Source organism: Microbacterium paraoxydans (assembly GCF_019056515.1).
Taxonomy (GTDB): Bacteria; Actinomycetota; Actinomycetes; order Actinomycetales; family Microbacteriaceae; genus Microbacterium.
Window position 1 is genome coordinate 2,635,601 of sequence record NZ_CP064873.1, and the last position, 53,889, is coordinate 2,689,489.

Here is a 53,889-nt window from a genome sequence, read left to right on the forward strand (position 1 = left end):
GCAGCCGAGGTGGTGACGAGGGAGCCGAGACCGGCCTGCTGCCCTGCCGCGACGAACTCGGCCACGGCCGCGCCGACCACGGCGAGGGGCAGAGCGATCCGCAGACCGGCGAACACGTACGGCATGCTGCCGGGGAACCGCAGCTCGCGGAAGATCTCCCACCGCGAGGCGTGCAGCGTCGTGAACACGTCGAGCGCCTTCTGGTCCACGTCGCGGAGGCCCGCGAGCGAGTTCACGAGCATCGGGAAGAACACCACGAGGCCGGTGACGATGAACTTCGGCACCATGCCGAACCCGAAGGCGACGACGAGCGCCGGAGCGATCGCGACGATCGGCGTCACCATCACGATGATGACCAACGGCATGACGGCGCGCTCGATGATCTGGAACTCGGCCATCACGACCGCCAGGAGGAAGCCCGCGAGGATGCCGGCGGAGGCTCCGACGACGACCTCGAGCAGCGTCACGAGGAAGTTGGACCAGTACATGCCGGCGTCCTCGACGAGGCTGGCGCCGATGGCCTCCAGCGTCGGGAGGACGTACGGGTTGGTCCACGCCACGATCTGCCAGAGCAGGGCCGCGATCACGAACGTGATCAGGGTCGGGACCCAGGAACCCCAGCGGAGCCACCCGGGGATGCCGCGTCGGGGCTGCGCCTTCAGCCGGGCGGTGGCGAGGGTCGCGGTGGTGTCTCTCATCGTCAGCTCAGACATGGGCCTTCTCCGTCTGCGCGCGCAGCGCACCGCGCACGACTGCCTCCAGGTCGCGGAACTCGTCCGTCGCGTACGCCTCCTCGGTCCGCGGCCGCGGGAGGTTCACATCGATCACCTCGGCGATGCGTCCGGGGTGGGCGGCCATGACCACGATGCGGTCGGACAGCATGATCGCCTCCGGCACCGAGTGCGTCACGAACATCACGGCCTTGCGGTTCGACTGCCAGAAGTCCAGCAGGGCGATGCGCTGCAGGTCGCGGTTCATCTCGTCGAGGGCCGAGAACGGCTCGTCCATCAGCATGATGGCCGGATCGAACACGAAGGCCCTGGCGATCGCGGCGCGCTGCTGCATGCCGCCGGAGAGCTGCCCGGGGTACTTCTTCAACGCATGGCCGAGACCGAACGTCGACAGCAGCTCGGCCGGGTCACGGAGGGCGCGGTCGCCGTTGGCCCCGCGGTTGATCCGCACGGGGAGCTCGACGTTCTCGCGGACCGTCTTCCACGGCAGCAGCGCCGGGGACTGCGGGACGAGACCGATCTTCTTGTCGCGGGAGGCCGCCGTGACGCTCTCGCCGTCGATCGTGACGGTGCCGGAGTCGGCGTCGAGGAGTCCGGCGACCACCTTGAGCAGCGTGGACTTGCCGCATCCGCTGGGGCCGATCACCGACACGAACTCGCCCATGCCGATCGTGAGGCTCACGTCGTCGAGCACGGTCACCTGGGCTCCGTCGACGCCGAAGGCCTTCGAGACGTTCCTGACCTCGACGCCCGCCCCCTGTGCCGCGGTCATCACTTCTCCGCCCAGATGAGGGTGTCGCCGTCGTACAGGTCGGCCACGAGATCCGGGTCCATCATGTCGGCGATGGCGGGGAGGTCCTTGACATCGCCGTACTCCTGCACGATCTCGTACTCCGGCTGCCACATGTCTGCCGTCTGCACGCCGGGGTTGCCGCCCGCGCTCTCGCGCACCCAGGCCGACTCGACCTCCCACGTGCGGGCGAGCTGATCGCGCGGGAACGCCGCGCCCTGACCGTTCTCCTCCGCGAGGGCCGCCAGCATGTCGATGCACTCGTCCGCCTCGTCGAGGCAGAACTGCAGGGCCTTGAGGCTCGCGCGCATGAAGTCGGCCGCGACCTCGCGGTGCTCGTCGAGGAAGCGCGAGTTCACCTCCATGACGTTGTACGTGCCCTCGACGCCGAGGTCGGCGGGCAGGAACTCGCTGAACGGGAGGTCCTGCGCCTTGAGGGTCTGCGGCTGGTTGGAGGCGTAGCCGACGATCGCGTCGACCTGCTCGCGCACGACGACGGTCGGGTCGTAGTTGGTCATCTTCACCATCTCGACCTTCGAGACGTCGACGCCGGCCTCGTCGAGCATGGCCGAGGCGATGGGCGTGAGGTTGATGAAGTACCCCAGCGAGCCGCCTTCGAGGTCGGTGAGGTCGGTGAGCTTCTCATTGCCGAAGATCGAGAACGGCGGGGTCGTGCCGTACGTCGCGACCGCGGTGAGGTTCTTGCTGTTCGCCGCGGCGAGCATCACGTCGGAGGCGGAGCCGAGCGCGGTGAACTGCGCCTGCCCCGAGGCGACGAGCTGCTGCCCGTTCGCGCCGGAGGCGTTGATCTCCACGTCGAGGCAGAGGTCGTCGAAGTAGCCCAGCTCCTTCGCCAGGAACACGTCGAGCTGCCCGGCGCTGGCGGAGTAGCCGTAGCCGGAGATGTAGGTGATGGTGCCGGCATCCTGGTTGCGCTGGCAGGCGTCGCTGCCGCCCGCGCTCGTGGCAGCGGTATCGCCGCCGGGCGCCGGCGAGGAGCATGCTCCGAGCGTCAGCGTGGCGGCGAGAACGCACGTCAGGGTGGCAGTGGTGCGGAATCGGGTTTCCGCAGAGGAAGTAGCCATGAGGGTCCCTTCTCGGCCGTTCGTCATTGATGGCTCGATGAAAGTAACATAGTCAATCTTGACTAAGCAAGATCAAACTAACTTCTCCTGCACGATCCGGCGACGGATGCACGATTCACCCGCCCCTCGGGTCGTGCACGCGGAACACCGTCGTGCAGGCGGGGCGGAGGTGGGCCGGGGTGGCGCGGGGTCAGGCGGGGGTCGAGCGGAGGGGCCAGGCGGGCCACCAGCCGTCGTCGAGCCCGCGCAGCAGGACGGCCGCGCGCTCTCGCGCCTCCGCGGGCGCCTCCGGGGCGGGGCCTGAGCTGCTCTCCCGCCGCTCGCCGTCCGGTGACCGGACCTCCGTATACAGCCACGCACGGTGACCGACGGGGTACTTCTCCCGGAAGCCGCCAGCGGCGATCGACAGCACGATCCGCTCCAGCTCGTCCGCCGCGGTCTCGGCGGTCTCATCGCACGCATCGCAGATGCACGACGGCACGATCGCGTGGAAGAGGGCGCCGGCCTCGACGCAGACGGAGGGAACGGCCGGCGTGATCGCGATCTGCGCACCGCGCGCCGGTTCGAGCACGATGCGCTCCGTCCCGTCCTCCCCCGACTCTCGCCGCACATCGACCTCGTACTCGCGGGAAAGGTGCTCGACGAGCGCGTCGACCACGAGGGAGAGCGGTGCGAAGCGCTCCGGGTGGGACTCCCGGGAGTACGACTCCTCCGGCGCGATGCCGTCGGGCCAGCGGTGTCCGTAGCGGATGACCTCGCCGTTCTCGTCATGGAAGTCCAGCAGCGGGAGAGCAGGCCGGACGTACGCGCGCGCCGGGACGACGACCGCGGGAGCGGAATCCTCCGCGGACAGCGCCCTCATCTCCTCGTCGTCGATGTCGTCCTGGTCCCACGACGCGAGCATCTGCAGGAACGCATCCCGCTGGTCGGGCTGCTGCACCATCCCCTGCACGAGACCCGTGACCGGGATCGAGAGGGTGTGGGTCCCGATCTCCGGCTCGCTCGTCATCCGCCATGTCGCGGCGGGGTGCACGACCGCGATGACGTTCCCCACGAACCGCGCCGCCGCCGTGGCCAGCGTCTCGCTCTCGAGCACCTCAGGATGACCGGCGACGAAGTCCCACGTCGCCCCGAGATCGACGGCGAGCACTGCGGAGTCGGCCCCCTGGCCCCGCGCGAACTCGGCGAAGGGCTCGAAGCCGTCGACGAAGCGGACCGGCCCCGGAGCGTCCGGCTGCGGGGGCATCCACAGGATCGCGGCAGCACCCGCCTCGGGCATCGGGCCGAAGGGACCGGGGAAGACAGCACTGCTCATCGACCGAGCGTACCGAGTGGGATCACCGGGGCGCGTGGGACTCCAGGAACTCGTACACGTCGGTGGTGTCCACGCCCGGGAAGGCTCCCGTGGGCAGAGTCGCCAGCAGCGTGCGCGGGGTCTTCACGTTGGGCCAGGAGTTCTCGCGCCACCGCTCCTCCAGGTCGGCGGGAGCCCGACGGCAGCACACCTCGACCGAGTGCTTCGAGACGCCGCGGTGCGGGGTGTCCCTGCCCACGAACCACCTCGTGTCGTCGAACCGTACCCCCACGCTCACCGAGTGCAGGCCCTCGCTCGACGCCTCCACGCGGGCGGTGCACCAGTAGGTGCCGTTGCCGGTGTCGGTGTACTGATAGTACGGGTTGAAGCGGTCATCCTCGTCGAAGACCACCCGGGAGGTCCACCGGCGACAGCACATCTGCCCCTCGATGGCGCCGAGGCGGTCGGTCGGGAAGTTCACGTCGTCGTTCTCGTACGCCTTGGTGATCGTGCCCGACTCGTGCACCTTGAGGAAGTGGACGGGGATGTCGAGGTGCCGCGTGGCGAGGTTCGTGAACCGGTGCGCCGCCGTCTCGTACGACACCGAGTACGCATCCCGGAGGTCTTCGATGGAGATCGCGCGCCGCTGCTTCGCGTCCTTCAGGGCGGGGACGACGTCGGCCTCCGGCATCAGCAGCGCGCCGGTGAGGTAGTTCGTCTCCACCCGCTGACGGAGGAATTCGGCGTAGCTGCGCGGCTCGGCGTGCCCCAGGATGCGGCTCGACAGCGCCTGCAGCACCGCGGTGCGCGCATCGCCCTTCGCCGGCACGCTGCTCGACAGGTACAGCCGGCCGTTGGCGAGGTCGGCGACGCTGCGGGTGGTCTGCGGCAGATCGGGCGCGTAGTGGAGGGTGAAGCCGAGGTGCGCCGCGATCTCGGACGCGGTGCGCTGGGTCAGCGGTCCGCCGGGATGGCCGACGGCCGCGAGGATCTCGGCCGCCTTCGCCTCGAGGTCGGCGAAGTGGTTGTCCTGGCGGCGCATCAAATGTCGGAGCTCCACGTTGGCACGCCGGGCCTCCTCGGGCGTCGCGGCGCGCTCGTCCTTCAGCCGGTCGATCTCACCCTGCAGGGCGAGCAGCGCCTTCAGGGCCTCCGTGGGCACGCTCTTGGCGATGCGGAACGGCGCGATGCCCAGCGCCTGGAACGTCTGCCCCTTCATCGCGCGCTCCAGGGCGATCTCGATCGCGCTGCGCTCGTCGAGCGGCTCCCCGGAAAGCAGCGCGTCGATGGTCACCCCGAGCGCGCGGGCGATGGCCTGCAACTGCGTGAGCTTCGGCTCGCGCTTGCCCGTCTCGATCATCGACAGCTGGCTCGGCGCCCGATCGACCGCGGCGGCGAGCTCCTCGAGCGTCAGGCCCCGTGCTGTGCGCAGCTGGCGGATGCGTCGGCCGACGGTGAGGGCGTCGGTGTCTTCCGCGGTGTCGTCCATGTCGGCTCCTCTCAGCCCGCCGTCCGCGTCGGTGCGGGATCGGGAACGCTCCGCGCGAGGCCGTGCCGGGATCCTTTTTGATCTCGCCAGGCCGGGCGAGCGGGGCGTGAGCGCTGAGTCTGTCACGAAAACAGAAAATCGCGCAAACTTCTCCTCGATTCGGCGAGGGAGAGCGGGAAACTTCACACAGAGTGGAGGCACGCCATCGGCACCGACGCCGATTCCCATCCGAGGAGACACCATGACGAACACCGCAGCGACCCCCACCCCGCGCCCCGCCGGCCTGCGCGCCGGAGACCAGGTCCAGACGGCCGCGGAGCTTCAGGAGATCTGGGACACCGACCCGCGGTGGGACGGCGTCGAGCGCACCTACTCCGCGGAGGACGTCATCCGCATCCGCGGCTCGGTCCGCGAGGACGCCACCCTCGCCCACCGCGGGGCGGAGAACCTCTGGAACCTCCTGCACACGGAGGACTACATCCGGGCTCTCGGCGCCTACACCGGAGGCCAGGCCGTGCAGCAGGTGCGCGCCGGGCTGAAGGCCATCTACCTCTCCGGCTGGCAGGTCGCCGCGGACGGCAACCTCGCCGGACAGACCTACCCCGATCAGTCGCTCTACCCCGCGAACTCGGTCCCGGCGGTCGTGCGCCGCATCAACAACGCCCTGCTCCGGCAGGACCAGCTCGAGCACGCCGAGGGTGAGATCACGCAGGACTGGCTCGCGCCCATCGTCGCCGACGCCGAGGCCGGATTCGGCGGACCGCTGAACGCCTACGAGCTCGCGCAGTCCCTCATCCAGGCCGGCGCCGCGGCCATCCACTGGGAGGACCAGCTGGCGAGCGAGAAGAAGTGCGGCCACCTCGGCGGGAAGGTGCTCGTGCCCACGCAGCAGCACATCCGCACGCTGAACGCGGCCCGTCTCGCGGCGGACGTCGCCGGCGTGCCGACCGTCATCATCGCCCGCACCGACGCCCTCGCCGCCGATCTGCTCACGAGCGACGTCGACGAGCGCGACCGGGAGTTCACCACCGGCGAGCGCACGTCCGAGGGCTTCTACCGGATCCGCCCGGGCATCGAGTCGGTCATCAGCCGCGGCCTCGCGTTCGCCCCCTATGCCGACCTGCTCTGGGTCGAGACCGGGGAGCCGGACATCGCGCTGGCCCGGGAGTTCGCCGCGGCGATCCACGCACAGTTCCCCGGTAAGCTCCTGGCCTACAACTGCTCGCCGAGCTTCAACTGGAAGCGCCACCTGTCGGACGCCGAGATCGCGACGTTCCAGCAGGAGCTGGCAGACCTGGGCTACAAGTTCCAGTTCATCACCCTGGCCGGGTTCCACGCCCTGAACCACTCCATGTTCGACCTCGCCCGCGGTTACGCCGAGCGCGCCATGAGCGCCTACGTCGAGCTGCAGGAAGCCGAGTTCGCCGCCGAGGCCGGCGGCTACACCGCCACCAAGCACCAGCGCGAGGCGGGCACCGGTTACTTCGACGTCATCTCCACCGCGCTCAACCCCGACAGCGCGACCCTCGCCCTGGCCGGCTCCACCGAGACCGCCCAGTTCCACTGATTCTCCCCCGAGACCCCCGGTTCTCGTCGAGACCCCGCCCCGCACACGCCGGGAGCCCGGGGTCTCGACGACAACCCGGGGGCTCGGCACAAGTCAAAGGACACGATCATGACCACCGCACCGATGCAGACGACCCGACAGGGACCCGCGATCGAGATCGCCGGGCCCATGCGCGACCGTTACGACGAGATCCTCACCCCGGAGGCGCTCGCCTTCCTCACCGAGCTCCACCACCGATTCGCCTCCCGCCGCCATGACCGGCTGGCCGACCGGATGCGTCGCCGCTTCGAGATCGGCAACGGGCACGACCCCCAGTTCCGCGAGGACACCGCGCACATCCGTCAGGACTCCACGTGGCGGGTCGCCGGCGCCGGCCCCGGGCTCGAGGACCGCCGCGTCGAGATCACCGGACCCACCGACCCGAAGATGACGATCAACGCCCTCAACTCCGGGGCTCGCGTCTGGCTCGCCGACCAGGAGGACGCCACGAGCCCCACCTGGAAGAACGTCATCGAGGGGCAGCTGTCCCTGCGCGACGCGATCCGCGGCGAGCTCGCCTTCACCTCTCCCGAGGGCAAGGAGTACCGCGTCACCGCCGAGCGCACCCCCACCATCGTGATGCGCCCGCGCGGGTGGCACCTGCCGGAGAAGCACCTCTCCTTCATCGACCGCGCCGGCCGCCGCACCTCGGCTTCCGGATCGCTGGTCGACTTCGGCCTCTACTTCCTGCACAACGCGCAGGCGCTGATCGAGGGCGGACGCGGACCGTACTTCTACATCGCGAAGCTCGAGTCCAGCGAAGAGGCCAAGCTGTGGGACGACGTGTTCTCCTTCAGCGAGGAGTACATCGGCATCCCGCACGGCACCATCCGCGCGACCGTGCTCATCGAGACGCTGCCCGCCGCGTTCGAGATGGACGAGATCCTGTACGAGCTGCGCGACCACTGCGCGGGCCTGAACGCCGGGCGCTGGGACTACATCTTCTCCATCATCAAGAACTACCGCGGCCGCGGCGCCCGCTTCGTGCTCCCCGACCGCAGCGAGGTCACGATGACGGTGCCGTTCATGCGGGCCTACACCGAGCTGCTCGTGCAGACGTGCCACAAGCGCGGAGCCTTCGCCATCGGCGGCATGAGCGCGTTCATCCCGAACCGCCGCGACCCCGAGGTGACGGCACGCGCGGTCGAGAAGGTGTCGGCCGACAAGAAGCGCGAGGCCGGCGACGGCTTCGACGGCACCTGGGTCGCCCATCCGGACCTGATCCCGACGGCGCAGGCCGAGTTCGACGCCGTGCTCGGAGACCGCCCGAACCAGATCGACCGTCAGCGTGACGACGTGCACGTGGAGGCGCGCGACCTGCTCGACCTGCACATCGGTCGGCCGATCACGGCGCAGGGCGTGCGGGACAACGTCTCGGTGGCCATCCGCTACCTGGAGGCCTGGCTGCGCGGGCTCGGCGCCGTGGCGATCGACAACCTCATGGAGGATGCCGCGACCGCGGAGATCAGCCGCTCGCAGGTGTGGCAGTGGATCCACCAGGACCGCACCACGCAGGACGGCACGCCCATCACGGTCGAGTACGTCGAGGGGCTGATCGGCGAGGTGCTGGACGAGGTCGAGCGACGCGAAGGCGACCGCTTCGACGACGCCGCCGAGATCTTCCGCGAGGTCGCCCTCCGCGAGGAGTTCCCGACGTTCCTCACCCTGGGCGCCTACAGCCGGTTCCTGGTCGACGAGGACTGACGATGCCGGGATGCCGCGGGCCGCGAGGTCCGCGGCATCCTCTCGTCCCACCCGGCCCGCACGCTCCCTGCCGGGCGTAGCCTGGAGCCATGAGCGCCGTATGGAGCAGCATCGCCGAGGAGTTCCTGCACCTCTATCCGCGGGGGCGACGGCTGGTCGCGGTCGCCGGGGCCGACGCCGAGCGTTCTCGCGCGGCCGCGGATGGCCTGGCCGCCGCTCTCACCGCCGCCGGCCAGACCGTCGAGCGCGCGCACACCGCCGACGGGGAGGAGGCCGCCCTCCGCGCCGACGTCGTGGGGCCGTTCCGCGCCACCGACAGCGACGCCGTGCTCCTCGTGTCCGGACCGGGCGCGATCGTGTCGCCGAGCGTACGCGGGATGTGGAACTACGTCCTCTGGCAACTCGCGGGAGACGAGCCCCCGCACACCGCGGCGAACGCCCTGGTCGACGTGACCGATCCGGCCCATCCCGCCCGGCGTTTCGCCGACTACTGCGCCGTCCCCTCCTCGTTCGAGACCTGAGTCGCCGCGCGCCGACTCAGTGGAACGACGCGGCGACCGAGTTGCGGTGGTAGTCGAACACGATGCTCGTGCGGGTCGATGCCACGCTGCTCTGCGCGGACAGGTGCTCGAGCACGAACTCGCGCATCTCCGATGAGTCGGCGACCGCGATGTGCAGGAGGAAATCGTCGTCCCCGCCGAGGAAGAACACCTGGATCACCTGCGGCAGGGCACGCACGCGGTCCGCGAACTCCACGATGCTCTCCCGCCGGGCGGCCGGGCGCAGGCTGACGCCGATGATCGCCTGGAGTCCGGCGCCGAGCTCGCGTTCGTCGACGCTCGCGTGGAACCCGGTGATGACCCCGCGCTCGATCAGCCCGCGCAGGCGTGCGTGCGCCGTCGACGGGGCGACTCCCAGTCGTCCGGCCAGCTCGGCGTTCGTCATCCTCCCGTCGGCGGTGAGGAGCTGTACGATCCGCGCGTCGGTGGGGTCGAGCGCGGGGGCCCGAACGCTGTTCGGCTCGGATGACGCGGCGGCGGTGGTCATACGAAGCATTATTCAGGATTCGAGCCTTCACCGAAGAGTCTTCATCGAATCTGTCGATGTCTCGACGTTTCTGCGATCCTTGTCTGCACCCTGCGCCCCGACACCTGGAGGATCGATGAAGATCGGCGTCCCGACCGAAGTCAAGAACAACGAGAACCGCGTCGCCCTCACCCCGGCCGGCGCCGATCGGCTCGTGCGGGAAGGGCACCGCGTGCTCGTGCAGTCGGGAGCCGGCGTCGGGTCGAGCATCGATGACGACGCGTACCGCGCGGCCGGTGCCGAGATCGTCGCGACCGCCGCCGACGCGTGGGGCGAGGCCGACCTCCTCATCAAGGTCAAGGAGCCCGTGGCCGAGGAGTACGGCTTCCTCCGTCCCGACCTCACGCTCTTCACCTACCTCCACCTCGCGGCCGATCGCCCGCTGACCGAGGCGCTCGTCGCGGCCGGCACGACCGCCGTCGCCTACGAGACCGTGCAGCTGCCGGATCGCACCCTGCCGCTGCTCGTGCCGATGAGCGAGATCGCCGGCCGCCTCTCCGTCATCATGGGGTCCCACTCGCTGCTGCGCTCGCAGGGCGGCCGCGGCATGCTGCTGGGTGGCATCGCCGGCACCCCGCGGGCGAAGACCGTGGTGATCGGCGGCGGCGTCGCGGGCGAGCACGCCGCCGCGAACGCGCTCGGACTCGGCTCCAAGGTCACCGTCGTCGACGTGGCGCTCCCCCGCCTGCGCGAGCTCGAACACCGCTACGGCGGTGCTCTGGAGACGCGCGCCTCCAGCCGGTACGACATCGCCGAGGAGCTGACGACGGCGGATCTCGTCATCGGATCCGTCCTGATCCCCGGCGCCGCGGCCCCCAAGCTCGTGACCGACGACATGGTCGCGGCCATGAAGCCGGGGTCCGTGCTCGTCGACATCGCGATCGATCAGGGCGGCTGCTTCGAGGGCTCCCGTCCGACCACGCACGATGACCCGACCTTCGCGGTGCACGACTCGATCTACTACTGCGTCGCGAACATGCCGGGCGCCGTTCCGACGACCGCGACCCGGGCGCTGACGAACGCCACCCTCCCCTACGTCTCGGCGATCGCGGCCAAGGGCTGGGAGCGGGCGGCCTCCGACGAGGCTGCCCTCGCGAAGGGGCTCAACGTGCAGGGGGGACGCATCACCCTGGACGCCGTCGCCCAGGCGCACGGCCTCACGACCGACTGACCTGCCGAACCCTAAAGAACCTCGGATCTTGGCGTCATCCCACACCTCCCCCGCCGTATCGACCCGAGTACGCTCGTAACCGTGACCGAACGCGCTCCTCTCTCCCGCAAGCTGTCCGCCATCGCCGAGTCCGCGACCCTCAAGGTCGACGCCAAGGCCAAGGCCCTCAAGGCCGAGGGCAAGCCCGTCATCTCGTATGCCGCGGGCGAGCCCGACTTCGCCACGCCGCAGTTCATCGTGGATGCGGCGGCCGAGGCACTGGCCGACCCCGCGAGCTACCGGTACACCCCCGCTCCCGGGCTGCCGGCGCTGCGCGAGGCGATCGCCGCCAAGACGCTCCGCGACTCCGGGCTCGAGGTCTCCCCCGGCCAGATCATCGTCACCAACGGCGGCAAGCAGTCGGTGTACCAGGCGTTCCAGGCCGTCGTGAACCCCGGCGACGAGGTGCTGCTGCCGGCCCCGTACTGGACGACCTACCCGGAGGCGATCCGTCTCGCGGACGGCACGCCCGTCGAGGTCTTCGCCGGCGCCGACCAGGAGTACAAGGTGACCGTCGAGCAGCTCGAGGCCGCCCGGACCGACCGCACGACGGTCCTCGTGTTCGTGTCGCCGTCGAACCCCACCGGCTCGGTGTACACGGCCGAGGAGACGAAGGCCATGGGCGAGTGGGCGGTGGAGCACGGCATCTGGATCATCAGCGACGAGATCTACCAGAACCTCACCTACGAGGGCGTCAAGGCGACCTCGATCGTGGAGGCCGTGCCGGAGGCCGCGAACCAGACGATCCTCGTCAACGGGGTCGCCAAGACCTACGCGATGACCGGCTGGCGCGTGGGCTGGATGGTGGGTCCGGCCGACGCCATCAAGATCGCCGGCAACCTGCAGTCGCACCTCACGAGCAACGTGAACAACGTCGCGCAGAAGGCGGCGATCGCGGCGCTCAACGGTCCGCAGGACGAGGCCGAGAAGATGCGCGAGGCCTTCGACCGCCGCCGCCAGCTCATCGTGTCGGAGCTGTCGAAGATCGACGGACTCGTGGTCCCGAACCCGCTCGGCGCGTTCTACGTCTACCCCGACGTGCAGGGCCTGCTCGGTCGCACCTGGGGTGGCGTGACCCCGACCACCTCGCTGGAGCTCGCCGACCTCATCCTCGACCAGGCCGAGGTCGCGGTCGTCCCCGGCGAGGCGTTCGGTCCGTCGGGCTACATCCGCATGTCGTACGCGCTCGGTGACGACCAGCTCCTCGAGGGCGTGCAGCGCCTCCAGCGTCTGTTCTCCTCCTGACCCGAGACCCCGCTTTACCGCCGAGACCCCCTCGTACCTGCGCAGGTTCGAGGGGGTCTCGGCGTGAACGCGGGGTTTCGGCGAGGGAGGCGGTCAGTCCTCGGGGTGGAAGCCGATCAGCCAGCGGATGCCGTAGCGGTCCACCAGCGTGCCGTCGAAATCTCCCCACGGGCGCTGTTGCAGCGGGTCGATGACGCGGCCGCCGGCGGAAAGCTCGTCGTACCAGCGGGTCAGCGTTCCGGGGGCGGCGGTGCCGAGGAGCGAGAGGAACATCCCGCTCATCTGGACCGCGTCGTCATCGGCTCCCGCGTCGGCCCCGGCGAGTTCGACCAGCCCGCTGAGCTGTCCGTGCGCGACGGCATCGCCCGGACCGTCGTGACGACCCGCGCTCGCGTAGTCCATCAGCTGGAGGTCGCCGCCGAAGACGTCGCGGTAGTGGCCGAGCGCTTCTGCGGCATTGCCGGGGAACAGCAGGTACGGGATCAGTCCGCTCATCCCGCGAGCGTAGTCCGCCGTGGCCCCGGTCACCACCCGCCGGAGACGACGAACGGCCGCCACCCGGAGGCGACGGCCGTTCGTGCGGACGGGTCAGGAGACGGGGATCACCGCGTAGAGGATCCAGGTCAACGCGAAGCCGGTCACGCCGAGCACCGTCGTGAGCGGCGTCCAGGTGCGCAGGCCGTCCTTCACCGAGAGGCCGAGGTACCGCGTGACCACCCAGAATCCGGAGTCGTTCACGTGGCTGAGACCGAGGCCGCCGTAGCCGATGGCGACCGCGAGCAGCGCGGTGTGCACGGTGTCGAGTCCCATCGCGGAGACCGACGGCAGCAGGAGCCCCGCGGTGGTGGCGATCGCGACGGTGGCGGACCCCTGGGCGGCACGCATGATGAGGGAGATGAGGAAGGCCGCGAGCAGCAGGGGCATCCCGCTGGACGCGAGCACCTCGGCGACCGCTCCACCGATCCCGGTCTCGGTCAGGACGCGGCCGAAGGCGCCACCGGCACCGGTCACGAGGATGATGACCGCGGCGGCCGGCAGCGCCGACTCCATGACCTCGCCCAGGTGGGCGGCGGACCAGCCGCGGCGCACGCCGAGCAGGTACATCGCGGCGGCGATCGCGACCATGAGCGCGAAGATCGGCTGGCCGACCATGCTGAGGAACCCATTCCAGAACGTGCCCGCCTCGAACAGCGGCGCGACCGCGGTGCCGAGCATGATGAGCACGAGCGGCAGGAGGATGAGGCCGAGGACGGTGCCGGCGCCCGGCGCCTTCTCGCCCTCGCCGAGTCCGCCGGTGAGCGTCGACTTCTCCGTCCCGAAGTTGTCGTACATCTCCTTCGTGGCCGCGAGCATCGCGAACTCGCGGGTGTTGATCCACTTCGCCACTAGGTAGGACAGCACGCCGAGCGGCACGGAGATCGCGAGGGAGAAGATCGTGACCCAGCCGATGTCGGCACCGAGGATCGCCGAACCGCCGACGATGCCCGGGTGCGGAGGCACCGCGACGTGCACGGCGAGCATGATGCCCGCGACCGGCAGGCCGAACTTGATCGGGTTGAGACCGGCCACCTTCGAGAAGGCGAACACGATGGGGATGAGGATGATGAAGCCGGCGTCGAAGAACACCGGGATCGCCAGGATGCCGGCGGCGATGACGAGCGCGATGCCGACGCGCTTCGGGCCCAGCCAGCTGGTGAAGCGTCCGGCGAGCGACTCGGCGCCGCCGGACAGCTCGATGATCTTGCCGAGCATCGAGCCGAGGGCGACGAGCACGGCCACCGAGCCCAGCGTGCCGCCGACACCGGCGATGATCGCCTGGATGACGCCGAGCTGCTCGGGGGTGTCACCGTCGGCGGGGATCGTGGTCAGCGGCAGGCCTGCCGCGATGCCGACGATGATCGACACGAGGATGAGGGCGTAGAACGCCTGCATCTTGAACCGGATGATGAGCAGGAGCAGCAGGCCGAGGCCTGCCAGGCCGATCAGGATGAGGATCGGAAGAGGAAGCATCTCTGGATCTCTTCTTTCAGTGAGGGCGCGACGTCGCGCTCAGGACAGCCGTTCGGGTGCGACGACGCGGATGACGGCGGAGTCGTCCAGGGCGCCGAGGCCCTGCGCTTCGCCGAGGAGGAACAGCTGCTCGGCCGCGGCGGCGACCGGCGTGGACAGGTGCGCCCGGCGGGCGGCGTCGCCGACGATGCCGAGGTCCTTGACGAAGATGTCGAGGCGGCTGAGCACCTCGGCGCCGTCCTCGTCGTAGGCCCGCAGGGCGCGCGGACCGCGGTTGCCGAGCATGAAGGAATTCGCGGCACCGGCCGTCAGCGCGTCCAGCGTGCGGGCGCGGTCCAGTCCGAGGGCGTCGGCGAGCGCGAGCGCCTCCGCGGCCGCGGCGATGTGCACGCCGCAGAGGAGCTGGTTGACGGTCTTCAGCGCCTGGCCGTCCCCGGGCTTGTCGCCGACGATGGACAGCGTCGAGGCGAGCTGGTCGAGCACGGGCCGCGCGGTCTCCAGAGCGGTCGGGGTGGCGCCGACGACGATGAGGAGGTCGCCCTCCCCGGCACGGACCGGCCCTCCGGACAGGGGAGCGTCGACGAGCTGCGCACCGTGCGCGGCGAGCTGGGCGGCGATCGCATCGATGCCGTCCGTGCCCACCGTGCTGGTGAGGATCACGACCGCCCCGTCGGCGAGGTGCGGGGCGAGCCCGTCCTCACCGAAGAGCAGCGCCTCGAGCTGCGCGCCGGTGCGGACGGCGACGAGCACCGCGTCGGCACCGTCCACGGCGTCGGCCGCGGACGCCGCCGGCGTGACACCCGCCTCTGCGGCGAGGGCGACGCGCTCGGCGGCGATGTCGAAGCCGCGCACCGCGAAGCGCTCGGCGAGGCGGGTGGCCATCGGCAGCCCCATGGCGCCGAGTCCGATGACAGCGACGGTGGATGTCATGAGTGTCCTTCCGTGTTGTTTCCATCGTCGCCTGCGAGCGTGGCGACGACCGTGACGAGGGAGTCCGCGTCGCCGACGTTGCCGGCGAACACGACGTACGGGATGCCGACCGCGGGGCCGGTCTCCGGCTGCCACAGCGAGACGAGGCCGGGCAGCATCGGACCGAGCACGGTGGCCCGGCGGATCTCGAGGGCCTCGCTCGCGACATCGCTGGAGGTGATTCCGCCCTTCGCGATGACGAAGCGGGGCGGAGCGATGGCGAGCACCCGACGCACGAGCTCGACCACACCGCTGGAGATGCGGCGGGCGATCGCGAGGCTCTCGTCGCCGTCGGCGCCCGTGATGAGTTCGCGGGTGGTGTGCACGATCACGGTCCCCGTGGCGAGCGCTTCGGCGACGGCGTGCGCCTGCGTCTCGAGATGGGACTCGCGGGCGGGGCCGACGAGGGCGCGCACGTCGAGTTCGACCGTGCGGGTGCGGGGCCGCGCCGCCGTGAGGGCTTCGAGCTGGGCGGTGGTGAGCGGCACGTGGCTGCCGACGACCACGAGACCGCCGCGATCGTGCGCGAAGGGGATGTCCTCCGCCCGCACCGGCTCGGCGATCTCCTGTCCGATGTGCGCGCGCACGTAGGGCGGACCGACTCGGAGGAGCACGTCGCGGTCCCGCAGGCGGTGCAGCGCGAGCGCGACGACGCGCATGTCCGATTCCTCGACCACGTCGACCACGACGACCGTGCCGTCGGCCAGCGCCTCAAGGAAGCCGGCCACGGCGTCCACCCCGGCGCGGATGGTGCGGATGTCGAGACCCGCGACCGCAGACGCCGGAATGCGTCCGCCGGTCTTCTCGGCGACCCACTCGCGCAGGTCGGAAGAGGCGTAGCCGAAGGTCGCGTCCGCCGCGAAAGGCGTCTCGCCGACCGGGGTGGCCTCGCCGTCGGTCACCCAGTAGTGCACAGAGTCGACCGTGATGCGCCCGGCGTCCGGGAATGCGGGGACGAGCAGGGTCAGCGCGGGGGCGTGGCCGGTGCGGGATCCGATCTCCGCGGAGAGGACGTCGGTCTCGAGCGGGAAGTGGCCGCGCAGCGTCGAGTCGCCCCGGGAGACGAACGTCACGCGCCGCCCCTGGGCCTCGGCGGCGGCGAGGGCCACGTCGACGATCTCGCGATTGCGGGCGGCCGCGGCCTCCTCGTCGAGGGACCGGGTGTTCGTGAGCACATAGACGGCGGCGGCACCGGTCGCGAGCGCCTCGTCCAGGTCGGCGCGCTCCCATCGGGTGAGGACCGGGAGGTTCGCGACCGACTGCGTGCCGGTGGGGTCGTCGTCGAGGACGAGGAGCACGTCGGCGGGGTCGACCTCGGTGCGGACGTCGGCCGCGGTGACGGCGACGGGTGCAGGCAGGGGGGCCAGCAGGTCGTCGATGTGCACACGAACTCCTTCGTTCCGGAAGATGGCCCGTGGTGGGGGCCACGGGCCTGGGGAATCTGCATCGTTATCCGATATCAGATAACGACGAGCGTACCCCAGGATCACCGTCCCTCCAAACCGACGGAGAGCGTGCTGCTCAGCGACCGTGGACGTAGTGCAGCAGGTCGTCGCGGGTCTGGCGCATGTGGCTGCGCATGGCCTGGCGGGCAGCCGCACCGGACCCTGTCCGCATCGCGTCCAGCACCGCCGCGTGCTCGGCCAGCGCGTGCTCCCGGATGTCCGGGATGGCACTCGTCTCGCTGCGGGTCGCCTGCAGCATCGTCGTCAGCGGGCGCATCGAGGCCACGAGGATGCGGTTCTCCGCCGCGCGGATGATCACATCGTGGAAGGCGAGGTCCGCGGCCACGAAGGCGTCCACGTCGGCCCGCTCGTGCGCCGCCTGCATCTCCTCGAGGAGCGCGGCCATCTCGGCGAGGTGCTCCTCGGTGCGCCGCCCCGCCGCGAACTCGGCCGCCCCGGTCTCGAACATCATGCGCATCTCGAGCATCTCCAGCGAGGAGCGCTCTCGGGCGCCCGCGCTCTGGGCGTGCCGGACGACCGCGTCGAGGCCCGTCCACTCGTCGGTCGGCGCGATGCGGTGTCGGGTGCCGGGCACCGCGATGATCACGCCCTGCGCCTGCAGGAGGCGGACGCCCTCGCGCATCGTGAGGCGGGAGACCCCGAACTGCTCGGCGAGCTCCCCCTCGGGCGGCAGCGGCTGTCCGGCCTCGAGCCGACCCGCGATGATGGCGTCGAGCAGTCCGTCCACGACGGCCTGCGTCCGCGACACCCGCTCGAGCTTCGTCACAGGTCGACGCCCACCAGAACGGGTTCCGGCTGCAGCACCAGACCGAACTCGGCGTGCACACGGTGCTGGATGAAACGGGCGAGCTCGGCGACCTCGGCCGCCGTGGCGCCGCCCCGGTTGGTCAGGGCCAGGGCGTGCTTGGTCGAGACGGACGCCCGCGAGCGGGGCAGCTTGAACCCCTTGCGGATGCCCGCCTGCTCGATCAGCCAGGCGGCGCTCACCTTCACGTCCGGGGCCTCGGTCTTCGTCGGCGGCACGTGTCCGTCGTAGGAGGCGAGGGGGATGACGGTCACGGCGTCGAGGTCGGGGGCGACCGGCCAGCGCGGGCACTCCGGCGGGAGGGACCGGGCCTGCGCGGCCGTGACGATCGCGTTCTGGAAGAAGGAGCCGACCCCGTGCGTGTCCGGGTCGTCGGCGTCGAGCAGCATGCCCTTCGATGCGCGCGTGGCGAGGATGCGCTCTCGGACCCATGTCAGCGGCACCGGGGTGTCGTCGGTCAGACCGAGAGCGCGTCGCAGCTGCTCCCCGCGGACCACGCGTTCGCGGGCGACGAGGAGATCGACCGTGAGGGACAGGATCACGGCCCGGCGCTGCGGCTCGCTCCCGTGATGGTGCTTGAGCACCGAAGTGCGGAATCCGAGCCCGAGCTCGGTCGCCGGAACAGTGGAGATCTCGCCGGAGTCCTCGTCGATCAGCTCGACCTCGACCAGGGTCTCCTGGATCTCCTGCCCGTAGGCGCCGATGTTCTGCACAGGCGCGGCGCCGACCGTGCCGGGGATGCCGCTCATGGCTTCGAGCCCGGCGTAGCCCCGCTCGACCGCGTACGACACCAGGTCGTCCCAGCCGTGTCCGGCCTGCGCGCGCAGGCGGATGCGGCCGGCGTGCGGCGACGGGAGCTCTTCGATGCCGCTCGTGCGGATGCGGATGACGGTGCCCTCGAACGGCTCGTCGCCGACGAAGAGGTTCGAGCCCCCGCCGAGCACCAGCCAGGGGTCGCCCTCCGCCCAGGTCTCCCGGAGAACCTCGACGAGCTCCGCCGTCGTCGTCGCCTCGCGCATGCGCGCGGGAGCGGCGCCGGTGCGGAGCGTGGTGAGCTCGGCCAGCCGGATCGGCTCGACGTCGCTCATCGGACGGCGACGCGCAGCTGCGCCTTGACGAGCACGGTGGTCTCGCCCGTCGTGACCTTGAGGTCGATGCGCGCGGACTCGTCGTCCACCGCGCCGACCGTCGCGACGACGTGCACGTCGGCGCCGGTCTCGGGATCGACCACCACGGGCTTCGTGAAGCGCACGCCGTAGTCGAGGATCCGGGTCTGCGGGTCGAGCGCGGCGACGACCACGGACGAGGCGATCCCCATGGTCAGCATGCCGTGCGCGAGCACGCCGGGAAGGCCCACCGCGGCGGCAACGTCGTCACGGTAGTGGATCGGGTTGAAGTCCCCGGAGGCGCCGGCGTAGCGGACGAGAGACTCCCTCGTCAGGTGCACGGTGCGCTCGGCCAGCACGTCTCCCACGGTGAACGCGCTCATGCGGCCTCCTCCTCGGCGCCCACGAGCAGCACGCTCGTGGCGGTGACGACATGCGCGCCCCCGTCGTCGGTGATCTCGGCCTCGCTCGTGATCATGGCGTTGCCGCCCATCATGCGGATGCCGGTGACGCGCAGCTGCGCCGTCAGCTCGTCTCCCGCGACGATCGGCCTGGTGTAGCGGAACCGCTGCTCGGCGTGGATGGTCCGGGCCAGGACGATGCCGGAATCCGGTTCGGCCAGCAGCTGCTGCAGCGTGAGGTCCTGCAGGACCATCGCGAAGGTCGGCGGCGCGACGACGTCGGCGAAGCCCGCCGCACGGGCCGCCTCGACGTCGGTGTGCTGGGGGGCGTCGGCGAAGACGGCGCGCGCGAACTCGCGCACCTTCTCCCGTCCGACGAGGTAGGGGGCGGTCGGCGGGAACTCCCGGCCGACGAGTTCTTGGTTCACTGCCACCCGTCGATCCTACCGAGGCACGCCGACAGTCCGGTCCGGGCGGGGCCGGCGGAAACCCGGACGATATGCGGCATCGCGAGACCCGGGCTGCCCTCACCCCTGGGAGCGAACCACCATGTTCAGCGTCATCCGACTCGGAACGACCTTCACCCGTGACGTGTGAACGACCTCACCAGCCCGGTCGAGTGCGCGCTTCCGGACGACGATGAGCGGATCGTGCTCCGGGCGGGCCAGCCACTCCGCGGTCTGCGCGGTCGTGAAGCCGACGTCGATCTCGCGGTACATCTCCGAGAACTCGACGCCGTACACGTCGCGGAGCACCTGATACGTGGAGGTGTCGTGGTCGATGTGCCGATCGAAATCCGGGAAGCGCGTCAGAGAATACCGGCTGTCGTCGATGGAGAGCGGGACGCCGTCGAGAGCGAAGACGCGTACCAGCCGGAACACCGGGTCGCCGACGGGGACGCCGAGGCGGCGCGCGCGCTTCTCGTCGGCGGGGGTCGTCTCAGCGCGCATGATCCGTCGGGACTTGACCCCGTCTGCCACCACGGTGTCCGCGAAGCCACCGAGGGTCATGGCGCCGATCACCTCGCGTCGCGGAGCGACGAAGGTCCCACGGCCCTGCTGTCGACGCACGATGCCGAGACCCTCGAGGTCGGCCACCGCCCGCCGCACGGTGATCCGGCTGACACCGAAGCGCTCGCACAGCTCGGGTTCGGACGGAAGCCGCTCGCCTTCGGCATAGGTCCCGGCGTCGATCTCCCGCATCAGCAGGCTTCGCACCTGTTCGTGCAGCGGGGTCGAACCGACGGCTGACGACAGCTGAGTCACGTCGGAGTCCTCCTCTACGGCGCCGGGTATCGTCGCAGCATCTGCGCGCGTGCGTCGTCCCCCGCATGCACAGGGTATCCGAACGCCCCGCGCAACGTGCAGGCGAGCGCTCCGCTGACAGCGGCGATATCGAGGCTTTCGGCAAGATCGGCCCCGCCCGCCCGCGCCGCGAGGAAGCCGGTGAGGAAGGCGTCCCCGGCGCCGAGCGCATCGACGGCGTCGACCTCGCGGATACCGGTACGCCGCACGGAAGTGGCGTCGAAGCCGACAGAGCCGCGGGCACCCCGCGTCACCACGGCCGACCCCATACCGCAGGCTACGGCGAAGCGGCCGAGGGCGTCGATCTCGGAATCACTGCGGTGGCCGCCGGAGAAGAACCCCACGTCGACGTGCGGAGCTGTCGCCCGGATCACATCCGGCGACGCGTCGTCGGAATAGTCGTACGACACGCGGCTCCCCCGTTCCGCGATGGCCGGAAGCTCCGGCTCCAACGACGAGTAGACCGAGGTGTGCACGCGGTCGAAGCCGGAGAGGTACTCGTGATCGGCCTCACTCAGACGCAGCCGCAGCTCGGCCTGGACTCCCCCGCGGTTCGAGGCGACGAAGCGCCGGTCGCCGTCCTCGTCCAACGCGACGAAAGCCATGCCGTTCGCGCCGCGCACGCGTCTGATGCGGGCGCCGTCCACTCCGACCTCGTCGAGGACGCCCCGCACGTGGTCCGCGAAACGGTCGTCTCCCATGATCCCGACGAATCCGGCGGTGCCGCCGAAGAAGAGCCGGCTGTACGCGGCGACGTTCAGGGCGTTGCCCCCGGGGTAGGCCAGGTCCTCATGCAGATAGCAGTCGAGCACGTTGTCCCCGACGCCGACCAGCGAGGGCGGTGGGACCGCGGCGAGCGCATCCCGGAGCTGATCCGTATCCATCGTCATCCCTTCACACTCCCCGCCGCGACGCCGGCGACGAAGTACCGCTGCAGCGCGAGGAACACCACCACGATGGGCAGGGCCGCGATGGTCAATCCTGCCAGGAGCACACCCCACTCCGTGGAGAGGGAGTCGCGGAACGACATGAGTCCCGCGGGGATGGTGCGGAGCGCATCAGCGTCGATGTAGACGATCGCGAAGAGGAACTCATTCCAGGCGAAGTAACCGGTGAGGACGGCGGCGGTCGTCAGCACGGACGCGCTCAGCGGCAGGTAGACGTGCCGGAAGACGCCGAACGAGCGGCAGCCATCGATGGTCGCGGCGTCCTCGAGCTCGCGGGGGATGCCGAGGAAGACCGAACGGATGAGCAGGATCGCCATCGGCAGACGGAACGCCACATAAGGGAGGATCATCGCCCAGTACGTGTTCAGCAGTCCCATCGTGTCGAGAAGGCGGTAGAGCGGGATGAGGCTCACCTGCGGTGCCACCACCAGCCCGCCCATCGCCACGATCAGCACGACGTTCGCCACGCGGCTCGACAGCCTCACCATGCCGTAGGCGCACAGTGCCGCGAGTGCGACGGTCGCGGCGGTGGAGATGACCGTGACGATGACGGAGTTGAGGAAGTAGTCGGAGATCCCGCGATCCCAGGCGGCGGCATAGTTCTGGACGAGCCAGACCGACGGCAGCCCCCACGGATCGGCGAAGATCTCGGACGAGGACTTGAACGAAGAGATCACCATCCAGAGCAGGGGGTAGGCGATCACGACGGCGTAGACGGCCAGGATCACCTGGACCGGAGCACGGCGGATACGCTCCGCCGGACGAAGCCGGGTACTGCTCATGTCATTGCCTCCCGCTTCGGAACGAGACCATCTGCACGACGGACAGCACGAGCGTGATCACGAAGACCAGGCTCGCGATGGCCGAGGCGTAGCCCATCTCGTTCTGGAAGAAACCCTGGTTGTACATATAGGTCGCGAGGACCTGGGTGGTGTTTCCCGGACCGCCTTTGGTCAGGATGTAAGGCTCGTTGAACACCGTGAAAGCGCCGGAGACGGTGAGGATCATCGCGACGAAGATCATCTCCTTGGCCTGCGGGACGGTGATGCTGAAGAACTGGCGAACCCGTCCGGCGCCGTCCAGCGACGCGGCTTCGTAGTACTCCTCCGGGATCTGCTGCAGTGCGACGACGTAGAGCATGCAGACGTAGCCGATGCTCTGCCACTGGGAGACGCCGATGACCGCTCCCATCGCCGTGTCGACATCGGCGAGCCACGCCGTCTGCAGGCTGCCGAGTCCGATCGCCTCCAGCAGAGCGTTGAGGAGTCCGCCGCGGGCGTTGTACACGAACGTGAACAGCAGCGCGATCACGGTCATCGAGATCACGGCGGGCAGGAAGTACACGCTGCGCAGGAATGCGCCCATGCGCGGACCCAGCAGCCGGGTCAGCCAGGCGGCGATCACGAGGGCACCACCCACCTGGCACACGATCGAGACGATGGCGTACAGGATGTTGTTGCCCAGGGCCGTCGCGATGATCGGATCACCGAAGAGCCGCGCGAAGTTGTCGAGGCCGACGAAGCGCATCTCGCCGCTGCCGGCGCTGAAGGAGAAGAAGCCGAAGGCCGCATTGGCGACCAGCGGGTAGTACACGAACACCCCGATCAGGATGATCGCGGGAAGCACGTAGAGCAGGTTCGACCAGGCTCGAGAGCGTGTTCTCATCACGGTGTCTCTTCCGAAAGGTGGGAGGGGCCGCCGGCCGAGGATGCCGGCGGCCCCGGTGCGGATCAGGAGGCGTCGCGCACGCGCTTCGCGGCTTCCTGCACGGCGGCCATGACCCCCTCGGGGGTCTGCTGGCCGCTGAGCATCAGCTGAGTCTCGGACAGGTACGCCTGCACGATCTGCGGATCGTAGGCATTGTCGAGCCAGGTCGTCATCGCCGACGCGTCGACGATCCCCTTCGCGAGCTCCCGTGAGATCTCGGGCACGTCGGCCTCCTCCACGGCCCCCTTGACCGGGCTCAGCTCGCCCGCGCGTTCCGCATAGGCGATACCGCTCTGCTTGCTGAGCAGGAACTCGAGGAACCGCTGCGCCTCCTCGGGGTGCTCCGTAGTCTTCGAGATCGCGAAGCCCTCCGGCGCTCCGGTCAGCTCCGCCGGATCGCCCTTGCCCCCTCGACCGCAGGGAAATTGAACGTGCCGTACTCGAACTGCGCGTCGCCGAAGTACCCCACCTCGGCGCTCTGCATGTACATGATCGGCGCCTCCCCCGCGATCCAGGCGTTACGCGCGATCTCATGCCCGACGGCCGTGAGGTCGTCGTTCATGTACTCGGCGAGTTCCTGGAAGCGCTCCAGCGCCCGGACATACCCCTCGTCCGTGAACGCGCCGGTCGCCGGATCCTGATCCGCTGCGAACACCTCCGGATCGACGACACGCTGATTCAGCGTGCCGACGTAGTGCGCGATCGTCCACTGCTCCTGCGCACCGTACTCGATCGGGGTCATGCCGGCGTCCTGGATCGTCTCCAGGACGTCGATGAGCTCGTCCCACGTCGCCGGCGGCTCGAGGCCCAGCTCCTCGAACACGTCTTTGTTGTAGAAGAACAGCTTCGACTGCATCCCCACCGGCAGACCGTAGGAGGTGCCGTCGACCTCGAAGGCTTCCAACTGGCTCGGGTAGAAGCTGTCCCGGAAGTCCGTGTCCTCCTCGAGCCACGGCCCGAGATCGAGCAGGGCGTCGTTGGAGACGAGCTCGTCCACGAACGAGCCACTCCAGGTGAACAGGACGTCCGGAGCGTTGGCGGAGCCCGCGACGACCTTCACCTTGTCCTTGTAGGCGTCGTTGAGCACGCTCTCGACGGAGACCTTGATGTCGGGGTTCTCCTTCTCGAACTCCGCCACCATGTCGGTGTAGTACGAGTTCTTCGGCTCGTTGGGCCAGCGGTGGAAGAAGCTGATCTCCACCTGGCCGTCCGAGGCCTCGCTCTCGCCGCCGGCGCACGAGGCCAGGGGCAGGACGAGGGCGGCGGCGGCCGCAGCCGCCACGCCGATCCGGGCTGATGTTCGCATCGTTGCGATCCTTTCGTTCCTAGTACTCCATGCGCCACATGTAGCGGCGCACGCTGAGGGGGTGTCCTCGGTGGTCGGCGAGTGCATCCGCGTACGCGCGGAGCACGACGTTGAAGAGGAGGTGGGCGACGATGCCGCGCACCTCCGGAGCGACGACATCGAGGCCGAACTCCTGGGCGTCGAGGACGAGCACCCGATCCGAGTGCTTCGTGACGAAGTCCACCGCGCGCTGCTCGACGGACCGAGTCTCATCGAGTCCGAGCAGCGCGATGAACGGCACATCCTCCTCGGTGATCTCGAAGGGGCCGTGGAAGTACTCGCCGGCGTGGATGGCGGCGGAGTGCACCCACTGCATCTCCTGCAGCAGGCAGATGGCGAACGAGTACGCGGAGCCGTAGTTGGAGCCTGCCGCCATCGTGTAGATGAGGGGCTCGCGACGGTGGCGGTATCCCCAGGCATCGGCGGCTGCGGAGTGCGCTTCGCGCGCTGCCGGCACGAGGGTCGGCAGCTGGGCGACGGCCTCGTCGACCGCACCGGCGATGCCGGCCTGTTCACGGTCGTCCAGGATGCCGGCCGCCAAGCGCAGCAGCAGCGCGGGGCCGACGTGGGCCTCGCTCTTCCCCTCGCCGTGCTGATACGCCACCACGTGCTCCGATGCCTCGGCGAGCGGCGACGTCGGGTCGAACGTGAAGGCGACCGTGAGCGCACCGCGCTCACGTGCGTGCTTCGCCGCGGCGACCGTCTCCGGCGTGGTGCCGGAGTGCGAGCAGAGCACGACGAGGGTGTCGGCGTCGACGCGCGACGAGGCGCGGCTGGTGAACTCGGCAGCATTGAGTGCGGTCGCCTCGAGCGACACCGCCTTGGTGCCGAACAGGTACTCGATGGGCTGCATGACGGCAAAGGAGCCGCCGCAGGCGGTGAGCACGACGCGCGAGATGGTGTCTCGGGTCGCGATCGCCTGGCGGGCCGCAGCGAGCTGGTTCTCGATAGGGGCGGAGTCGACGAACAGAGCGGTGGCAGACAAGATGGTCCCTTCTGATGACCTTCGATCAAACATCATGACTCGTTATATGACGTCATGTGATGACTGACGATAGCGAGCGCAGCACCGCCTGTAAAGAGGCGCGGCGAAAATCGTTCGCGGGAGTCAGGGAAAGGGACGGGTCCGGCGCGCTTCAGCGGTCGGCTCGCGCCGCAGGAACGGCGGCCGCGGCGTCAGCCGCGCCGGCGCCCGCGGACGGCCTTGAGGGCCATCTGCACCGCGATCACGACGAGATACGCGGCGAAGAGGAGGTTGCCGACGGTCGGGTCGACGATGGTCGCCAGCCAGGCGCCGAGGGCCGTCGTGGTGCACGCCGAGACGCCGATGAGCAGCGCCGCGAGGAGATCGACGTTGCGGTTGCGGAGGTTGCCGACCGTGCCGGAGAGCGCGGTCGGGATCATCATGAGCAGCGAGGTGCCCTTGGCGACGAGGTCGCTCGTGCCGAACGCGAGCATGAGCACCGGGACGACGATCACACCGCCGCCCACGCCGATGAGCCCGGCCAGGATGCCCGTTCCGATTCCCACGACCACCAGGGCGATCCCGGTGAGCCAGGTGAGCTCGAAGACGGCGTCGCGCGAGGGGATCACGAGGAAGAGGCTCACGATCACGACGACGAGGAAGCCGACGAAGCCCCAGCGGAGGGCGGTCTGCGAGATCCGCGGGAGCAGGCGGGTGCCGATCTGCGCTCCGACCACGGCCCCGGCGGCGAGGATCAGCGCCGGGATCCAGGCGACGGAGCCCGACGCGGCGTAGGAGATGACGCCGACGGTCGCCGTCGGGACGATCGCCGCCAGCGAGGTCCCAGCCGCGAGGCGCTGGTCGAACGCGAGAAGGAGCACCAGCAGCGGGACGATCACCGTGCCGCCGCCGACGCCGAAGAGACCGGAGAGGAGGCCGGCGAGGAGGCCGATGCCGATGAACGTGGCGTAGGCGCGGGGTCCGCGCTTCAGGACCGTCGCATCGCTCACCGGATCAGCCTACTCCCGGCCTCTCCCCTCCTCGAATCGTGCGGGCTCAGACCTCCGAGTCCGCTTTGACGGGCACCGCGATGGACTCCGTGAGCGCCTGCTCGTACCGGCGCTGCCGACGCCGCAGCCACAGACCGCCGGCGATGAGCAGCGCGAGGATGACGTAGGCGACCGCGGAGAACGGCTGCGCGATGAGCGTCGTCAGGTCGCCCTGGCTGAGCTGCAGCGCGCGCCGCAGCTGCTCCTCCCCCATCGGCCCGAGGATCATGCCCACCACCAGCGGCGCGACGGGGAAGCCGTACCGCCGCAGGAAGTAGCCGAGGACGCCGATGATGAGCAGGATCAGGATGTCGACGACCGCGAAGTTCAGCGCGTACGCCCCGAAGGCGGCGAACAGGAGGATGCCCGCGTACAGATACGGCCGCGGGATCTGCAGGAGCTTCGCCCACATGCCCACCAGCGGCAGGTTCAGCACGAGCAGGATCACGTTGCCGATGTAGAGGCTCGCCACCAGTGCCCACACGAGGTCTGCCTGTCCGGTGAACAGCTGCGGCCCGGGCTGCAGCCCGTACGTCTGGAACGCCGTGAGGATGATCGCGGCGGTCGCCGTCGTCGGAAGTCCCAGCGTCAGCAGCGGCACGAGCACGCCCGCGGCCGCGGCGTTGTTCGCCGACTCCGGGCCCGCGACGCCTTCGATGGCCCCGCGGCCGAACTCGTCCTTGCGCCGCGAGAGCTTGCGCTCGGTGGCGTAGGACAGGAAGGTCGCCACGTCGGCGCCACCGGCCGGGATCGTGCCGATCGGGAAGCCGATGGCGGTGCCGCGGAGCCAGGGCTTCCACGAGCGGCGCCAGTCGTCCTTCGTCATCCAGCTGCGCCACCCGCGCGACACGGGGATCACGTCGATCGCGCCGTGCCGCAGCCGGGCCGCGACGTACAGCGTCTCGCCGACGGCGAAGAGCCCGACCGCCACGAGCACCACGTCGATGCCGTCCGCCAGCGGCAGCAGGCCGAGCGTGTACCGCTGCTGCCCCGAGAGCCAGTCGGTGCCGACCAGGCCGAGGAACAGGCCGACGCCGAGCGACAGCAGTCCTCGCGGCACGGAGGACCCCATCAGCGCACCGACCGTGACGAAGGCCACGACGATGAGGGCCACGTAGTCGGCGGGCCCGAGGTTCACGGCGAACTGCGCGAGCACCGGGGCGAGCAGCGTCAGGCCCACAGTGGCGAGGGTTCCGGCGACGAACGACCCGAGCGCCGCGGTGGCCAGCGCCGCCGCACCCCGCCCGAGCTTGGCCATCTTGTTGCCCTCGATCGCCGTCACGATCGACGACGACTCCCCCGGGGTGTTCAGCAGGATGCTCGTCGTCGACCCGCCGTACATGCCGCCGTAGTAGATGCCCGCGAACGTGATGAGCGCCGCGGCCGGCTCGAGCGTGTAGGTGAGCGGAAGGAGCAGGGCGACGGTCATCGCCGGCCCGATCCCGGGGAGCACGCCCACGGCGGTGCCGATCAGCACGCCGAAGAAGGCGAACACGAGGTACTGGGGTTGCAGCGCGGTCGCGAACCCCTCGAGGAGCAGACTCCAGCTGTCCATCAGAACATCCTTCCCAGCCAGCCGAGCGCCGGTCCCCACGGGAGCGACAGCCCGAGCAGACCGCCGAACACGACCTGCACGACCAGCGCGATGATCGCGCCGATGAGGAGCGCCATCCACCACCGCCGCGCGCCGAGCGCCCACGCGACGCCGCCGAACAGCAGGGCGGCGGCGGGTGCCCAGCCGAGCGGCTCGATGAGGAGCAGATGAGCGACCACGAGCGCCACGATCTTCACGAGGGTCAGCCAGTCGGTCGGCAGGCTCTGATCGACGTCCTCCCCCTCCTCCGGCACACCGCGGTGCCCGCGGAGGATGCTCACCACGACGGCGAGGGAGGAGCCCAGCAGCAGCACCGAGACGAACAGCGGGAAGACCGTCGGCCCGACCTGGCCACCCGCGGGCACATGGATGGTGAACACACCGGCGAACGCGAACACGCCGAGCGCCACCATGAGCAGGGCGAAGACGAGCTCCCCCCGCGGCAGGGACGCGACGAGGCGTGCGGACCGACGGGCGTCGGTCCGCACCTCCTCGCCGGGTCCGGAAGACCCGGTCGTCATGTCAGCCGACCAGCCCGATGTTCTGCAGCGTCGTGGTGACCTCGGTGATGTTGCCGTCGAGGAACTCGTCGAACTCGGCGCCCGTGAGGAAGGCATCCGCCCAGCCCCGCGTCTCCAGCTCGTCCTTCCAGGCTTCGGACGCCTCCAACTCGGTGACGATGCGCTCGAGCTCCGAGCGCTCGGCGTCGCTGATGCCGCCCGGCGCGATCACGCCGCGCCAGTTGGTGAGCACGACGTCGTATCCGGAGTCGGTGATCGTGTCGACGTCCGGCAGCTGCGTGACCGGCTCCTCCGACGAGACGGCGAGAGCCTTCATGGTGCCGGCCTCGATGTGCTGCAGGAACTCGCCGACACCGGAGATGCCTGCCGACACCTTGCCGCCCAGGATCAGCGACGTGGCCTCGCCGCCGCCCGAGTTGGGCGTGTAGTTCAGCTTCTCGGCGATCTCCGCGCCGTCGAGCCCCGCCTCCTCGAGCAGCAGCCCGGCGAGGATGTGGTCGGCTCCTCCGGCTGAGCCGCCCGTGATCGTGACCTCCTGGCCCTTGTCCACGACGTCCTCGACGAGGTCCTCCAAGGTGTCGTACTCGGAGTCCGCGGGGACCACCACGACGAGGGGCTCGTCGGTGAGGCGGGCGATCGGGGTCATGTCCTCGATGCGCACGGCCGAGGCGTTGGTCTCGACCGCGCCCACCATCACGAGCCCCATGACCATGAGGGTCGCCGGGTCCTTCTCGTTGGCGAGCTGCGCGAGGCCGACCGTTCCCCCGGCCCCGCCGACGTTGGTGACCGGCGCCGAGCCGACGATGTCCCCCTGGGTGAGCAGCTGGGAGAGGGCACGACCGGTCTGGTCCCAGCCGCCGCCAGGGTCGGCGGGGACGACGATGTTCACGTCGGTGATGGCGACCGCCTCGTCGCCGCCGTCGGAGCCGGCGGTTCCGCCGTCCGCGGTCGAGCACGAGGTGAGGACCAGGGCGGTCGCGGCGACGGCCGCGGCGAGGGTCCCGATGCGGGCGTGATTCATGGCGCTCCTCCTTGAGCGTTCGGGTGCAATCCGTCCACTGTCGAGGCGCGGATGCGCCCGCTCAAGCTTCGGAAACCATTGGTCGCGTTCCGTAACTATTGGTCGTGAACACCTCCGCCGGCGGCTCGCGGCCCGTCCGCCCACCCGGGAGAATGGACCCGTGGCCTCGAAGATGACGCTCCGTGTGCAGCTGCTCGCGCTGCAGGCGCTGATCGTGTTCCTGGTGACCCTCGCCACCGGCATCGCCGCCGGGGCGTTCCAGGAGAACGCGCTCCGCGAGGCCTACAAGGACCGCATGCAGGCGGTCGCCCAGTCCGTCGCCGCTCTTCCCGTCGTCCTCGACGCGTTCGACGACGAGGACCCGGCCGCCGCCATCCAGCCGGTCGCCGAGGTCATCCGCGAGGCCTCCGATCTCGCCTACGTGGTGGTCGCCAACGACGAGGGCATCCGGTACTCGCATCCGAACACCGACCGCATCGGCGAGCGGGTGTCCACCGACCCGTCGATCCCGCTGGGCGGCGACATCTTCGTGGGCACCCAGACCGGGACGCTCGGGACCTCGTGGCGCGTGAAGGTGCCCATCCGCGACGAGGACGGCACGGTCATCGGCACCGCCTCCGTCGGCATCCTGGAGTCCGAGCTGAACGAGGAGTTCACCAGCAACCTCGTCGGACTCATCTCCGCCATGCTCGCCGCGGCGGTTCTCGGGGTCTTCGGCGCCGCGTGGGTGACGTCGTTCATCCGGCGCCGCATCTACCGGCTCGAGCCGCACCAGATCGCGGCGCTGGTCAAGAACCAGGAGACGACCCTGCATGGGTTGAGCGAAGGGGTCGTCACGGTGGACGGCACAGGGCGGATCACCCTGGTCAACGACGCGGCGGCGCGGTTCCTCGGTCGCGATGCCGCCGATCTCGACGGCGCTCCCGCGGATGACGTCCTCGGCGACGAGCTCGCCACCGTGCTCCGTGAGGGGGAGGCCGCGGGACGCCCCGTCATCGTCGGCTCGCATGTGCTGGTCGCGCGGAGCACGGCCTCGGGGAGCGGGCCCGCCGACGTGGGGGCGACGCTGCTGCTGCGCGACCACACCGAGCTGCACGACGTCGTGCGCCGGGTCGAGGCCGCCGATGCGATCATCGCCTTCCGGGAGCGGTACGGGCTGCCGAAGGGGCTGAGCGCCGAGACGCTGGAGCGGGTCTCCGCCGCCCTCGCCGCCCGACCGGATGCCTCCGCGACCGAGATCGGAGAGGATCTCGCGATCTCCCGCGTCAGTGCGCGCCGCTATCTCGAGCACCTCGCCGCCACGGGCCAGGCGGTGCGGTCTCTGGATTACTCCACGAAGGGTCGTCCCGGGGCACGCTACCGGATCACCGACCCCCGCTGAACGACGAAGCCCGCCACCCCGGAGGGGCGGCGGGCTCCGTAGGAGATCTGTCCTTACTCGGACTTCTTCTCGACAGCGTCCTCGGCGGCGGCCTCAGCGGCCTCGCCCTCGGCCTGCGACTCGGCGCCGGCCTCGGCAGCCGTGTCCTCGGCAGGGGTCTCGTCCGCGGGGGCCTCGACGGTCTCCTCGGCGGGAGCCTCCTCGACAGCCGGCTTCTCGTCCTTCGTGGCCGCAGCGGCCTTCTTGGTCGACTTCGCCTTCGGGGTGACGGGCTCGAGAACGAGCTCGATCACGGCCATGGGGGCGTTGTCGCCCTTGCGGTTGCCGACCTTGGTGATACGCGTGTAGCCACCCTCGCGGTCCGCGACGAGCGGAGCGATCTCGTTGAACAGGACGTGCACGACTTCCTTGTCACCGATGACCGACAGCACGCGACGGCGGGCGTGGAGGTCTCCGCGCTTGGCGAAGGTGATGAGGCGCTCGGCGAGCGGACGCAGGCGCTTGGCCTTCGTCTCGGTCGTCTTGATCGACTTGTGGGTGTACAGCGCAGCGGCGAGGTTGGCAAGCAGCAGGCGCTCGTGGGCGGGGCCGCCTCCGAGGCGGGGACCCTTGGTGGGCTTGGGCATAATCGTCTAACTCCTGGTCAGAAAGGGTCGGGTATCAGAAGGACTCGTCTTCGCTGCCGCCGTAGAAGTGGGCGCCGTCGAAACCGGGCACCGAATCCTTGAGCGACAGACCGAGCGAGATGAGCTTGTCACGCACCTCGTCGACCGACTTCTGGCCGAAATTGCGGATGTTCATGAGCTGCGTCTCCGACAGGGCGACGAGCTCAGAAACGGTGTTGATGCCCTCACGCTTCAGGCAGTTGTACGAGCGGACCGACAGGTCGAGGTCCTCGATCGGCATCGACAGCTCGCTGGAGTTCACAGCCTCCACCGGCGCCGGGCCGATCTCGATGCCCTCGGCCTCGACGTTCAGCTCGCGGGCGAGACCGAACAGCTCGGTGAGCGTCTTGGCAGCCGAGGCGACGGCGTCGCGAGGGCTGATCGCCGACTTGGTCTCGACGTCGAGGATGAGCTTGTCGAAGTCGGTGCGCTCACCGGCACGGGTGGCGTCGACGCGGTAGCTGACCTTCAGCACGGGCGAGTAGATCGAGTCGATCGGGATCTGACCGGCCTCGGCGTACTCGTTGCGGTTCTGCGTCGCGGAGACGTAGCCACGGCCGCGCTCGATGGTGAGCTCGAGCTCGAACTTGGCGGTGTCGTTGAGCGTCGCGATGACGAGCTCGGGGTTGTGCACCTCGACACCGGCCGGAGCCGAGATGTCGGCGGCGGTCACTTCACCGGCACCGGTCTTGCGGAGGTACGCGGTGATGGGCTCGTCGCGCTCGCTGGAGACGACCAGCTGCTTGATGTTGAGGATGATCTCGGTGACATCCTCCTTCACGCCGGGGATCGTGCTGAACTCGTGCAGCACACCGTCGATGCGGACGCTGGTGACAGCGGCGCCGGGGATCGACGACAGCAGGCTGCGACGCAGCGCGTTGCCGATCGTGTAGCCGAAGCCGGGCTCCAGAGGCTCGATGATGAACCGGCTCCGGTTCTCGACGATCTTTTCCTCGGTCAGTGTGGGACGCTGTGCAATAAGCACTCTGTGTTCCTTTCGATCACATGCCCGCTATATGACATGTGGTGGGGTGAGGTCTTGAGTTGTGGAAGTCGATGCCCCACGCGGGGCGCCGAGCCGCTCGACCCGAAGGACGAGCGGCTCGGCACACGCATCAGACGCGGCGACGCTTCGGCGGACGGCAGCCGTTGTGCGCCTGCGGGGTGACGTCCTGGATCGAACCCACCTCGAGGCCGGCGGCCTGCAGCGAGCGGATCGCGGTCTCGCGGCCGGAGCCCGGACCCTTCACGAAGACGTCGACCTTCTTCACGCCGTGCTCCTGCGCCTGGCGGGCGGCCGACTCGGCGGCCATGCCTGCGGCGTACGGGGTCGACTTGCGGGAGCCCTTGAAGCCCACGCCACCCGACGACGCCCAGCTGATGACAGCGCCGGACGGGTCGGTGATCGAAACGATGGTGTTGTTGAACGTCGACTTGATGTGGGCCTGGCCCAGCGCGATGTTCTTCTTCTCCTTGCGGCGCGGCTTGCGCGCGGCGGCCTTGGGTGCAGCCATGAAAGTGTTCTCCTAGTCCCTGGCCGCTGCTTAGCGGGCCTTCTTCTTGCCGGCGACGGTGCGCTTCGGGCCCTTGCGGGTACGGGCGTTGGTCTTGGTGCGCTGACCGCGGACCGGGAGGCCACGACGGTGGCGGAGGCCCTCGTAGGAGCCGATCTCGACCTTGCGGCGGATGTCTGCGGCCACCTCGCGGCGCAGGTCACCCTCCACCTTGTAGTTGCCTTCGATGTAGTCGCGGAGGGCGACGAGCTGGTCGTCGCTGAGGTCCTTCACGCGGATGCTCTCGTCGATGTCGGTCGCCTTGAGGATCTCGACCGAGCGGGTACGGCCGACGCCGTAGATGTAGGTAAGGGCGATCACCACGCGCTTGTCGCGCGGGATGTCAACGCCGGCAAGACGTGCCATGCGGTTCTCCTGGGTGTTGTGGAGGTGTGGAGCAGGATCGGTGCCCGGGCCTCCGCCCCGAGGTGTCCCCCGCTTCCGCGGGTTCTGATCCTGCCGTGTCGTATTGAGTTATGAGATTGCGAGAGCGGCGCCCACGCAGCGGGGGCTCAGCCCTGGCGCTGCTTGTGACGCGGGTTGCTCTTGCAGATCACCATCACGCGGCCGTGGCGGCGGATCACCTTGCAGTGATCGCAGATCGGCTTGACGCTGGGGTTGACCTTCATGATGTTTCCTGTTCGCTGTCTTCACCGGGCAGGCGTGGAGCCTGGGGTGTTACTTCTCGACCGATCAGCGGTAGCGGTAGACGATGCGGCCGCGGGTCAGGTCGTAGGGGCTGAGCTCCACGACCACGCGGTCCTCGGGGATGATGCGGATGTAGTTCTGCCGCATCTTTCCGGAGATCGTCGCCAGAACCTTGTGTCCATTGCTGAGCTCAACGCGGAACATCGCGTTGGGCAGAGCCTCCGACACGACGCCCTCGATCTCGATGACACCGTCTTTCTTAGCCATAGCCTCGCTGACGCTTCTGCAGACCGGTCGATCTGCGGTGGGTGGGTGATGTGCGGTACCGGGCCGGATCGGACACGCCGAACGCATGGCACAAGGCACCAAAGATCTATGTTATCCGACGACGCCCCATCCGGCAACTTGGCCGGACGGGGCGTCGAGGGGTCAGTGCGTGTCAGCCGAGCAGGTCGGTGAACCGCTTCATGTCGTCCTGGTTCTGGAGGTCGAGCCGCTCGCCGTCGATCTCGACGGTCGGCGTGCCCTGGATGTCGTTGGCCTTCGCCTGCGCGGCACCGAACTTGCGGTACGTCTCGTCCGTGATGCAGGACACCACATCGTCGCCCGCGCCGACCTGGGTGGCGAACTCGGCGAGCTGCTCGTTCGTGAGGCCGGGGCTGTTCTCCGCCGGCTGGTTCTCGAACAGGACCTTCGCGTAGTCGAAGTAGAGGTCGGAGTCGGACTCAGCGACGCAGAACGCGGCACCGGCCGAACGGGAGGAGAACTCGGTGCCTTGCGAGAAGCGGTCCAGGATCGCGATGGGGTGCTGCTCGAGGGTGATCTCGCCGCTCTGCGCCTTGGCCTCGAGGGCGGCGCCGAACTGGTCCTCGAAGGACTTGCAGACCGGGCACTGGAAGTCGAGGAAGACCGACACCGTGGTGTCGCCGTCGCCCATGGAGATGGAGCCAGCGTCGGCGTCGAAGTTGTCGCTCGCGGTCGGGGTGGCGCCGGGAGAGGTCGCCTGGTTGTTGAGGAACACCACGAGTCCGCCGAGGGCCACCAGGACCACGACGACAGCGATGGAGACGCCGATCGCGAACCAGTTGGTGTTGCTCTTCGCCGCTGCCATTACTTTCCGATCTCTCGAGGCTCGACCCCGAACGGGGCGAGTCCGGCTCTTCCACCATCGGGCGCGGTGAGCACCCAGATGCCCCCATCATGCAGGGCGACGCTATGTTCCCAATGTGAGCCGTCAGTGCCGTCGACCGTCGTGACGGTCCAGTCGTCGTCCTCCACGAAGGTCGCCTCGCCGCCGGCGGTCACCATGGGCTCGATGGCGAGCACGAGCCCGGGCTTCACGTCCGCGCCGCGGTCGGGTGTCCGGTAGTTGAAGACGCTGGGCGCCTCGTGCATCTTCCGCCCGATGCCGTGGCCGACGTACTCGCGGAGGATCCCGTAGGGCTCGCCGCTCACGGCAGACGGCCCCTGCGCCTCGATGTAGTCCTGGATGGCGGCGCCGATCTCGTCGATCGAGGATGCCGTCGCCATCGCGGCGATGCCCGCCCACATCGACCCCTCGGTCACGCGGGAGAGCTCCTCGCGGCGGGCGACGAGCTCCGGGCGCTCGGGATCGGGGACGACGACCGTGATCGCGCTGTCACCGTTCCAGCCGTCGAACTGGGCGCCGCAGTCCACCGAGACGATGTCGCCCGGCTGGAGCACCCGCTCCCCCGGGATGCCGTGCACGACCTGCTCGTTGACCGAGACGCAGATCGTGTGGTGGTAGCCCTTGACGAGCTGGAAGTTCGACTCCGCTCCCCGCTGCACGATCGCGCGGTTGGCGGCGGCATCGAGCTCGATCGTCTTCACCCCGGGCCTGATGAGGGCGCGGACGGCGTCGAGGGCCTCGGCGGTGATGAGGCTGGGCTCGACCAGGGCTCGGAGCTGAGCCGGGGTCTTGTAGATCGAGCGGCGGAACATCTCAGGCGGCGGAGGCGGCGGAGCGCAGTCCGCGAGCGGCCAGGGCGGCGGCGATGCGCTCCGTGATCTCCTCGAGGGAGCCCACGCCGTCGATGCGGTCGACGATGCCGCGGCTGCTGTAAACCTCGATGATCGGCGCCGTCTCCTTCTCGTAGATGTCGAGTCGGTGCGCGATGGCCTCGTCGGTGTCGTCGGAACGGCCCTGCTCGGCGGCGCGGAGGGCGAGGCGGGCGATGCTCTCCTCACGGGGGACGTCGAGGAGGATCACGGCGTCCAGCGCCTCGCCGCGTCCTTCGAGGAACGCGTCCAGGTGCGACACCTGCGCGGTGTTGCGGGGGTAGCCGTCGAGGAGGAAGCCGTTCTGCGCGTCGTCCTGGCTCAGCCGGTCGCGCACGATCTCGCTCGTCAGCTCGTCCGGCACGAGGTCGCCCTTGTCGAGGATCGCGGTGACCTGCTGGCCGAGCGCCGTCCCCTCCTTGATGTTCGCGCGGAAGATGTCGCCGGTCGAGACGACGGGGATGCCGTAGGACTCGGCGATGCGCACACCCTGCGTGCCCTTGCCGGAACCCTGCGGACCGACGATGAGAAGACGTGCGGATGCTGTCATCGGAGAAGTCCTTCGTAGTGTCGCTGCTGCAGCTGGGCGTCGATCTGCTTGACCGTCTCGAGACCCACGCCGACGATGATGAGGATCGACGCGCCACCGAACGGGAAGTTCTGGTTGGCGCCGACCGTGGCGAGGGCGATCAACGGGATGAGGGCGATCAGGCCCAGGTAGAGGGAACCGGGGAGCGTGATGCGGGTGAGCACGTAGTCCAGGTACTCCGCGGTCGGACGGCCGGCCCGGATCCCGGGGATGAAGCCGCCGTACTTCTTCATGTTGTCGGCGACCTCGACGGGGTTGAACGTGATCGCGACGTAGAAGTAGGTGAACCCGATGATCAGCAGGAAGTACGCCGCCATGTAGATCGGGCTGTTGCCGGTGGTGAAGTTCGCGCTGATCCAGCTGACCCAGGCGGGCGGCGTCGAGCCGTCCTGCGGGGTGTTGAACTGGGCGATGAGCGCGGGGATGTACAGCAGCGACGAGGCGAAGATGACCGGGATCACGCCCGCCATGTTGACCTTGATCGGGATGTACGTGTTGGTGCCGCCGTACGTCCGGCGTCCCACCATGCGCTTCGCGTACTGCACGGGGATGCGCCGCTGGGACTGCTCGACGAAGACGACGAGACCCATCACGATGATGCCGACGAGGAGCACGAGGAGGAACACCTCGAAGCCGCGGGTCTGCCAGATGATCGACATCGCACCGGGGAAGGTCGCGGCGATGGAGGTGAAGATCAGCAGCGACATGCCGTTGCCGATGCCGCGCTCGGTGACGAGCTCGGCGAACCACATGATCAGACCGGTGCCGGCCGTCATCGCCATGATGATGAGCACCTGCGCCCACCAGACGTCGTTCGTGAGGAGCTGGGTGCACGCGCCGATGTCGGTCGTTCCGAAGAGCTGACCGGTGCGGGCGACGGTGACGAGGGTCGTCGACTGCAGGAGCGCGAGCGCGATCGTGAGGTACCGCGTGTACTGGGTGAGCTTGGCCTGTCCGGCCTGGCCCTCCTTGTGCAGCGCCTCGAAGTGCGGGATGACGACGCGCAGGAGCTGCGTGATGATCGTCGCCGTGATGTACGGCATGACACCGAGCGCGAAGATCGACAGCTGCAGCAGAGCGCCGCCTGAGAAGAGGTTGACGAGTCCGAGCAGACCCTCGGTGCCGGCATTGGCCGCGAGACACTGCTCCACGTTCGGGAAGTTGACGAACGGCGCGGGGACGTTCGAGCCGAGACGGTAGATCGCGATGATCGCGAGAGTGAAACCGATCTTCCGACGCAGGTCGGGCGTGCGGAAGATCCGCGCGATGGCGCTAAACAAGAACGTTCCTCCTGAAAAGGTGGCCGGACCCCCGAGGGGCGGCTGAAACACCAGGGTAACCCACTCCGAGGTCTGGGGAATGCGGGCGGTCGGCTTCTCCCCCACCGAACCAGAAGAGGGGCCGGAGAATCTCCGACCCCTCTTCCGCAGTGGTTACTTGACGGATCCGCCCGCAGCCACGATCTTCTGCTCGGCGGAACCCGAGACCTTGTCGACCGCGACGGTGAGCTTCACGGCGATGTCGCCGTTGCCGAGAACCTTGACCTTCTCGTTCTTGCGAACCGCACCCTTGGCGACCAGGTCGCTCACGGTGACGTCGCCACCCTGGGGGTAGAGCTCCGCGAGCTTCTCCAGGTTCACGACCTGGTACTCGACGCGGAACGGGTTCTTGAAGCCGCGCAGCTTCGGCGTGCGCATGTGCAGCGGCATCTGGCCACCCTCGAAGCCGACGCGCACGGTGTTGCGGGCCTTGGTGCCCTTCGTGCCGCGACCGGCCGTCTTGCCCTTCGAGCCCTCACCGCGACCGACACGGGTCTTCGCGGTGTTGGCACCCGGGACCGGACGCAGGTGGTGGACCTTCAGCACGCCGGGGCGGGACGCCGGGGCGTCCTTCTTCGGCGCAGCCTTGGCGGAGCCGTCGGCCTTCGCGTCGGCGGCAGCGGTCTTGGCCGGTGCCTTCTTCGATGCGGGCTTCTTGGCGGCGTCGGCCTTGGGAGCCGCCGCCTTCTTCGTGGCCTTCTCGGCCTCGACGGCCTCGTTCTTCTCAGCCATTAGTCGATCTCCTCAACCTTGACGAGGTGGGCGACGGTCTTGACGTAGCCGCGCGTCTGCGCGTCGTCGGGGCGGACGGTGGTGTCACCGATCCGCTTGAGACCGAGGCTGCGCAGCGTGTCGCGCTGGTTCTGCTTCTCGCTCACCTTGGACTTGATCTGCGTGACCTTGAGTCGCGCGGCCATCAGGCACCTACCTTCTGTGCGGCGATGGCCTCGGCCTCGGCGCGGACGAGCCGGGCCGGGGCGACCTGGTCGAACTCGAGACCACGACGTGCGGCGACGGCGCGGGGCTCCTCGAGCTCCTTCAGGGCGGTGACCGTCGCGTGCACGATGTTGATCGTGTTCGACGAGCCGAGCGACTTGGACAGCACGTCGTGGATGCCGGCGCACTCGAGCACGGCGCGGACCGGACCACCGGCGATGACACCGGTACCGGCGGCGGCGGGGCGCAGGAGCACCACACCGGCGGCCGACTCACCCTGCACGGGGTGCGGGATGGTGCTGCCGACGCGCGGGACGCGGAAGAAGTTGCGCTTGGCCTCTTCGACACCCTTCGAGATCGCCAGGGGGACCTCACGGGCCTTGCCGTAGCCGACGCCCACCAGACCGTTGCCGTCGCCGACGACCACGAGAGCGGTGAAGCTGAAGCGACGACCACCCTTCACGACCTTCGAGACGCGGTTGATGGTGACGACGCGCTCCAGGAACTGGTTGTCGCCGCGGTCGCGCGAGTTGCGGTCGCGGCCGCCCTGGTTGCGGTCACGTCCGCCGCGGCGGCCGTCCCGCTGGTCGCGAGTGGGCTCAGCCTGCGTGGTGCCGGCGGCCGTCTCGGAAGTGGCAGCAGCCGCTTCGGTCACTTCGTTCTCCTTGTTGTCACTCACAGTGCCAGACCCCCTTCACGGGCGCCGTCGGCGATGGCGGCGACACGACCCGCGTAGCGGTTGCCGCCACGGTCGAACACTGCCTCGGAAACGCCTGCGGCCTTCGCACGCTCGGCGAGGAGCTCGCCGACCTTGCGAGCCTTGGCGGTCTTGTCGCCATCCAGCGAACGCAGGTCGGTCTCGAGCGTCGAGGCCGAGGCGACCGTGTGGCCCTTGCTGTCGTCGACGAGCTGCACGAAGACGTGACGCGCCGAACGGTTGACGACGAGGCGCGGACGCACCTCGGTGCCCACGATCTTCTTGCGAAGACGGGCGTGACGACGCGCGCGGGCGTCGGACTTCGACTTCACAGCCATGGTTACTTACCAGCCTTTCCGGCCTTGCGACGCACGACCTCGCCGGCGTAGCGCACACCCTTGCCCTTGTACGGCTCGGGCTTGCGGATCTTGCGGATGTTCGCAGCCGCCTCACCGACGGCCTGCTTGTCGATCCCGCTGACGGTGAGCTTGTTCGTGCCCTCGACCGTGAGCGTGATGCCGGCGGGCGGGTCGACCAGGACCGGGTGCGAGAAGCCGAGGGCGAACTCGACCGAGTTGCCCTTCTGCTGCACGCGGTAACCGGTGCCGACGACCTCGAGACCCTTGGTGTAGCCCTGGGTCACGCCGATGATGTTGTTGTTGATGAGCGTGCGGGTCAGGCCGTGAAGCGACCGGGACTCGCGCTCGTCGTCGGGGCGGGTGACGAGAACCTGGTTCTCCTCGACCGACACCTCGATGGGGCTGGCCACCGTGAGGGTGAGCTCACCCTTGGGGCCCTTCACCGCGACCTCACGGCCGTCGACCGAAACGGTCACGCCCGCGGGAACGTCGATGGGAAGTCGTCCAATACGCGACATTTCGGATTACCACACGTAGGCGAGAACTTCTCCGCCCACGCCCTTCTGCTCAGCCTGGCGGTCCGTGAGGAGACCGGAGGAGGTGGACAGGATGGCCACGCCGAGGCCGCCGAGGACCGTGGGGATCTCGGTCGACTTCGCGTACACGCGGAGGCCGGGCTTCGACACGCGCTTGATGCCCGCGATCGAGCGCTCGCGGTTCGGGCCGTACTTCAGCGTCAGCGTGAGGTTCTTGCCCACGCGCGCGTCGGAGGTCTCCCAACCGGCGATGTAGCCCTCCTGCTGGAGGATCTCTGCGATGTGCGTCTTGAGCTTGCTCGACGGCAGCGTCACGGTGTCGTGGTGCGCCGAGTTCGCGTTGCGCAGACGGGTCAGCATGTCTGCGACCGGGTCTGTCATTGTCATTGTTGTCTACTTTCGTTCATGAGGTTCCGGCTGCCGTTACACGACAGACGGCCTGCGATGAGCACGCAATCTTCAATTGTACGTGCACATCGACGGGCTCAGTGACACGAGACCACTGAGCCCGTCGAAGGGTCACGCCTGGGCGTCGTCCGCGCGGAACGGGAAGCCGAGGTGACGGAGCAGCGCCCGACCCTCGTCGTCCGTCTTCGCCGAGGTCACGACGGTGATGTCGAAACCACGGACGCGGTCGATCTTGTCCTGATCGATCTCGTGGAACACGCTCTGCTCCTGGAGACCGAAGGTGTAGTTGCCGTTGCCGTCGAACTGCTTGGCCGACAGACCGCGGAAGTCGCGGATGCGGGGCAGCGCGAGCGAGACCAGGCGGTCCACGAACTCCCACGCACGGTCGCCACGGAGGGTGACGTGCGCGCCGATGGCCTGGCCCTCACGCAGCTTGAACTGCGCGATGGACTTGCGGGCCTTGGTAACGATCGGCTTCTGGCCGGTGATCTTGGTGAGGTCGTCGACCGCACCTTCGATTACCTTGCTGTCGCGAGCAGCCTCGCCGACACCGGTGTTCACGACGACCTTGACCAGGCCGGGGATCTGCATGACGTTCTCGTAGCCGAACTCGTCCTGCAGAGCCTTCTTGATCTCGGCGTTGTACTTCGCCTTCAGGCGGGGCTGGATCTTGCCAGCCACCGCAGCGTCGGTCGTTGCCATCAGAGGTCCTTACCGCTCTTCTTCGCGAAGCGCACGCGGACGGTGCGCTTCACGCCGTCCTTGGTCTGCTCCTCGACCCGGTGGCCGACCTTGGTCGGCTTCTTGGTCGAGGGGTCGACGAGTGCGACGTTCGAGATGTGGATGGGCGCCTCGACGGTCTCGAGGCCACCCGTCTTCGTGCCACGCTGCGTCTGACCGACGCGCGTGTGCTTGGTGACGTAGTTGACGCCTTCGACGACGACACGGTTCTGCTCGACGAGGACGTCGAGGACCTTGCCCTGCTTGCCGCGGTCGCCACCACGCTCGGGCTTGGCGCCCGAGATGACCTGAACCAGGTCGCCCTTCTTGATCTTCGCCATGATCAGATGACCTCCGGTGCCAGCGAGACGATCTTCATGAACTTCTTGTCGCGAAGCTCACGGCCGACCGGCCCGAAGATACGGGTGCCGCGGGGCTCCCCGTCGTTCTTCAGGATGACGGCGGCGTTCTCGTCGAACTTGATGTAGGAGCCGTCGGGACGACGGGTCTCCTTCTTGGTGCGGACGATGACCGCCTTGACGACGTCGCCCTTCTTGACGTTGCCACCGGGGATCGCGTCCTTGACGGTCGCGACGATGGTGTCGCCCAGACCGGCGTACCGGCGGCGCGAGCCACCGAGGACGCGGATCGTGAGCAGCTCCTTGGCGCCGGTGTTGTCGGCGACCTTGAGACGGGACTCCTGCTGAATCACTTGGCCTTCTCCAGAATCTCCACCAGACGCCAGCGCTTGGTGGCGCTCAGCGGGCGGGTCTCGTTGATCAGGACCAGGTCGCCGATGCCGGCGGAGTTCGCCTCATCGTGCGCCTTGACCTTCGACGTCCGGCGGATGACCTTGCCGTAAAGCGGGTGCTTCACGCGGTCCTCGACCTCGACGACGATCGTCTTGTCCATCTTGTCGCTGACGACATAGCCACGACGGGCCTTGCGGTACCCGCGGGCGTCGGCGTCGCGCACGTCGTGAGCGGCGTGCTCAGCCTCGACGGCGGCTTCCTTCTTGGTGGCCATCACTCAGCCTCTTCCTTCGGGGCGTCCTCGGCGGCGTCCGCCTTCTTCGCCTTCGACTTGGTCGCCTTCTTCGCGGGAGCCTCGACCGGAGCGGGCGTCGCACGGATGCCCAGCTCGCGCTCGCGGATCACCGTGTAGAGGCGCGCGATGTCGCGCTTGACGGCGCGGATGCGGCCGTGGCTCTCCAGCTGGCCGGTGGCCGACTGGAAACGGAGGTTGAACAGCTCCTCCTTGGCCTTGCGCAGCTCCTCAACGAGGCGCTGGTCTTCGAACGTGTCGAGCTCTGCCGGAGCGAGCTCCTTGGTGCCGATCGCCATTACGCGTCGCCCTCCTCGCGCTTGATGATGCGTGCCTTGAGCGGCAGCTTGTGGATTGCACGGGTCAGTGCCTCGCGAGCGAGCTGCTCGTCGACACCCGCGACCTCGAAGAGGACGCGGCCCGGCTTGACGTTGGCGACCCACCACTCGGGGGAACCCTTACCGGAACCCATGCGGGTCTCGGCCGGCTTCTTCGTGAGCGGACGGTCCGGGTAGATGTTGATCCACACCTTGCCGCCACGCTTGATGTGACGGGTCATCGCGATACGAGCGGACTCGATCTGACGGTTCGTCACGTACGCGGGGGTGAGGGCCTGGATGCCGAACTCGCCGAAGGAGACCTTCGTGCCGCCGGTGGCCTGACCCGAGCGCCCCGGGTGGTGCTGCTTGCGGTACTTGACCTTACGGGGGATGAGCATTATGCCGACGCTCCTTCTGCAACAGGTGCCTCGTTGCGCGGGGCACGGCGGCGGTCACCACGGTCGTCACGGCGCGACTTCGGCGCGTTGGCCTGCTCGCGCGCGAGCTCCTTGGCGGTGAGGTCGCCCTTGTAGATCCACACCTTCACGCCGATGCGGCCGAAGGTGGTCTTGGCCTCGTAGAAGCCGTAGTCGATGTTCGCGCGCAGCGTGTGCAGCGGCACACGACCCTCGCGGTAGAACTCCGACCGGCTCATCTCGGCGCCGCCGAGACGGCCCGAGACCTGGATGCGGATGCCCTTGGCGCCGGCGCGCTGCGCGCCCTGCAGACCCTTGCGCATCGCGCGACGGAACGCCACGCGAGCCGAGAGCTGCTCGGCGATGCCCTGGGCGACCAGCTGAGCGTCGGCCTCGGGGTTCTTGACCTCGAGGATGTTCAGCTGGATCTGCTTGCCCGTGAGCTTCTCGAGGTCGCCGCGGATGCGCTCGGCCTCTGCACCACGACGACCGATCACGATGCCCGGGCGGGCGGTGTGGATGTCGACGCGGACGCGGTCACGGGTGCGCTCGATCTCGATGTTCGAGACGCCGGCACGGTCGAGCTGCGTCTGCAGCAGGCGACGGATCTTGATGTCCTCGGCCACGTAGTCGGCGTAACGCTGACCCGGCTTCGTCGAGTCGGAGAACCAGCGCGACACGTGGTCCGTGGTGATGCCGAGGCGGAAGCCGTACGGGTTGACCTTCTGTCCCATTACTTGCTCGCCTTCTTGTTGCTGTCGCCGGCCGCGGCAGGAGCCGCCTCCGGCGTCGAGAGCACGACCGTGATGTGGCTCGTGCGCTTCTTGATCTGGAAAGCGCGACCCTGTGCACGGGGCTGGAAACGCTTGAGCGTCGTGCCCTCGTCCACGTACGCGTTCTTCACGTACAGGTCCTGCTCGTCGAGGTACTCGCCGTCACGATCCGCCTTGACCTGCGCGTTGGCCATGGCCGACGCGACAAGCTTGTAGATCGGCTCACTGGCGGACTGCTGAGCGAACTTCAGGATCGCCAGAGCCTCCTGGGCCTGCTTGCCCTTGATGAGCGCGACGACACGACGAGCCTTCTGAGGGGTCACGCGGATGTGTCGCACGCGTGCGATGGACTCCACCATTTCTCTCTCCTCTATCGCCGCCGCGTCAGCGGCGACGGCCCTTCTTGTCGTCCTTCTCGTGGCCGCGGAAGGTGCGGGTGGGCGCGAACTCGCCCAGCTTGTGACCGACCATGGTCTCGGAGACAAACACGGGGATGTGCTTGCGACCGTCGTGGACCGCGATCGTGTGACCCAGCATGGCCGGGATGATCATGGACCGGCGGGACCAGGTCTTGATGACGTTCTTCGTGCCGGCTTCGTTCTGCACGACCACCTTGCGAAGCAGGTGCTCGTCGACGAAGGGGCCCTTCTTGAGACTGCGAGGCATCTTCTCTTACTCCTACTTGCGCTTCTTGCCGGCGTTGCGACGACGCACGATGTACTTGTCGCTTTCCTTGTTGGCGTGGCGGGTGCGGCCCTCGGCCTGACCCCACGGGGAGACGGGGTGACGTCCACCGGACGTCTTGCCCTCACCACCACCGTGCGGGTGGTCGACCGGGTTCATCGCGACACCGCGGACGGTCGGGCGGACGCCCTTCCAGCGCATGCGGCCGGCCTTGCCCCAGTTGATGTTCGACTGCTCGGCGTTGCCGACCTCGCCGATGGTCGCGCGGCAGCGCGCATCGACGTTGCGGATCTCACCGGAGGGCAGACGCAGCTGGGCGTAGGGGCCGTCCTTGGCGACGAGGCGGACCGACGCACCGGCCGAACGCGCCATCTTCGCGCCGCCGCCGGGGCGGAGCTCGATGGCGTGGATGACGGTACCCGTGGGGATGTTCTTCAGCGGGAGGTTGTTTCCCGGCTTGATGTCCGCCGCGGGGCCCGACTCGACGATGTCGCCCTGCTTCAGCTTCGCCGGCGCGAGGATGTAGCGCTTCTCGCCGTCGAAGTAGTGCAGCAGCGCGATGCGCGCGGTGCGGTTGGGGTCGTACTCGATGTGCGCGACCTTGGCGTTCACGCCGTCCTTGTCATTGCGACGGAAGTCGATGACGCGGTACTGGCGCTTGTGGCCACCACCGATGTGACGGGTCGTGATGCGGCCCTGGTTGTTGCGACCACCGGTCTTCGAGATCGGGCGCAGCAGCGACTTCTCCGGCGTCGATCGGGTGATCTCGGCGAAGTCAGCCACCGACGAGCCGCGACGGCCCGGGGTCGTGGGCTTGTACTTGCGAATAGCCATGATTGTCCTTATCCCCCGGATCAGCCGATTGCCGTGAAGATGTCGATGGTGCCCGACTTCAGGCTCACGATGGCGCGCTTGGTGTCCTTGCGCTTACCGGTGCCGAAGCGGGTGCGACGGGCCTTGCCGACGCGGTTGATCGTGTTGACGGACGCGACCTTGACGCCGAAGATCTTCTCGATGGCGAGCTTGATCTCGGTCTTCGAAGCGCGCGGGTCGACGAGGAAGGTGTACTTGCCCTCGTCGATCAGGCCGTAGCTCTTCTCGGACACGACCGGCTTCAGGATGATGTCGCGCGGGTCCTTGTTCAGGGCCGTCTGGAGAACAGATGCCTGCTCGCTCATGCGGAGACCTCCTGGTTGGCGCCGGACTTGGAGGCGATGAAGCCCTCGAGCGCGGCCTGGGTGAAGACGATGTCGTCGGAGACGAGCACGTCGTAGGCGTTGAGCTGGTCGAACGTCAGCACGTGGACGTGGCCGAGGTTGCGGATGCTCTTGAGCGCGAGCTCGTCGCCGCGCTCGATGACCACGAGGACGTTCTTCGACGTGGCGACCTGGGCGAGGAAGCCCGCGGCGGCCTTGGTCGACGGCGCGCCGTCGGTGCCGAACGTGTCGATCGCGTGCAGACGGTCACCGCGGAAGCGGTCGCTGAGCGCGCCCAGCAGGGCGGCCGCGATCATCTTCTTGGGGGTGCGCTGCGAGTAGTCGCGCGGCTTCGGGCCGTGCACGATGCCACCGCCGGTCATGTGCGGCGCGCGGATCGAGCCCTGGCGGGCGTTACCCGTGCCCTTCTGCTTGAAGGGCTTGCGGCCGGCACCCGAGACCTCGCCACGACGCTTGGTCGAGTGCGTGCCCTGGCGAGCCGCCGCGAGCTGCGCGACGACGACCTGGTGGATGAGCGGGATGTTCGTCTTGACGTCGAACAGCGCGGCGGGAAGCTCGACGGAGCCTGCCTTCTTGCCGTCTGCCTTGAGGACGTCGAGCGCGAGAGTGGAGTCAGCCATGATCAGGCACCCTTCACTGCGTTGCGGACGTAGACGATGCGGCCGCGAGCACCGGGGACGGCGCCCTTGACGAGCATGAGTCCCTTCTCGATGTCGATGGCGTGCACCGTGAGGTTGAGGACGGTCACGCGCTCGCCACCCATACGGCCGGCCATGCGCATGCCCTTGAAGACGCGGCTCGGGGTCGACGATGCGCCGATGGAGCCGGGCTTGCGGTGGTTGCGGTGCGCACCGTGCGATGCCGAGACGCCCTTGAAGTTGTGGCGCTTCATGACACCGGCGGTGCCCTTGCCCTTGCTCGTGCCGACGACGTCGACGAGCTGGCCGGCCTCGAACGTGCCGTCCACCGTGAGCTCCTGGCCCAGGGTGTAGTCGGCGGCGTCGGCCGTGCGGACCTCGGTCACGTGGCGGCGCGGCGTGACGCCGGCAGCCTCGAAGTGAGCCGAGAGGGGCTTGTTCACCTTGCGCGGGTCGATCTGGCCGTACGCGATCTGCACGGCGTTGTAGCCGTCCTTCTCGGGGGTACGGATCTGGGTGACCACGTTCGGCGCGAGCTCGATGACGGTGACGGGAACGAGCTTGCCGTTCTCGTTCCAGACCTGGGTCATGCCGAGCTTGGTGCCGAGCATGCCCTTGGAAACCTTGGAGTTGATGTCAGCCATGTCGAACCTCAGAGCTTGATCTCGATGTTGACGTCGGCCGGCAGGTCGAGACGCATCAGCGAGTCGACGGCCTTGGGCGTCGGGTCGACGATGTCGATCAGGCGCTTGTGGGTGCGCATCTCGAAGTGCTCGCGGCTGTCCTTGTACTTGTGGGGCGACCGGATGACGCACACGACGTTCTTCTCGGTCGGAAGGGGCACGGGTCCGACGACGGTCGCGCCCGCACGGGTCACGGTGTCGACGATCTTGCGTGCGGACGTGTCGATGACCTCGTGGTCATACGACTTCAGGCGAATGCGGATCTTCTGTCCCGCCATTGTCTGCTCTCTCTCTTTAAGCGTCTTACCGTCCGGGACCGGGTGGCCCTGGGGCATTGGACGCACGTCGGCGCTGTTCGCGCCTCGGCACTCGTTCTTCTCGGGCCCTCGACCTCGCGGTCGGGAGCCTGTCGAAGAGGCTGCACCACTGTTCTGCTGTCAGCCGTACACCCGGAGGTGACGGATGCCCGACCCCCGCCGCGCACGGCAGTGCCCTCGATGATGAAGGTGTCGGGATTGTGTTCTGCTGCCCGCGGCCTAGAACCCTGCGGCCTCCCGGAGGAGGCGCCGTCTATGCACTGCCCTGGCAGTGATCCGGCGCAAGCACAGCGGCGACGGAATATCGAACCTGTCTATTCTGCCACGGCGGATTTCACTTCTGCAAACCCGGGCGTGTCGCGCTCACCGGACTCTCAGGGACCCCCTCCTCCGCGAGCGTTCAGCCCGCGGAGGAGCGCGGGGCGAGGCATCCCCATGCCTCGCCCCGCTTGGGGAGGGCGTTCAGTGCGAGGGGGCACACCGAACGCGAGGAATCCAGCGTGAAGGGACGCCGGACGCCTCGACCGAGGGCACGGCGGAAGACCCGCCGCGCAGGCGGGGAGACGCTCAGGCGCACGGAGTGCGCGCGTCGCACGATGATCCCCAAAATCGTTTTCCCCAGATTTCCAACGCGGACGAACCGCGTGATTCGGGAGCCGAACCCCTTCGGCGCCCCCGACCGCAAGATCCCCAGGCGGTCGACATGATCCTACTCGATGTATCCGCGAATGCGCCACAACCGAGGGCGCTGTGCACCGGCATTCCCCCGGACGCGGAAGAGCGGCGGCCCCGGTCTCGGGGGCCGCCGCTCTTCCGCGGAGACGTTCGGCTCTACTCGTTGCCGATGCTCTTGTCCGCGCTGTCGCGGATCTCGTCGATCTTGTCCGCCGCGCCCGGTGCGATCTTCTTCGCGAAGTCGGCGACGCCGTCGAGCACCTTGTCGCTGATGTCTTCGGCCTGCTCGCTCTTGACGGCTTCGGCGAGCTTGTCCTTGTTCTGCTCGTACAGGTCCTTGCCCTTGTTGACGGCGTCCTCGATACCCATGATTCCCCTTCGGAGACGATGTGCGATGTGCGCCTAGTCTGCACGAAGCGGCGCGTCGTCACCAGAGTCGACCGCCCTCACCGCGGTCACTGACAGGTGACCGCGTTCTGGGTGAGCGTGGTCGGGGTCACGACCGGGGTCGTGTCCACCTCGATCTTCGTGGCCTGGTCGGAGTCGGCGACGAACTCGTAGGTCAGCGTCCGCGTCTCCTGCGGGGCCAGGTAGAGCCGCATGGTGCCCACGGTGAACTCCTGGTCGCAGGCCCGCCACCGTCCACGCGAGTCCATCGAGGGCGAAGAGATGGCCCTTGCGGCGCTCGGTCTCGTCCACCGTGCTCATGCGCGTCCTTCGTTCGCCGGTTCGCTCACGACGCTCGTCGCACGCCGTCGCGTGCCGCTGCCGAGGACGATCACCCCGCGCAGGTTCGCCACGCCGTCACGTCGGAGGTGGCCCAGCGTGTCCGCCGCGCGTCTGCTGGTCTCGCCGATCTTCATGAGGAGGACGAGCGCGCCGTCGCGCTGAAGAGCAGCCGCGTCGGGGATGCCCTTCCGGGACAGCGGCAGGCGCACGACGGTCAGCCCGGCGGGCCCGGCCTCGATGCGCTCGACCACCGCGGAGACGTCGATGGTGGCGTCCACGGGCAGCAGGGCTATGGCTCGTCCTTCCCCTGCCCACACGCTGGTGAGCATCTGGAGCTCGTGCGTCTGCTCCTCCGTGAGCTCACCGCTCGGAAGCGCATAGGCGGGGAGCCCGGTCAGGTCGGCTGCGTCGGCCACGGAACGGATCCGTCGGGAGAGCGCGAACCGCAGTGCGACGTAGACGAGAGCGAGCGCGATCCCGAGAAGGACCCCGACGGCCAGAGTGGTCGCGACCTGAGGCCGCACCGGGGACTCGGGGATCGCCGCCCCATAGGCGCGGGCACGGACGTCGGACCCGGCCTGGTCGGCTGCCGTCTCCGCGATCGCGGTGGCGAGATCCGCAGCCAGACGAGGGTCGGTGTGCGTGACCATGATGGCCGTCATCGAGGTGTCCGCGATCCAGGTCGCCGACACTCCGTCGGCGAGCTCCGACCGGTCCACGTCGAACCTCTCGGCCACGGTCGCGATGACGCTCGCGGAGCGTGCCCGCACCGCGGCGTTCGTCGCCACGGTGCGCGGGACGAAGTTCGTCGCCCCCGGGTCGGCGCTGAAGACGATCTCCGCCTCGGCCTCGTACGCGGGCGGCGTGACGAGTAGCAGAGCCCCCGAGCCGATGACGCACAGCAGGAAGGCGATGAGCATCCCCAGCCACGCTCGTCTGAACGCGACGAACCACTCCCCCGGGGACATGCTTCTCCTCTTCGAGCCTCATGGGCACGGTACGACTCCGTAGAACCGTCATTTTGATATATCGGATGACCCGGCGGGAACTCGGTCCCGCCGGAGACGGTTGCGCCGCGGCCTCGCGGCGTTCTCATCCTAGGGGATCGATGCGCGGGCTCATGCCGCGCCCACCGACGACAAAGGGGTCGAGCCCGAAGGCTCGACCCCTTTGCGAGGAAGCAGATGCTTACTTGATGATCTTCGTCACCGTACCGGCGCCGACCGTACGACCACCCTCACGGATGGCGAAGCCGAGGCCCTCCTCCATGGCGATCGGCTGGATCAGCTCGACCGTCATGTCGGTGGTGTCGCCGGGCATGACCATCTCGGTGCCCTCGGGCAGCGTGATGACGCCGGTGACGTCCGTGGTGCGGAAGTAGAACTGCGGACGGTAGTTCGTGTAGAAGGGGTTGTGGCGGCCACCCTCGTCCTTGGACAGGATGTAGGCCGTGCCCTCGAAGTCGGTGTGCGGCGTGACCGAACCCGGCTTCACGATGACCTGGCCGCGCTCCACGTCCTCGCGCTTGGTGCCGCGGAGGAGCAGACCACAGTTCTCGCCGGCCCAGGCCTCGTCGAGCTGCTTGTGGAACATCTCGATACCGGTGACGGTCGTCTTCTGCGTCGGGCGCAGACCCACGATCTCGACCTCGGAGTTGATGGCCAGGGTGCCACGCTCGGCGCGACCCGTGACGACGGTGCCACGACCGGTGATCGTGAAGACGTCCTCGACGGGCATGAGGAACGGCTTGTCACGGTCACGCTCCGGGTCCGGAACGCTGTCGTCGACAGCCTGCATGAGCTCGAGGATCGCGTCGACCCACTTCTCGTCGCCCTCGAGGGCCTTGAGAGCGGAGACACGGACGACGGGAGCGTTGTCGCCGTCGAAGCCCTGGCTCGAGAGCAGCTCGCGGACCTCGAGCTCGACGAGCTCCAGGATCTCCTCGTCGTCGACCGCGTCGGACTTGTTCAGCGCGACGAGCAGGTAGGGGACGCCGACCTGCTTGGCGAGCAGCACGTGCTCGCGCGTCTGCGCCATCGGGCCGTCGGTGGCCGCGACGACGAGGATCGCGCCGTCCATCTGCGCCGCACCCGTGATCATGTTCTTGACGTAGTCGGCGTGGCCGGGGGCGTCAACGTGGGCGTAGTGGCGCTTCGGGGTCTCGTACTCGATGTGCGAGATGTTGATCGTGATACCGCGCTGGCGCTCTTCCGGCGCCGAGTCGATGGAAGCGAAGTCACGCTGCACGTTCGTGTCGGACGGGTACTTGTCAGCAAGCACCTTCGAGATCGCTGCGGAGAGCGTGGTCTTGCCGTGGTCGACGTGACCGATCGTTCCGATGTTGACGTGCGGCTTGGTCCGCTCGAACTTGGCCTTAGCCACTGGGTCCTCCTCAGGACGTCGTTGTAGAGGTGCCGGGCACTGGTTTGCGACCGGTTCTCTACGGGTTAGGTTCTCAGTTTAGTAGAGAGGGAATGTGAAGTTGTAGGTGACCTGGGAACCCCGGGTGCTTCGACAGGCTCAGCGACCCAGGGTTCCCAGAAGTGTTACTCGCCCTTGGCCTTCTGGACGATCTCGTCGGCCACCGCGCGCGGGACCTCGGCGTAGCTGTCGAACTCCATGGAGTAGACGGCACGGCCCGAGGTCTTCGAGCGCAGGTCGCCGATGTAGCCGAACATCTCGGACAGCGGCACCGCGGCGCGCACGACCTTGACGCCGGCGGCGTCCTCCATCGACTGGATCTGGCCACGACGCGAGTTCAGGTCGCCGATGACGTCGCCCATGTACTCCTCCGGAGTACGGACCTCGACGGCCATCAGCGGCTCGAGCAGCACGGGGTTGGCACGGCGCGCGGCCTCCTTGAAGCCCATGGAGCCCGCGATCTTGAACGCCATCTCCGAGGAGTCGACGTCGTGCGCCGCACCGTCGACGATGGTCGCCTTGACGCCCACCATCGGGTAGCCCGCGAGGACACCGACGTTCATGGCGTCCTGGAAACCGGCGTCGATCGAGCCGATGTACTCGCGCGGGATGCGGCCACCGGTGACCGCGTTCACGAACTCGTACGTCTTCTCGCCGTCGAGCTCGAGCGGCTCGATGTTGAACTGGATCTTGGCGAACTGGCCCGATCCACCGGTCTGCTTCTTGTGCGTGTAGTCGTGCTTCTCGACGGCCTTGCGGATCGTCTCGCGATACGCCACCTGCGGCTTGCCGACGTTCGCCTCGACGCGGAACTCGCGCTTCATGCGGTCCACGAGGATGTCGAGGTGCAGCTCGCCCATGCCCTTGATGGTCGTCTGACCGGTCTCGGGGTTGAGCTCCGTGCGGAAGGTCGGGTCCTCCTCAGCGAGCTTCTGGATCGCGAGACCCAGCTTCTCCTGGTCGGCCTTGGTCTTCGGCTCGATGGCGACCTCGATCACCGGCTCCGGGAACGTCATCGACTCGAGGACGACCGGCTGCGCGATGTCGGCGAGGGTGTCACCGGTGGTGGTGTCCTTCAGGCCGATGACGGCGTAGATGTTGCCGGCGGTCAGCTTGTCGACCGGGTTCTCCTTGTTGGCGTGCATCTGGAAGATCTTCCCGATGCGCTCCTTCTTGCCCTTGGTCGAGTTGATGACCTGGGCGCCCGACTCGAGCTCGCCCGAGTAGACGCGCACGTACGTCAGACGGCCGAAGAACGGGTGCACGGCGACCTTGAAGGCCAGGGCCGCGAACGGGTCCTTCGCGTCGGGGTGACGCTCGATGATCTTCTCCTCGTCCTTCGGGTCGTGCGCCTCGATGGCGGGCACGTCCAGCGGGGAGGGGAGGTAGTCGACGACGGCGTCCAGCATCGGCTGCACACCGCGGTTCTTGAAGGCGGAGCCGCAGAGGACCGGGTAGATCTCGCTGGCGATGACCATCTTGCGGATGGCGCCCTTGATCTCCGCGACGGTGAGCTCCTCGCCGCCGAAGAACTTCTCGAGAAGCTCCTCGTCGGTCTCGGCGACCGTCTCCAGCAGCTGCTGGCGGTAGTCCTCGGCCTTGTCCTTGAGGTCGGCCGGGATCTCCTGCACCTCGTAGGAGGCACCCATGGTCACGTCACCCTTGGCGTCGCCGGGCCACACCAGGGCGCGCATCTCGATGAGGTCGATGACGCCGACGAAGTCGTTCTCGGCACCGATCGGGAGCTGCAGCACCAGCGGCTTGGCGCCGAGGCGGTTGATGATCGTGTCGACCGTGAAGTAGAAGTCCGCGCCGAGCTTGTCCATCTTGTTGACGAAGCAGATGCGGGGGACGTTGTACTTGTCGGCCTGACGCCACACGGTCTCGGACTGGGGCTCGACGCCCTCCTTGCCGTCGAACACGGCGACCGCGCCGTCGAGGACGCGGAGCGAGCGCTCCACCTCGACCGTGAAGTCCACGTGACCGGGGGTGTCGATGATGTTGATCTGGTTCTTGTTCCAGAAGCAGGTCACGGCGGCAGACGTGATCGTGATGCCGCGCTCCTTCTCCTGCTCCATCCAGTCGGTGGTCGAGGCACCGTCGTGCGTTTCGCCGAGCTTGTGGTTGACGCCCGTGTAGAACAGGATGCGCTCGGTCGTCGTGGTCTTGCCGGCATCGATGTGCGCCATGATGCCGATGTTGCGGACCTTGCTCAGGTCCGTGAGCACGTCTTGTGCCACAGGAGTGTCCTTATCTATTGGAGCAGCAGGTGTACTGCGAAGAGGGGGTGCGACGGGCCCAGGAACGCGGAAGGGTCCCTGAGCCCGTCGAAGGGGTTACCAGCGGTAGTGAGCGAACGCGCGGTTCGACTCGGCCATCTTGTGGGTGTCCTCGCGGCGCTTGACCGCGGCACCGAGGCCGTTCGACGCGTCCAGGATCTCGTTCTGGAGACGCTCGGTCATCGTCTTCTCACGACGACCCTTGGCGTAGCTCACGAGCCAGCGCAGCGCGAGGGTGTTCGCGCGGTGCGGCTTGACCTCGACCGGAACCTGGTAGGTCGAGCCACCGACGCGGCGGCTGCGGACCTCGAGCGTGGGGCGCACGTTGTCGAGCGCCTTCTTCAGGGTGGCGACGGCGTCCTGGCCGTTCTTCGCCTCGACGCCGCGGAGGGCGCCGTAGACGATCGACTCGGC

General features: G+C 68.6%; 67 protein-coding genes (2 of these 67 only partly in view). 6 read left to right on the plus strand and 61 right to left on the minus strand.

Features of this window, described 5'->3' with window-relative positions; translation table 11 throughout:
- The 5 genes from IZR02_RS12865 to IZR02_RS12885 form a co-directional block, all read right to left on the minus strand.
- A protein-coding gene (locus tag IZR02_RS12865; protein WP_062765124.1) for an ABC transporter permease crosses the window boundary here: on the minus strand, window positions 1-713 show its 5' portion. Its footprint begins 136 nt before the window's first position; the window shows 713 of its 849 coding nt (coding positions 1-713); the start codon lies at window positions 711-713; its stop codon lies off the left edge, out of view.
- Window positions 706-1,503 (minus strand): ABC transporter ATP-binding protein, encoded by a 798-nt coding sequence (locus IZR02_RS12870; RefSeq protein ID WP_029989074.1) that lies wholly within the window; start codon window positions 1,501-1,503, stop codon window positions 706-708. The genes IZR02_RS12865 and IZR02_RS12870 overlap by 8 nt, the downstream gene beginning before the upstream one ends.
- Window positions 1,503-2,606 carry an ABC transporter substrate-binding protein gene (locus IZR02_RS12875; RefSeq protein ID WP_254385362.1) on the minus strand — a complete coding sequence of 368 codons (1,104 nt, stop codon included), beginning with the start codon at window positions 2,604-2,606 and terminating at the stop codon, window positions 1,503-1,505. The genes IZR02_RS12870 and IZR02_RS12875 overlap by 1 nt, the downstream gene beginning before the upstream one ends.
- A gap of 190 nt (window positions 2,607-2,796) precedes the next feature.
- Window positions 2,797-3,921, minus strand: a complete 1,125-nt coding sequence (locus IZR02_RS12880; protein ID WP_217316494.1) for a DUF6226 family protein — start codon at window positions 3,919-3,921, stop codon at window positions 2,797-2,799.
- 22 nt (window positions 3,922-3,943) lie between these two features.
- Window positions 3,944-5,389 carry a helix-turn-helix transcriptional regulator gene (locus tag IZR02_RS12885; RefSeq protein WP_217316495.1) on the minus strand — a complete coding sequence of 482 codons (1,446 nt, stop codon included), beginning with the start codon at window positions 5,387-5,389 and terminating at the stop codon, window positions 3,944-3,946.
- Window positions 5,390-5,630: 241 nt separating this feature from the next.
- On the opposite strand from IZR02_RS12885, the gene aceA reads away from it, so the two are divergent.
- From aceA to IZR02_RS12900, 3 genes are all read left to right on the plus strand, one after another.
- A complete protein-coding gene (gene aceA, locus IZR02_RS12890; RefSeq protein WP_062765136.1) occupies window positions 5,631-6,956 on the plus strand; it encodes an isocitrate lyase in 1,326 nt (441 codons plus the stop codon).
- A gap of 108 nt (window positions 6,957-7,064) precedes the next feature.
- Window positions 7,065-8,699, plus strand: coding sequence for a malate synthase A (gene aceB / locus IZR02_RS12895; RefSeq protein ID WP_062765140.1), 1,635 nt, complete (start codon window positions 7,065-7,067; stop codon window positions 8,697-8,699).
- An 89-nt stretch (window positions 8,700-8,788) separates the two neighbouring features.
- A complete protein-coding gene (locus tag IZR02_RS12900) occupies window positions 8,789-9,220 on the plus strand; it encodes a hypothetical protein (RefSeq protein WP_062765144.1) in 432 nt (143 codons plus the stop codon).
- Window positions 9,221-9,236: 16 nt separating this feature from the next.
- Here the strand turns inward: IZR02_RS12900 and IZR02_RS12905 are convergent, their stop codons facing one another.
- Window positions 9,237-9,755 carry an Lrp/AsnC family transcriptional regulator gene (locus IZR02_RS12905; protein ID WP_029989076.1) on the minus strand — a complete coding sequence of 173 codons (519 nt, stop codon included), beginning with the start codon at window positions 9,753-9,755 and terminating at the stop codon, window positions 9,237-9,239.
- Window positions 9,756-9,861: 106 nt separating this feature from the next.
- Here IZR02_RS12905 and ald point away from each other — a divergent pair, with 106 nt between their 5' ends.
- On the plus strand, window positions 9,862-10,956 hold the full coding sequence (ald, locus tag IZR02_RS12910) for an alanine dehydrogenase (protein WP_062765147.1): 1,095 nt from the start codon (window positions 9,862-9,864) through the stop codon (window positions 10,954-10,956).
- A gap of 81 nt (window positions 10,957-11,037) precedes the next feature.
- Window positions 11,038-12,240 (plus strand): pyridoxal phosphate-dependent aminotransferase, encoded by a 1,203-nt coding sequence (locus IZR02_RS12915; protein WP_062765151.1) that lies wholly within the window; start codon window positions 11,038-11,040, stop codon window positions 12,238-12,240.
- 93 nt (window positions 12,241-12,333) lie between these two features.
- Here the strand turns inward: IZR02_RS12915 and IZR02_RS12920 are convergent, their stop codons facing one another.
- From IZR02_RS12920 to IZR02_RS13010, 19 genes are all read right to left on the minus strand, one after another.
- A complete protein-coding gene (locus tag IZR02_RS12920) occupies window positions 12,334-12,735 on the minus strand; it encodes a VOC family protein (protein WP_217316496.1) in 402 nt (133 codons plus the stop codon).
- A gap of 93 nt (window positions 12,736-12,828) precedes the next feature.
- Entirely contained in the window at window positions 12,829-14,250 is a 1,422-nt protein-coding gene (locus IZR02_RS12925; protein ID WP_217316497.1) for a GntP family transporter, read from the minus strand.
- 39 nt (window positions 14,251-14,289) lie between these two features.
- Window positions 14,290-15,180, minus strand: a complete 891-nt coding sequence (locus IZR02_RS12930; protein ID WP_217316498.1) for an NAD(P)-dependent oxidoreductase — start codon at window positions 15,178-15,180, stop codon at window positions 14,290-14,292.
- Window positions 15,177-16,604 (minus strand): four-carbon acid sugar kinase family protein, encoded by a 1,428-nt coding sequence (locus IZR02_RS12935; protein ID WP_217316499.1) that lies wholly within the window; start codon window positions 16,602-16,604, stop codon window positions 15,177-15,179. Before IZR02_RS12935 ends, IZR02_RS12930 begins: the two co-directional genes overlap by 4 nt.
- A gap of 136 nt (window positions 16,605-16,740) precedes the next feature.
- On the minus strand, window positions 16,741-17,451 hold the full coding sequence (locus IZR02_RS12940; RefSeq protein WP_217316500.1) for a FadR/GntR family transcriptional regulator: 711 nt from the start codon (window positions 17,449-17,451) through the stop codon (window positions 16,741-16,743).
- A complete protein-coding gene (locus IZR02_RS12945) occupies window positions 17,448-18,578 on the minus strand; it encodes a UDP-N-acetylmuramate dehydrogenase (RefSeq protein ID WP_062765170.1) in 1,131 nt (376 codons plus the stop codon). The genes IZR02_RS12940 and IZR02_RS12945 overlap by 4 nt, the downstream gene beginning before the upstream one ends.
- Complete coding sequence (locus IZR02_RS12950) at window positions 18,575-18,979, minus strand: MaoC/PaaZ C-terminal domain-containing protein (RefSeq protein WP_062765173.1); 405 nt, start codon at window positions 18,977-18,979, stop codon at window positions 18,575-18,577. The genes IZR02_RS12945 and IZR02_RS12950 overlap by 4 nt, the downstream gene beginning before the upstream one ends.
- Window positions 18,976-19,431 carry an FAS1-like dehydratase domain-containing protein gene (locus tag IZR02_RS12955; protein ID WP_062632842.1) on the minus strand — a complete coding sequence of 152 codons (456 nt, stop codon included), beginning with the start codon at window positions 19,429-19,431 and terminating at the stop codon, window positions 18,976-18,978. The genes IZR02_RS12950 and IZR02_RS12955 overlap by 4 nt, the downstream gene beginning before the upstream one ends.
- Before the next feature lie 93 nt (window positions 19,432-19,524).
- A complete protein-coding gene (locus IZR02_RS12960) occupies window positions 19,525-20,262 on the minus strand; it encodes a GntR family transcriptional regulator (RefSeq protein WP_217316501.1) in 738 nt (245 codons plus the stop codon).
- 14 nt (window positions 20,263-20,276) lie between these two features.
- The gene (locus IZR02_RS12965) at window positions 20,277-21,191 is read right to left on the minus strand and encodes a PfkB family carbohydrate kinase (protein WP_082758402.1); all 915 of its coding nucleotides are present in this window, start codon (window positions 21,189-21,191) and stop codon (window positions 20,277-20,279) included.
- Window positions 21,188-22,030, minus strand: coding sequence for a carbohydrate ABC transporter permease (locus IZR02_RS12970; protein WP_062765183.1), 843 nt, complete (start codon window positions 22,028-22,030; stop codon window positions 21,188-21,190). The genes IZR02_RS12965 and IZR02_RS12970 overlap by 4 nt, the downstream gene beginning before the upstream one ends.
- A 1-nt stretch (window position 22,031) precedes the next feature.
- Window positions 22,032-22,913 (minus strand): carbohydrate ABC transporter permease, encoded by an 882-nt coding sequence (locus IZR02_RS12975; RefSeq protein ID WP_217316502.1) that lies wholly within the window; start codon window positions 22,911-22,913, stop codon window positions 22,032-22,034.
- Between the two features lie 65 nt (window positions 22,914-22,978).
- Window positions 22,979-23,179, minus strand: coding sequence for a hypothetical protein (locus tag IZR02_RS17930; RefSeq protein ID WP_254385364.1), 201 nt, complete (start codon window positions 23,177-23,179; stop codon window positions 22,979-22,981).
- A gap of 158 nt (window positions 23,180-23,337) precedes the next feature.
- Entirely contained in the window at window positions 23,338-24,261 is a 924-nt protein-coding gene (locus IZR02_RS12985) for an ABC transporter substrate-binding protein (RefSeq protein ID WP_217316503.1), read from the minus strand.
- A 19-nt stretch (window positions 24,262-24,280) separates the two neighbouring features.
- On the minus strand, window positions 24,281-25,285 hold the full coding sequence (locus IZR02_RS12990) for an SIS domain-containing protein (protein ID WP_217316504.1): 1,005 nt from the start codon (window positions 25,283-25,285) through the stop codon (window positions 24,281-24,283).
- Between the two features lie 191 nt (window positions 25,286-25,476).
- Entirely contained in the window at window positions 25,477-26,274 is a 798-nt protein-coding gene (locus IZR02_RS12995) for a sulfite exporter TauE/SafE family protein (RefSeq protein WP_025102380.1), read from the minus strand.
- A 46-nt stretch (window positions 26,275-26,320) separates the two neighbouring features.
- Complete coding sequence (locus tag IZR02_RS13000; protein ID WP_126893300.1) at window positions 26,321-27,868, minus strand: tripartite tricarboxylate transporter permease; 1,548 nt, start codon at window positions 27,866-27,868, stop codon at window positions 26,321-26,323.
- Window positions 27,868-28,428, minus strand: a complete 561-nt coding sequence (locus tag IZR02_RS13005) for a tripartite tricarboxylate transporter TctB family protein (RefSeq protein ID WP_217316505.1) — start codon at window positions 28,426-28,428, stop codon at window positions 27,868-27,870. The genes IZR02_RS13000 and IZR02_RS13005 overlap by 1 nt, the downstream gene beginning before the upstream one ends.
- Before the next feature lies 1 nt (window position 28,429).
- Window positions 28,430-29,449: a Bug family tripartite tricarboxylate transporter substrate binding protein gene (locus tag IZR02_RS13010; protein WP_217316506.1), complete on the minus strand. Its 1,020-nt coding sequence runs from the start codon at window positions 29,447-29,449 to the stop codon at window positions 28,430-28,432.
- A 160-nt stretch (window positions 29,450-29,609) separates the two neighbouring features.
- On the opposite strand from IZR02_RS13010, the gene IZR02_RS13015 reads away from it, so the two are divergent.
- Window positions 29,610-30,830, plus strand: coding sequence for a PAS domain-containing protein (locus tag IZR02_RS13015; RefSeq protein ID WP_217316507.1), 1,221 nt, complete (start codon window positions 29,610-29,612; stop codon window positions 30,828-30,830).
- 53 nt (window positions 30,831-30,883) lie between these two features.
- On the opposite strand, the gene rplQ is transcribed toward IZR02_RS13015, so the two are convergent.
- The 36 genes from rplQ to rpsG form a co-directional block, all read right to left on the minus strand.
- Window positions 30,884-31,456 (minus strand): 50S ribosomal protein L17, encoded by a 573-nt coding sequence (gene rplQ, locus IZR02_RS13020; protein WP_217316508.1) that lies wholly within the window; start codon window positions 31,454-31,456, stop codon window positions 30,884-30,886.
- 34 nt (window positions 31,457-31,490) lie between these two features.
- Window positions 31,491-32,480, minus strand: a complete 990-nt coding sequence (locus IZR02_RS13025; protein WP_025102386.1) for a DNA-directed RNA polymerase subunit alpha — start codon at window positions 32,478-32,480, stop codon at window positions 31,491-31,493.
- Between the two features lie 130 nt (window positions 32,481-32,610).
- On the minus strand, window positions 32,611-33,009 hold the full coding sequence (rpsK, locus tag IZR02_RS13030; RefSeq protein ID WP_045249905.1) for a 30S ribosomal protein S11: 399 nt from the start codon (window positions 33,007-33,009) through the stop codon (window positions 32,611-32,613).
- Window positions 33,010-33,039: 30 nt separating this feature from the next.
- Window positions 33,040-33,414 (minus strand): 30S ribosomal protein S13, encoded by a 375-nt coding sequence (gene rpsM / locus IZR02_RS13035; RefSeq protein WP_062632862.1) that lies wholly within the window; start codon window positions 33,412-33,414, stop codon window positions 33,040-33,042.
- A 146-nt stretch (window positions 33,415-33,560) separates the two neighbouring features.
- Window positions 33,561-33,677: a 50S ribosomal protein L36 gene (gene rpmJ / locus IZR02_RS13040; protein ID WP_005050492.1), complete on the minus strand. Its 117-nt coding sequence runs from the start codon at window positions 33,675-33,677 to the stop codon at window positions 33,561-33,563.
- Between the two features lie 64 nt (window positions 33,678-33,741).
- Window positions 33,742-33,963, minus strand: a complete 222-nt coding sequence (gene infA, locus IZR02_RS13045; RefSeq protein WP_018171468.1) for a translation initiation factor IF-1 — start codon at window positions 33,961-33,963, stop codon at window positions 33,742-33,744.
- A gap of 172 nt (window positions 33,964-34,135) precedes the next feature.
- Window positions 34,136-34,807, minus strand: a complete 672-nt coding sequence (locus IZR02_RS13050; protein WP_126893296.1) for a DsbA family protein — start codon at window positions 34,805-34,807, stop codon at window positions 34,136-34,138.
- Window positions 34,807-35,658, minus strand: a complete 852-nt coding sequence (gene map / locus IZR02_RS13055; protein ID WP_217316509.1) for a type I methionyl aminopeptidase — start codon at window positions 35,656-35,658, stop codon at window positions 34,807-34,809. The genes IZR02_RS13050 and map overlap by 1 nt, the downstream gene beginning before the upstream one ends.
- Window position 35,659: 1 nt before the next feature.
- Window positions 35,660-36,265: an adenylate kinase gene (locus IZR02_RS13060; RefSeq protein WP_062765215.1), complete on the minus strand. Its 606-nt coding sequence runs from the start codon at window positions 36,263-36,265 to the stop codon at window positions 35,660-35,662.
- Window positions 36,262-37,584: a preprotein translocase subunit SecY gene (gene secY, locus IZR02_RS13065; protein ID WP_025102391.1), complete on the minus strand. Its 1,323-nt coding sequence runs from the start codon at window positions 37,582-37,584 to the stop codon at window positions 36,262-36,264. Before secY ends, IZR02_RS13060 begins: the two co-directional genes overlap by 4 nt.
- Window positions 37,585-37,737: 153 nt before the next feature.
- Window positions 37,738-38,355 carry a 50S ribosomal protein L15 gene (gene rplO / locus IZR02_RS13070; RefSeq protein ID WP_217316510.1) on the minus strand — a complete coding sequence of 206 codons (618 nt, stop codon included), beginning with the start codon at window positions 38,353-38,355 and terminating at the stop codon, window positions 37,738-37,740.
- Window positions 38,355-38,540, minus strand: a complete 186-nt coding sequence (gene rpmD / locus IZR02_RS13075; protein WP_017201575.1) for a 50S ribosomal protein L30 — start codon at window positions 38,538-38,540, stop codon at window positions 38,355-38,357. Before rpmD ends, rplO begins: the two co-directional genes overlap by 1 nt.
- Window positions 38,540-39,214: a 30S ribosomal protein S5 gene (gene rpsE / locus IZR02_RS13080; RefSeq protein ID WP_200838869.1), complete on the minus strand. Its 675-nt coding sequence runs from the start codon at window positions 39,212-39,214 to the stop codon at window positions 38,540-38,542. Before rpsE ends, rpmD begins: the two co-directional genes overlap by 1 nt.
- A 20-nt stretch (window positions 39,215-39,234) precedes the next feature.
- Window positions 39,235-39,594: a 50S ribosomal protein L18 gene (gene rplR, locus IZR02_RS13085; protein ID WP_025102394.1), complete on the minus strand. Its 360-nt coding sequence runs from the start codon at window positions 39,592-39,594 to the stop codon at window positions 39,235-39,237.
- Window positions 39,595-39,596: 2 nt separating this feature from the next.
- On the minus strand, window positions 39,597-40,133 hold the full coding sequence (rplF, locus tag IZR02_RS13090) for a 50S ribosomal protein L6 (protein ID WP_025102395.1): 537 nt from the start codon (window positions 40,131-40,133) through the stop codon (window positions 39,597-39,599).
- 6 nt (window positions 40,134-40,139) lie between these two features.
- A complete protein-coding gene (gene rpsH, locus IZR02_RS13095) occupies window positions 40,140-40,538 on the minus strand; it encodes a 30S ribosomal protein S8 (protein WP_025102396.1) in 399 nt (132 codons plus the stop codon).
- 132 nt (window positions 40,539-40,670) lie between these two features.
- Complete coding sequence (rplE, locus tag IZR02_RS13100) at window positions 40,671-41,261, minus strand: 50S ribosomal protein L5 (protein ID WP_217316511.1); 591 nt, start codon at window positions 41,259-41,261, stop codon at window positions 40,671-40,673.
- Window positions 41,261-41,620 carry a 50S ribosomal protein L24 gene (gene rplX, locus IZR02_RS13105; RefSeq protein WP_025102398.1) on the minus strand — a complete coding sequence of 120 codons (360 nt, stop codon included), beginning with the start codon at window positions 41,618-41,620 and terminating at the stop codon, window positions 41,261-41,263. Before rplX ends, rplE begins: the two co-directional genes overlap by 1 nt.
- Window positions 41,621-41,622: 2 nt before the next feature.
- Window positions 41,623-41,991 (minus strand): 50S ribosomal protein L14, encoded by a 369-nt coding sequence (gene rplN / locus IZR02_RS13110; protein WP_025102399.1) that lies wholly within the window; start codon window positions 41,989-41,991, stop codon window positions 41,623-41,625.
- Window positions 41,988-42,305 (minus strand): 30S ribosomal protein S17, encoded by a 318-nt coding sequence (rpsQ, locus tag IZR02_RS13115; protein ID WP_025102400.1) that lies wholly within the window; start codon window positions 42,303-42,305, stop codon window positions 41,988-41,990. The genes rplN and rpsQ overlap by 4 nt, the downstream gene beginning before the upstream one ends.
- Window positions 42,305-42,622 carry a 50S ribosomal protein L29 gene (gene rpmC, locus IZR02_RS18045; RefSeq protein WP_025102401.1) on the minus strand — a complete coding sequence of 106 codons (318 nt, stop codon included), beginning with the start codon at window positions 42,620-42,622 and terminating at the stop codon, window positions 42,305-42,307. Before rpmC ends, rpsQ begins: the two co-directional genes overlap by 1 nt.
- Window positions 42,622-43,041, minus strand: a complete 420-nt coding sequence (rplP, locus tag IZR02_RS13125; protein WP_025102402.1) for a 50S ribosomal protein L16 — start codon at window positions 43,039-43,041, stop codon at window positions 42,622-42,624. Before rplP ends, rpmC begins: the two co-directional genes overlap by 1 nt.
- Window positions 43,041-43,793 carry a 30S ribosomal protein S3 gene (gene rpsC / locus IZR02_RS13130; protein ID WP_025102403.1) on the minus strand — a complete coding sequence of 251 codons (753 nt, stop codon included), beginning with the start codon at window positions 43,791-43,793 and terminating at the stop codon, window positions 43,041-43,043. The genes rplP and rpsC overlap by 1 nt, the downstream gene beginning before the upstream one ends.
- Window positions 43,793-44,191 carry a 50S ribosomal protein L22 gene (gene rplV / locus IZR02_RS13135; RefSeq protein ID WP_025102404.1) on the minus strand — a complete coding sequence of 133 codons (399 nt, stop codon included), beginning with the start codon at window positions 44,189-44,191 and terminating at the stop codon, window positions 43,793-43,795. Before rplV ends, rpsC begins: the two co-directional genes overlap by 1 nt.
- Before the next feature lie 25 nt (window positions 44,192-44,216).
- The gene (gene rpsS / locus IZR02_RS13140) at window positions 44,217-44,498 is read right to left on the minus strand and encodes a 30S ribosomal protein S19 (RefSeq protein ID WP_017201589.1); all 282 of its coding nucleotides are present in this window, start codon (window positions 44,496-44,498) and stop codon (window positions 44,217-44,219) included.
- Between the two features lie 12 nt (window positions 44,499-44,510).
- On the minus strand, window positions 44,511-45,350 hold the full coding sequence (rplB, locus tag IZR02_RS13145; RefSeq protein WP_025102405.1) for a 50S ribosomal protein L2: 840 nt from the start codon (window positions 45,348-45,350) through the stop codon (window positions 44,511-44,513).
- A 20-nt stretch (window positions 45,351-45,370) separates the two neighbouring features.
- Window positions 45,371-45,694, minus strand: a complete 324-nt coding sequence (rplW, locus tag IZR02_RS13150; RefSeq protein WP_025102406.1) for a 50S ribosomal protein L23 — start codon at window positions 45,692-45,694, stop codon at window positions 45,371-45,373.
- On the minus strand, window positions 45,691-46,353 hold the full coding sequence (rplD, locus tag IZR02_RS13155) for a 50S ribosomal protein L4 (protein ID WP_025102407.1): 663 nt from the start codon (window positions 46,351-46,353) through the stop codon (window positions 45,691-45,693). Before rplD ends, rplW begins: the two co-directional genes overlap by 4 nt.
- 2 nt (window positions 46,354-46,355) lie before the next feature.
- Window positions 46,356-47,015 carry a 50S ribosomal protein L3 gene (gene rplC, locus IZR02_RS13160; RefSeq protein WP_062632874.1) on the minus strand — a complete coding sequence of 220 codons (660 nt, stop codon included), beginning with the start codon at window positions 47,013-47,015 and terminating at the stop codon, window positions 46,356-46,358.
- A gap of 8 nt (window positions 47,016-47,023) precedes the next feature.
- Window positions 47,024-47,332 carry a 30S ribosomal protein S10 gene (gene rpsJ / locus IZR02_RS13165; protein WP_017201594.1) on the minus strand — a complete coding sequence of 103 codons (309 nt, stop codon included), beginning with the start codon at window positions 47,330-47,332 and terminating at the stop codon, window positions 47,024-47,026.
- Between the two features lie 870 nt (window positions 47,333-48,202).
- Window positions 48,203-48,415, minus strand: coding sequence for a hypothetical protein (locus tag IZR02_RS13170; protein ID WP_062765219.1), 213 nt, complete (start codon window positions 48,413-48,415; stop codon window positions 48,203-48,205).
- Between the two features lie 86 nt (window positions 48,416-48,501).
- On the minus strand, window positions 48,502-48,657 hold the full coding sequence (locus IZR02_RS13175; RefSeq protein WP_217316512.1) for a hypothetical protein: 156 nt from the start codon (window positions 48,655-48,657) through the stop codon (window positions 48,502-48,504).
- A 93-nt stretch (window positions 48,658-48,750) separates the two neighbouring features.
- A complete protein-coding gene (locus IZR02_RS13180) occupies window positions 48,751-49,695 on the minus strand; it encodes a YveK family protein (protein ID WP_217316513.1) in 945 nt (314 codons plus the stop codon).
- Between the two features lie 268 nt (window positions 49,696-49,963).
- A complete protein-coding gene (gene tuf, locus IZR02_RS13185; RefSeq protein ID WP_062632876.1) occupies window positions 49,964-51,157 on the minus strand; it encodes an elongation factor Tu in 1,194 nt (397 codons plus the stop codon).
- Window positions 51,158-51,321: 164 nt separating this feature from the next.
- Entirely contained in the window at window positions 51,322-53,436 is a 2,115-nt protein-coding gene (gene fusA, locus IZR02_RS13190; protein WP_062632877.1) for an elongation factor G, read from the minus strand.
- Between the two features lie 96 nt (window positions 53,437-53,532).
- A protein-coding gene (rpsG, locus tag IZR02_RS13195; RefSeq protein WP_017201608.1) for a 30S ribosomal protein S7 crosses the window boundary here: on the minus strand, window positions 53,533-53,889 show its 3' portion. 114 nt of this gene lie beyond the right edge of the window; 357 of the gene's 471 nt are visible here — the last part of the coding sequence; its start codon lies off the right edge, out of view — the gene reads right to left on this strand; it ends in the stop codon at window positions 53,533-53,535.

Excerpts from the sequence above, each read along its gene's own strand:
- IZR02_RS12870 (WP_029989074.1), bottom strand. The coding sequence starts at position 1,503 with ATGACCGCGGCACAGGGGGCGGGCGTCGAGGTCAGGAACGTCTCGAAG.
- IZR02_RS12875 (WP_254385362.1), bottom strand. The coding sequence starts at position 2,606 with ATGGCTACTTCCTCTGCGGAAACCCGATTCCGCACCACTGCCACCCTG.
- IZR02_RS12880 (WP_217316494.1), bottom strand. The coding sequence starts at position 3,921 with ATGAGCAGTGCTGTCTTCCCCGGTCCCTTCGGCCCGATGCCCGAGGCG.
- IZR02_RS12885 (WP_217316495.1), bottom strand. The coding sequence starts at position 5,389 with ATGGACGACACCGCGGAAGACACCGACGCCCTCACCGTCGGCCGACGC.
- aceA (WP_062765136.1), top strand. The coding sequence starts at position 5,631 with ATGACGAACACCGCAGCGACCCCCACCCCGCGCCCCGCCGGCCTGCGC.
- aceB (WP_062765140.1), top strand. The coding sequence starts at position 7,065 with ATGACCACCGCACCGATGCAGACGACCCGACAGGGACCCGCGATCGAG.
- IZR02_RS12900 (WP_062765144.1), top strand. The coding sequence starts at position 8,789 with ATGAGCGCCGTATGGAGCAGCATCGCCGAGGAGTTCCTGCACCTCTAT.
- IZR02_RS12905 (WP_029989076.1), bottom strand. The coding sequence starts at position 9,755 with ATGCTTCGTATGACCACCGCCGCCGCGTCATCCGAGCCGAACAGCGTT.
- ald (WP_062765147.1), top strand. The coding sequence starts at position 9,862 with ATGAAGATCGGCGTCCCGACCGAAGTCAAGAACAACGAGAACCGCGTC.
- IZR02_RS12920 (WP_217316496.1), bottom strand. The coding sequence starts at position 12,735 with ATGAGCGGACTGATCCCGTACCTGCTGTTCCCCGGCAATGCCGCAGAA.
- IZR02_RS12925 (WP_217316497.1), bottom strand. The coding sequence starts at position 14,250 with ATGCTTCCTCTTCCGATCCTCATCCTGATCGGCCTGGCAGGCCTCGGC.
- IZR02_RS12930 (WP_217316498.1), bottom strand. The coding sequence starts at position 15,180 with ATGACATCCACCGTCGCTGTCATCGGACTCGGCGCCATGGGGCTGCCG.
- IZR02_RS12945 (WP_062765170.1), bottom strand. The coding sequence starts at position 18,578 with ATGAGCGACGTCGAGCCGATCCGGCTGGCCGAGCTCACCACGCTCCGC.
- IZR02_RS12950 (WP_062765173.1), bottom strand. The coding sequence starts at position 18,979 with ATGAGCGCGTTCACCGTGGGAGACGTGCTGGCCGAGCGCACCGTGCAC.
- IZR02_RS12965 (WP_082758402.1), bottom strand. The coding sequence starts at position 21,191 with ATGACGATGGATACGGATCAGCTCCGGGATGCGCTCGCCGCGGTCCCA.
- IZR02_RS12970 (WP_062765183.1), bottom strand. The coding sequence starts at position 22,030 with ATGAGCAGTACCCGGCTTCGTCCGGCGGAGCGTATCCGCCGTGCTCCG.
- IZR02_RS12975 (WP_217316502.1), bottom strand. The coding sequence starts at position 22,913 with ATGAGAACACGCTCTCGAGCCTGGTCGAACCTGCTCTACGTGCTTCCC.
- IZR02_RS12985 (WP_217316503.1), bottom strand. The coding sequence starts at position 24,261 with ATGCGAACATCAGCCCGGATCGGCGTGGCGGCTGCGGCCGCCGCCGCC.
- IZR02_RS13000 (WP_126893300.1), bottom strand. The coding sequence starts at position 27,868 with ATGGACAGCTGGAGTCTGCTCCTCGAGGGGTTCGCGACCGCGCTGCAA.
- IZR02_RS13005 (WP_217316505.1), bottom strand. The coding sequence starts at position 28,428 with ATGACGACCGGGTCTTCCGGACCCGGCGAGGAGGTGCGGACCGACGCC.
- IZR02_RS13010 (WP_217316506.1), bottom strand. The coding sequence starts at position 29,449 with ATGAATCACGCCCGCATCGGGACCCTCGCCGCGGCCGTCGCCGCGACC.
- rplQ (WP_217316508.1), bottom strand. The coding sequence starts at position 31,456 with ATGCCCAAGCCCACCAAGGGTCCCCGCCTCGGAGGCGGCCCCGCCCAC.
- rpsK (WP_045249905.1), bottom strand. The coding sequence starts at position 33,009 with ATGGCTGCACCCAAGGCCGCCGCGCGCAAGCCGCGCCGCAAGGAGAAG.
- rpsM (WP_062632862.1), bottom strand. The coding sequence starts at position 33,414 with ATGGCACGTCTTGCCGGCGTTGACATCCCGCGCGACAAGCGCGTGGTG.
- rpmJ (WP_005050492.1), bottom strand. The coding sequence starts at position 33,677 with ATGAAGGTCAACCCCAGCGTCAAGCCGATCTGCGATCACTGCAAGGTG.
- infA (WP_018171468.1), bottom strand. The coding sequence starts at position 33,963 with ATGGCTAAGAAAGACGGTGTCATCGAGATCGAGGGCGTCGTGTCGGAG.
- IZR02_RS13050 (WP_126893296.1), bottom strand. The coding sequence starts at position 34,807 with ATGGCAGCGGCGAAGAGCAACACCAACTGGTTCGCGATCGGCGTCTCC.
- map (WP_217316509.1), bottom strand. The coding sequence starts at position 35,658 with ATGTTCCGCCGCTCGATCTACAAGACCCCGGCTCAGCTCCGAGCCCTG.
- IZR02_RS13060 (WP_062765215.1), bottom strand. The coding sequence starts at position 36,265 with ATGACAGCATCCGCACGTCTTCTCATCGTCGGTCCGCAGGGTTCCGGC.
- rplO (WP_217316510.1), bottom strand. The coding sequence starts at position 38,355 with ATGGCTGAGAAGAACGAGGCCGTCGAGGCCGAGAAGGCCACGAAGAAG.
- rpmD (WP_017201575.1), bottom strand. The coding sequence starts at position 38,540 with ATGGCCGCGCGACTCAAGGTCACGCAGATCAAGTCCAAGGTGAGCGAG.
- rplR (WP_025102394.1), bottom strand. The coding sequence starts at position 39,594 with ATGGCTGTGAAGTCGAAGTCCGACGCCCGCGCGCGTCGTCACGCCCGT.
- rplF (WP_025102395.1), bottom strand. The coding sequence starts at position 40,133 with ATGTCGCGTATTGGACGACTTCCCATCGACGTTCCCGCGGGCGTGACC.
- rpsH (WP_025102396.1), bottom strand. The coding sequence starts at position 40,538 with ATGACAATGACAGACCCGGTCGCAGACATGCTGACCCGTCTGCGCAAC.
- rplE (WP_217316511.1), bottom strand. The coding sequence starts at position 41,261 with ATGGCAACGACCGACGCTGCGGTGGCTGGCAAGATCCAGCCCCGCCTG.
- rplX (WP_025102398.1), bottom strand. The coding sequence starts at position 41,620 with ATGGCGAAGATCAAGAAGGGCGACCTGGTTCAGGTCATCTCGGGCGCC.
- rpsQ (WP_025102400.1), bottom strand. The coding sequence starts at position 42,305 with ATGGCCACCAAGAAGGAAGCCGCCGTCGAGGCTGAGCACGCCGCTCAC.
- rpmC (WP_025102401.1), bottom strand. The coding sequence starts at position 42,622 with ATGGCGATCGGCACCAAGGAGCTCGCTCCGGCAGAGCTCGACACGTTC.
- rplP (WP_025102402.1), bottom strand. The coding sequence starts at position 43,041 with ATGCTCATCCCCCGTAAGGTCAAGTACCGCAAGCAGCACCACCCGGGG.
- rpsC (WP_025102403.1), bottom strand. The coding sequence starts at position 43,793 with ATGGGACAGAAGGTCAACCCGTACGGCTTCCGCCTCGGCATCACCACG.
- rplV (WP_025102404.1), bottom strand. The coding sequence starts at position 44,191 with ATGGTGGAGTCCATCGCACGCGTGCGACACATCCGCGTGACCCCTCAG.
- rpsS (WP_017201589.1), bottom strand. The coding sequence starts at position 44,498 with ATGCCTCGCAGTCTCAAGAAGGGCCCCTTCGTCGACGAGCACCTGCTT.
- rplB (WP_025102405.1), bottom strand. The coding sequence starts at position 45,350 with ATGGCTATTCGCAAGTACAAGCCCACGACCCCGGGCCGTCGCGGCTCG.
- rplW (WP_025102406.1), bottom strand. The coding sequence starts at position 45,694 with ATGAGCGAGCAGGCATCTGTTCTCCAGACGGCCCTGAACAAGGACCCG.
- rplD (WP_025102407.1), bottom strand. The coding sequence starts at position 46,353 with ATGGCTGACTCCACTCTCGCGCTCGACGTCCTCAAGGCAGACGGCAAG.
- rplC (WP_062632874.1), bottom strand. The coding sequence starts at position 47,015 with ATGGCTGACATCAACTCCAAGGTTTCCAAGGGCATGCTCGGCACCAAG.
- rpsJ (WP_017201594.1), bottom strand. The coding sequence starts at position 47,332 with ATGGCGGGACAGAAGATCCGCATTCGCCTGAAGTCGTATGACCACGAG.
- IZR02_RS13170 (WP_062765219.1), bottom strand. The coding sequence starts at position 48,415 with ATGGGTATCGAGGACGCCGTCAACAAGGGCAAGGACCTGTACGAGCAG.
- IZR02_RS13180 (WP_217316513.1), bottom strand. The coding sequence starts at position 49,695 with ATGCTCATCGCCTTCCTGCTGTGCGTCATCGGCTCGGGGGCTCTGCTA.